This window comes from Cupriavidus sp. 05L310 (assembly GCF_056398185.1).
This window is the reverse complement of record NZ_JBFTOX010000044.1, coordinates 1-57,671: the sequence shown is the minus strand read 5'-3', so window position 1 is coordinate 57,671 and position 57,671 is coordinate 1. Positions and strand designations below refer to the sequence as shown.

The window sequence follows — 57,671 nt, the reverse complement described above, 5'->3', positions numbered from 1 at the left end:
GAACCGCGTGAGGCAGCGCTCACCGATCGGCGTTGTGTTTAAGACCGAGTGCCCTTCTCAGGCCAGCCAGCGCTTGCGGCGGCGATAGCTTTTCACGTCGCGGAAAGAACTCCGCCCGCCGCCCTCGCCGTCGTTCGCCGCCACGCCCAGGTAGAACTCCTTCACATCCTCATTGGTGCGCAACGCCTCGGCCGCGCCATCCATCACCACGCGGCCGTTCTCCAGGATGTAGCCGTAGTCGGCATAGCGCAGCGCCACCATGGTGTTCTGCTCGGCCAGCAGGAAACTGACCTTCTCGCGCTGGTTGAGGTCGCGCACGATCTCGAAGATCTCCTCGACGATCTGCGGCGCCAGGCCCATCGACGGCTCGTCGAGCAGGATCATGCTGGGCTTGGCCATCATGGCCCGGCCGATCGCGCACATCTGCTGCTCGCCGCCGGAGGTGTAGCCCGCCTGCGATTTGCGGCGCGTCTTCAGGCGGGGAAAGTACGCGTAGATGCGTTCCAGCGCATCGCGCGTCTCGCTGCGCGACAGGCCGCGCGTATAGGCGCCGGTCAGCAGGTTTTCTTCCAGCGTCAGGTGGGCAAAGCAATGCCTCCCTTCCATCACCTGGATGACGCCGCGCTTGACCAGCTCGTTGGGCGTGAGCCGGTCGACCCGGTTGCCGCGATATTCGATCGAGCCCTTGGTGACGTCGCCGCGCTCGGCATGCAGCAGGTTGGAGATGGCCTTGAGCGTGGTGGTCTTGCCCGCGCCGTTGGCGCCCAGCAGCGCCACGATCCGCCCTTCCGGCACGTCGAGCGAAACGCCCTTGAGCACCAGGATGACGTGGTCGTAGATGACTTCGATATTGTTGACGGACAACAGGCTCATGATGCGGCTCGGTTGGTGGTTCCTGGCTGGCTTCATCCCCGCTCCCCCGTGCGCGGGAGAGCGGAGTCAACAACAAACGCCTCGCGGCGCCCGCTCAAGACTTCATGCACGTAGGCGAAATGCCCTTCTCTTTCGCGAACTGCGCGGCACTCGCCTTGAACAGCGGATGGATCAGGTTCTTGTTGCCTTCGATCCAGTCCGACACCACCACCCACTTGGTGCCATCCCACTGCTGGATCTTCACCTTGCCCGAACCCTCGTGGTTGTCGCAGCTGGTCTTGATCTCCGGCAGCAGGCCGGTCGCGCCCAGTTGGGCAAGTCGCGCGTTGGTCAGGTTCAGGTTCTCGAAGGCCCAGCGCATGTCATCGCCGCTCATGACCTTGCCCTTGCCATACTTGGCCTGCGCCACGCGGATCGCTTCCACCGTCACCACCGCGGCGGACACGCCGCGGTTGTAGAGCACCGAGCCGACCTTGTTGCGGTCCTGCATATTGCCCTTGCCGGCGCCGTAGACCACCTTGTCGATATCGGCGATCACCGGCACGGCCTTGCCGGCCACGTTCCAGGTCGCGCTCATATAGCCCTTGGCTGCGTCACCGGCGGGCAAGGTGTCTTCCTCGGAGCCAGCCCACCAGGAGCCGACCATCTTGTCGCGTGCGAAGCCCACCTTCTGCGCGGCCTTGAGCGCGGTCTGGTTCATCACGCCCCAGCCCCAGAAGATCACGTAGTCGGGATTCTCCTGGCGGATCTTCAGCCACTGCGCGCCCTGCTCGTTGCCGGGGTGCGCCACCGGGATCTCGACGAGGTTGAACTTGCCGAGCTTGGCTTCGGCCTCCAGCGCCACGATCGGCTCCTTGCCATAGGCCGAGTCGTGATACAGGTAGACGATCTTCTTGCCCGCCAGCGAGCCGCCGCTCTTGGAGGCCAGGTACTTGACGATGGCCGAGACCTGCATCTGGTAGGTGGTGACCAGCGGGAAGGCATAGGGGAACACCGAGCCGTCGACCGCATCGGTACGGCCATAGCCCATCATGACCAGCGGCACCTTGTCGGCCGCGGTCTTGTCCACCAGCGCGTAGGAAATGCCGGTCGACATGGTGTGATACGCGGTGCCCTTGCTGGCGGCGCTCTTGCTCTTGAGCCGCTCATAGCACTCCACGCCCTTGGCGTTGTTGTACTCCGTCTCGCACTCTTCCCATGAGAGCTTGACGCCATTCACGCCGCCTTCCTTGAGGTTGACGTAGTTAAGGTAGTCGACGAAGCCGCCGTAGAAGGACTGTCCGTTGGCGCCATAAGGGCCGACGCGATAGCTGGGCAATGCGATGAACTGCTCGCCGCTTTGCGCCTGCACCGCCAGCGGCGCCAGCAGCGCCGCGGACGCTCCCACCGCCAGGGCAATGCGCTGCAGATTGCGAATCAGGATGGTCATGACTGTCTCCTTCACCTTGGCAGGTGTGTGTTTGTTATCGAATACCCGTTTGTTTGATCCGGCCTGGAAAACGTCAAAGCGTCAGTGCGTTGGTACTTAATGGGGGAATGGCCACAGCCGCAGCTTCTCCTTGGCGATCTGCCACAGCCGCGCGAGACCGTGCGGCTCCACGACCAGGAAGAAGATGATCAGCGCGCCGAACACCATCAACTGGATATGCGACACCGCGGCATTGGTAAAAGGCAGGTGCAGCAACGCGGCCAGCGGCGGCAGCGCGTTGTCCAGGAAGATCGGCAGCAACAGGATAAAGGCCGCGCCCAGGAAGGAGCCGAGGATGCTGCCCACGCCGCCGATGATGATCATGAACAGCACGCGGAAGGACAGGTCGAGCGAGAAGCCGTCGGGTTCGACCGAGCCCAGGTAGCAGAACGCATAGAGCGCGCCGGCCACGCCGCAGTAGAACGAGCTGACGGCGAAGGCCAGCAGCTTGGTGCGCATCAGCGGAATGCCGATCACCTCGGCCGCCACGTCCATGTCGCGCACCGACATCCATGCGCGCCCGGTGGACGAGCGCACCATGTTCTTGGCGGCGATGGCCAGCACCGTCACCAGCATCAGCACGAACAGATACTTCTTTACCGGGGTGTCGATGGCGATGCCGAACAGGTTCAGTTGCTGCGCGGTGATCACGCCGGAGGAACTGTTGTTGGAGAACCAGGGAAACTTGGTCAGCGCCCACACCACGAAGAACTGCGCGGCAAGCGTCGCGACAGCGAGGTAGAAGCCCTTGATGCGCAGCGACGGCAGCCCGAAGGCGACACCCACCAGCGCCGCCGACAATCCCGCGAGGATGAAGGTCAGCAGCACCGGCAGCCCTTCGATGCGCAACTGGAAGTTGTAGGCGGCATAGGCGCCCACGGCCATGAAGGCCGCCGTGCCGAGCGAGAGCTGTCCCGCGTAGCCGGTCAGGATATTCAGCCCGAGCGCGGCCAGCGCGAAGATCAGGAACGGGATCAGGATGGCCGAGAACCAGTATTCCGAACCGGTCAGGGGAATCGCGATGAAGGCCACCGCCATCAGCACCGCAAAGCCGATGCGGTCCTGGCGGATGGGGAAGATCTGGCTGTCGGCCAGGTAGCTGGTCTTGAACTGGCCGGATTCACGGTAGAACATGGGTTGTCTCCTGGGGCAAAGGCCGGTCAGACACGATCGATATGTTTCTCACCGAACAGCCCCTCGGGCCGCACCAGCAGGAACAACAGCGCAAACACGTACGGGAACCAGCCCTCGATGCCACCGAAGTTGCCCCCGAAGGCGGACTGAAAAACGGGCGGGATGTAGATCTCGGCGAGCTTCTCCGAGGCACCGATGATCAGGCCACCGACGATGGCGCCCGGCACCGAGGTAAAGCCGCCGAGGATCAGCACCGGCAGCGCCTTGAGCGCCGTCAGCGTCAGCGCGAACTGCACGCCATTGCGCGAGCCCCACAGCATGCCGGCCACCAGCGCGACGAAGCCCGCCACGCCCCACACGATGGCCCAGATATGCTGCAGCGGAATCCCCAGCGACAACGCGGCCTGGTGATCGTCAGCCACGGCGCGCAGCGCGCGGCCCACCTTGGTGTACTGGAAGAACAGGGCCAGCGTGCCCACCAGCAGGCCGGCGATGCCCGCCGCCGCCAGGTCGAACTTGGACACCACGATATTGAAGCGCGTCAGGATGGATTCGATCGGCTCGTCGACGATGCCAAGGTTGATCGGGCGGACTTCATTGCCGAACAGCAGCGGCCCCAGTCCTTCGAGGAAGAAGGACAGCCCGATGGTCGCCATGAACAGCGTGATCGGCGGCTGGTTGACCAGCTTGCGCAACACCAGGCGTTCGGTGCTGATGCCCACCACCACCATCACGCCAAACGCGCCGATCACCGCCGCCCACATCGGCAGGCCCTTGTCCATCAGCCCGACCACCGCCAGCGCGGCGAAGTAGACCATCGCGCCCTGCGCGAAATTGAATACGCCCGACGCCTTGTAGATCAGCACGAAGCCCAGCGCCACCAGCGAGTACATCAATCCCGACAACAGGCCGCCGATCAGGATTTCAAAGAAGAACGTCATGGTTATCCTTGTATCGTTCCGTGCGTTGCGTCTGTGTCAGTGACCGGCGCCGAGGTAGGCGCGGATCACGTCCGGGTTGGCCTTTACCGCCTCCGGCGTGCCGTCGCCGATCTTCTTGCCGTAGTCGAGCACCACCACGCGGTCGGAGATATCCATCACCACGCCCATATCGTGTTCGATCAGCACGATGGTGGTGCCGAACTGGTGGTTCACGTCCAGGATGAAGCGGCACATGTCCTGCTTCTCCTCCACGTTCATGCCTGCCATCGGCTCATCGAGCAGCAGCATGGAGGGCTCGGCCGCCAGCGCGCGCGCCAGCTCCACACGCTTTTGCAAACCGTAGGGCAGGCGTCCCACCGGCGTCTTGCGGATGGCCTGGATTTCAAGAAAGTCGATCACCTCTTCGACCTTCTGACGGTGGCGCATTTCCTCGTTGCGCGCGGGGCCCCACCACAGCGCATTGGCCAACAGGCCGCTGCGGAACCGGGTATTGCGCCCCGTCATGATGTTGTCGAGCACGGTCATGCCCTTGAACAGCGCGATGTTCTGGAAGGTGCGCGCGATGCCCTGACGGGCCGCGGCGGTGGGATGCATCTTGCGCCGTTCCTCGCCGCGGAACACGATGCGGCCCTGCTGCGGGTGATAGACCCCGTTGATCACATTGAGCATCGAGCTCTTGCCCGCGCCGTTGGGCCCGATGATGGCGCGGATCTCATGCTCGCGCACATCGAAGGAGATATCGGTCAGCGCCTTCACGCCACCGAAGGACAGCGAGATATGCTGCAGGTCGAGTATCACTTCGCCGGCCTGCCGCGCCTGCGCCTGCGCATGCTCGGCCTGCACACCGCCTTGCAGCTCCGCCGTGGCTCCCGCCACCGCGGACGCACCGCTCCACACCGGCTGGCCGTCGCCGCCGCGCTCTACGCCTTTCCATGCCATTTGCGTCATCCTCCCGCCCCTGCTCATGCCGCGCGTGCCGCGCCGGCGGAGGCCGGCGGGATGCGCTTCACGTCAACCAGCTTCAGCGTGGCCGATACACTGCCCTCGCGGCCATCCTCGAACTTCACGCGCGTCTCGATAAACTGCTCCGTCTTGCCGGCGTACAGCGCCTCGACCAGCACGCCGTACTTCTCGGCGATGAAGCCACGCCGCACCTTGCGGGTGCGCGTGAGCTCGTCATCGTCGGGATCCAGTTCCTTGTGCAGGATCAGGAAACGCGAGATCTGCGAGCCGGCCAGCATGGCATCGGTGGCGAGATCGGCATTCACCTGCTCGACGCACTCGGCGATCATGGCGATCACTTCCGGCTGCGCGGCAAGATCGATGTAGCCCGCGTACGCCAGGTGGCGCCGCTCGGCCCAGTTGCCGACCGCTTCGAAATCGATATTGATGAAAGCGCACACGCTGTCGCGGCCAGTGCCGAATGCCACCGCTTCCTTGATGTACTGGAAGAACTTGAGCTTGTTCTCGATGTACTTGGGCGCGAACATGGCGCCGTCCGACAACTTGCCCACATCCTTGGCGCGGTCGATGATCTTGAGATGGCCGTCGGCATCGATCACGCCCGCGTCGCCGGTCATGAAGTAACCATCGTCGTTGATCGCCTCACGGGTGGCATCGTCGCGCTTGTAGTAAGCCTTCAGCAGCCCCACGCCACGCACCAGCACCTCGCCGTTGTCGGCAATGCGGATCTCCATGCCCGGCGCGGCCGGCCCTACCGAATCGAACTTGACGTTGCCGTCCGGCTGCAGGCAGACATAGGCGCAGGTTTCAGTCTGGCCGTAGAACTGCTTGAGATTGACGCCGATCGAACGATAGAAGCGGAACAGGTCCGGCCCGATCGCTTCGCCCGCCGTGTAGCCCACGCGGATGCGGCTCATGCCCAGCACATTGCGCAGCGGCCCGAAGATCAGCGCTTCGCCCGCGGCGTAGCGCAGCCGGTCGGCCAGCGCCACCGGCTTCCCGTCGAGGATGTCGGTGCCGCAGCGGCGCGCCACGCCCATCGCCCAGTGGAACAGCTTGCGCTTGATCCAGCCCGCGTCTTCCATGCGGATCATCACCTGCGTGAGCAGGTTTTCATAGATGCGCGGCGGCGCGAAGTAATAGGTGGGACCGATCTCGCGCAGGTCGGTCATCACCGTCTCGCGCGATTCCGGGCAATTCACCGTAAAGCCCGCCGTCATGGCCTGCGCGTAGGAGAACAGGTTGTCGCCGACCCACGCCATCGGCAGGTAGGACAGCACATCGTCCTTCGCGGTCAGGCCGTCGAAAGCGCAGCCGTTGCGCGCCGAGCCGATCAGGCCGTGGTGCGAATGGCACACACCCTTGGGCTTGCCGGTGGTGCCGGAGGTATAGAGGATGATGGCGGTGTCGTCGGGCGCGCCCGCGGCAACGGCCTGATCAAACAGGCCCGGATTGGCGCGATCGAATTCACGGCCGATTTCCTGCACGCGCTGGTACGACATCAGCGCCGGATGATCGTAGTCGCGCAGCCCGCGCGGGTCTTCATAGATGATGTGCCGCACCTTGCGGCCCTGCGCGGCGAGTTGCTCCTCCACTTCGAGCAGCTTGTCCACCTGCTCCTGGTCCTCGACGATGGCAAAATCGATCTCGGCATCGTTGAGCACGTAGATCATCTCGCCCGCGATCGCGTCCTGGTACAGCGGCACGGGCACGCCACCCAGTGCCTGCGCCGCGCACATGGCCCAGTACAGGCGCGGCCGGTTGTCGCCGACCACCGCCAGGTTCATGCCGCGCGCAAAGCCCAGCGCGGCCAGTCCGCACGCCAGCGCACGAACCTCCTGCGCGGTCTGCGCCCAACTATAGGTTTGCCAGATTCCGAGATCCTTCTCGCGGTAAGCCGGGCTTTCCGGCCGCTGCTGCGCATGCGCAAGCAGCAGGCGCGGGAAGGTCGTCGCCGACGGTTCCTGCATCGCTGTCTCCTGTCCCTCCGAGGCGGGGATCCGCCACCGGTGTCAAGCCTGCTTCCGCTGGTTATACTTGGCCTGTTCTGCCCGGCGCGGATTCTGCCGCAGCGCAACAAGTCCTTCGTGCCTTGTCCTGGCGCGCACTCGCGGTTGGTGTGATCGTAAGATAGTGCATGCCATTTCCCCCGGTTGTCACGCCGATGACAATTCCGGGTTAATCCCTACGGGAAGGTTTTCCAGCTCATGCTCAACGATTTTGTCGACCGCTGCGTGTGGGCAGCCGACCTCAGTCCGGAACAACGCGACGTGGTCCGCCGCGCCATGTGCGTGCGCGAATATAGCCAGGGCGACTACGTCTGTCACAAGGGTGACAAGGCCGAGCACTGGCTGGGGGTGCTGGAAGGAATCGTCAAGATCACTACGGTGTCGCCTTCCGGCAAGTCGGTGACATTCACTGGTGTGCCTACCGGCGGCTGGTTCGGCGAAGGCGCCGTGCTCAAGGGCGAGATCCGCAAATACGATGTGATGGCGCTGCGGCGCTCGCGGATTGCTTTTCTTCCGCGCGAGACTTTTCAGTGGTTGCTGGATACCAGCCTGCCGTTCACGCGGTTCCTGCTGACGCAGTTCAACGAGCGGCTGGGTCAGTTCATTGCCGCCGTGGAATATGAACGGCTGCTCGATATCGATTCGCGGGTGGCGCGCGCGGTGTCGTCGCTGTTCAACGAGCACCTGTACCCTGGCCTGGGGACCACGTTGGAGATTTCGCAGGAAGAAATCGGCCTGCTGGCGGGCATATCGCGGCAGCGGGCCAACCAGGCGCTCAAGGTGCTGGAGCAGCAGGGACTGGTGAAGGTCGACTATGGCGTGATCGAGGTATTGGACCTGGAAGGGCTGCGGCAGTACGGCGAGTAGGACCGCCGCGCCCCTCGCGGCCACCTTGCGCCACGACCCGCTGCGGTTTGTCGCGCAATCAACGGAATACGCCGACCGCCTCCACCAGCCGGTTGGCCTGCTGTTTCAGGCTCTGTGCGGCGGCCGCGCTCTGCTCCACCAGCGCCGCGTTCTGCTGGGTGATGCGGTCGAGGTCGCCGATGGCATCGCCAACCTGGCTGATGCCCGCGCTCTGCTCGGACGTAGCCAGGCTGATCCCGGCGATCAGGTCGGAGACGCGCCTGACCTGGGCCACGATGTTGTCCATGGTCTGGCCGGCGTCGTTGACCAGTTGCGCCCCCGAGTCGACCTTTTCCACGCTGGCGCCGATCAGCGCCTTGATCTCCTTGGCCGCGCTGGCGCTGCGCTGGGCGAGCCCGCGCACCTCACCGGCCACCACCGCGAAACCCCTGCCCTGTTCCCCCGCCCGCGCGGCTTCCACCGCGGCATTCAGCGCAAGGATATTGGTCTGGAAGGCGATGCCGTCGATCACGCCGATGATGTCGGCGATCCGTTTCGAGCTACTGCTGATTTCCTCCATGGTCGCCACCACCTGCGACATCGCCTTGCCGCCCTTGGCCGCCTCGGTGCTGGCGGAGCCGGACAGCGCGTTTGCCTGGGCCGCGGTCTCGGCATTGCTCTTGACCGTGGCCGTCATCTGCGTCATCGACGACGCCGTATCCTGTACGTTGGATGCCGCCTGCTCGGTGCGCTGACTCAGGTCGCTGTTGCCCTGCGCGATCTCGCTGCTTGCGCCTTGCACGTTCAGCACCTGCTCGCTCACGTCGTCGATCAGCCAGCGGAACATCAGGCCAAGCTGGCTGATCGTGCGCAGGGTCATGCCGATCTCGTCCACGCGGTCCATATGCTCGACCTGCTGGCTTTCGCCTGACGCGACGCGCAAGGCCTGTGCCATGACCCGCTCCAGCGGCCGCGAGATCTGCGCCTCCAGCCAGCCGGAGACCAGCAGCAACATGGCGGCAACGATGCCGCTCAGGCCGGCCAGCGGCATCCCGCGCATGCCAAGCGCCGCCGCGCCAATGACCAAGGCCGGCAGCAAGGTCGCCAGGGCGCCGCGGATGCGCCAGCGCACCGGCATGGTCTTGAAGGCCGACGCCCACCGCTTCCAGCCGCCCTGAATGATCAGGCCCTTGTGGAAACGCCGCTGACCCGCACTGCCCTCGCGAAAGTCCTGGTAGAGCCGGGCGGCGGCGTCAATCTCCTCGCGCGATGGCCGCGTGCGCACCGACATGTACCCCACCGGCTTGCCGTTGCGCACCAGCGGCATGGCATTGGCGCGTACCCAGTAGTGGTCGCCGTCCTTGCGCCGGTTCTTTACCAGCGCCGTCCAGGGCTCGCCGCCCTTGAGCGTGGCCCACATGTCGGCGAACGCCTCGGCCGGCATATCCGGGTGCCGCACGATATTGTGGGGCTGACCCTGGATTTCCTCGCGCGTGAAGCCACTGACATCGACGAAGGCCGCGTTGGCATAGGCAATGCGACTGCTGGTGTCGGTGGTCGACATCAGCGTCGCATTCTCAGGCAGTTCGTATTCGCGCTGCGAGACGGGTTGGTTGTTGCGCATAAAGATTCCCCATCGGTTTTCCAAAGCACGCGACGCACAGGCAGTGCCACGACTGCGGCGGCGCGTAGTGCATTTCAGCGTTTACGGAAATGTCTATACAAAGCTTTAGCGATTAGGGACAAATTAAGACATTCACCCAGTTTCAGCTGGATCGAAATTGATTCCACTCAGTGTTAATTGGCTTTATCGCCGCCAAAGGCTTGACAATATTTTTTAATACGATCGTTCTATTTAACGCCTGTTGATACCGATTCTTGTTTGAAAATTCAAGCAGACAGCAAATCGTCAGGAACCGGAAGGGGCATGGTTCATTGATCACGACATGCTGGAGAACCGGCAGGCAGGGGCGTTCCGCAAACGAAAAAAAACTGGCGACGGATCGCTCCATTGCCAGTTTTCTTAGCTTCCCCCCGCCCCGTGGAAGGGGGGCTTTCCATCTCTTACTGCTTCAATATCACTTGCTGTAGACGTACACGCCGCGGCCCGTCTTGCGGCCGAGATAGCCCGCTGCCACCATTTCGCGCATCAGCATGGCCGGACGGTATTTCGGGTCGGCAAATTCGGTGTACAGCACCTCCATCACCGCCAGCATCGTATCCAGGCCGATCATGTCGGCCAGCGCCAGCGGGCCGATGGGGTGATTGCAGCCCAGCTTCATGCCTTCGTCGATCTCTTCCGGCGACGCCAGGCCTTCACCCAGCACGCAGAATGCTTCATTGATCATCGGGCAGAGAATCCGGTTCACCACAAAGCCCGGGTTGTTCTTCACGGTGATCGGGTACTTGCCCAGCGCCTTGGAGAGTTCTTCCACCAGCGCATGCGTGGCATCGCTGGTCTGCAGGCCGCGGATCAGTTCCACCAGCGCCATCATCGGCACCGGATTGAAGAAGTGCATGCCGATGAAGTTGCCCGGCCGGGTCGTGACCGCCGCCAGCTTGGTGATCGAGATCGACGAAGTATTGGACGCCACGATCACGTTGTCGCCGACAATGCTGTCGATCTGCTTGAGGATCTTGACCTTGAGGTCGAAGTTCTCGGTGGCGGCTTCGATCACGATGTCGGTGGCCTTGAGCGATTCATAGGCGGTCGAGCCCTTGATGCGCGCCAGTGCGGCTTCCTTGTCGGCTTCGCTGATCTTGTCCTTCTTGATCAGGCGGTCCAGGCTGCCCGCAACGGTGGCGATGCCCTTGTTCACCGCTGCGTCGCTGATGTCCACCATCACCACGTCCAGGCCCACTACGGCGCATGCTTGCGCGATGCCGTTACCCATGGTGCCGGCGCCTACGATGCCAACTGTCCTGATTCCCATCTTCTCTTCCTTGTTGCTGGTTGCTTGATGCAGATCCGGCCCGCCGCGGGTGCGGCGGGCCGGTGGTTCATAGGGTCAGGCGTCGCGCAGCGCGGCGATGATGCGATCGGCGTGCTGGCTGAGGATTTCCGGATCCTGCATGTCCGTGCCGTGGCCGCGCAGCGTGCGGTCGGCATAGCGGGGCACGATGTGGAAATGCACGTGCGGGACGGTCTGGCCCGCGGCGCTGCCGTTGAACTGGCCGATCGAGATGCCGTCCGGCCTGAAGGCGGCGCGCACCGCGCGGGCTACGCGCTTGGTGGTGCGGATGGCGGCTTCGGCGCCGGCGTCGGAGAGGTCGAAGATCTCCGCGGCCGGCTCCTTGGTCACCACCAATACGTGCCCGTCGGACTGGGGCATGATGTCCATGAAGGCAACGGTGTCGGCGTCTTCATACACCTTGTTGCAAGGCAATTCGCCACGCAGGATGCGGGCGAAGATATTGTTGGGATCGTACACGGTGCTCCTGATTGGTCTTGTCTTGATCTTGTCTTGATCTTGTCTTGGTATTGGCTTGGCCCTGGCGCTTGGCGGCCGCGCCATGGCCGCGTTATGGCGGCGTTATGGCGGCGTTATGGCCTTACGCAAACGTCAAGTTTAACGCAGGGGCCCCGCATGAAACAGCCCCTGGCCGACACATCACATATTGCGCCGGTACTGTCCTCCCACCTCGAACAGCGCATGGGTGATCTGCCCCAGCGAGCACACGCGCACCGCATCCATCAGCACCGCGAACACATTGTCGTTGTCGATCACGGCCTGGCGCAAACGCTGCAGCGTCGCAGGCGCCGCATCCGCATGGCGCGCATGGAAATCCGCCAGCCGCGCGAGTTGCCCCTGCTTCTCCTCCTCGCTGGAACGCGCCAGTTCGAGCGTCTGCGTGGCGGGCTCGCCGTTGGGATTGCGGAAGGTGTTGACGCCGATGATGGGCAGCGTGCCGTCATGCTTGCGCTGCTCGTAGTACAGCGACTCCTCCTGGATCTTGCCGCGCTGGTAGCCGGTCTCCATCGCCCCCAGCACGCCGCCGCGCTCGGCGATGCGCTCGAACTCCTGCATCACCGCCTCCTCCACCAGATCGGTCAGCTCGTCGATCAGGAAGCTGCCCTGGTTGGGGTTCTCGCATCTGGCCACGCCCCATTCGCGGTTGATGATGAGCTGGATAGCCAGCGCGCGGCGCACCGATTCGCCGGTGGGCGTGGTGATGGCTTCGTCGTAGGCGTTGGTGTGCAGCGAATTGCAGTTGTCGTAGATCGCGATCAACGCCTGCAGCGTGGTGCGGATATCGTTGAAGTCGATCTCCTGCGCATGCAGCGAGCGGCCGGACGTCTGGATGTGGTACTTGAGCTTCTGGCTGCGTTCGTTGGCGCCGTATTTGTCACGCATCGTCACGGCCCAGATACGGCGCGCCACGCGGCCCATCACGCTGTATTCCGGGTCCATGCCGTTGGAGAAGAAGAACGACAGGTTGGGCGCGAAATCGTCGATATGCATGCCGCGCGCGAGATACGCCTCCACATAGGTGAAGCCGTTGGACAACGTGAATGCCAGTTGCGAGATGGGGTTCGCGCCGGCCTCCGCGATGTGATAGCCGGAGATCGACACCGAGTAGAAATTGCGCACCTGGTGATGCACGAAGTAGGCCTGGATATCGCCCATCACCTTGAGCGAGAACTCGGTGGAGAAGATGCAGGTGTTCTGCCCCTGGTCTTCCTTGAGGATGTCGGCCTGCACCGTGCCGCGCACGTTCTGCAGCACCCACGCGCGGATCTTGGCCTCCTCGTCGCTGGTGGGATCGCGGCCGTTGTCGGCGCGGAACTTGTCGAGCTGCTGGTCAATGGCGGTGTTCATGAACATCGCCAGGATGGTGGGCGCGGGCCCGTTGATGGTCATCGACACGGAGGTCGACGGGCTGGTCAGGTCGAAGCCGTCGTACAGCACCTTCATGTCGTCGAGCGTGGCGATCGACACACCCGAATTGCCGACCTTGCCGTAGATATCCGGTCGCGTATGCGGATCCTCGCCGTACAGCGTGACCGAGTCGAAGGCGGTGGACAGGCGCTTGGCATCCATGCCCTCGGAGACCAGCTTGAAACGGCGGTTGGTGCGGAAGGCATCGCCCTCGCCCGCGAACATGCGGGTGGGATCTTCGTTCTCGCGCTTGAAGGCGAACACGCCGGCGGTATAGGGGAAGCTGCCGGGCACGTTCTCGCGCATCAGCCACCTGAGCACTTCGCCATCGTCCTCGAAGCGAGGCAGCACCACCTTGCGCACCGTAGTGCCGGACAAGGTGGTGGTGGTGAGCGTGGTGCGGATTTCCTTGTCGCGGATCTTCACCACGTACTCATCGCCGCTATAGGCCTTGCGCATCTCCGGCCACATCGCCAACAGCTTGCGCTCCTGCGCCCCCAGCGCGGCGTCGCGCTCCGCGGCGAGCGCCTGCAGCGCGTCGGCGGCATCGCCCGGCGTTGGCTCCGGCGCGGCCAGCAGCATGCGGCGCGCCTCGCGCAGTTGCTGGCGCTCGCGCGCCAGCCGGCTTTGCGCGTCCACGCGGCGGTGGTAAGCGCGCATGGTGTCGGCGATCTCCGCCAGGTAGCGGTTGCGCGCCGGCGGCACGATCACGTTCTGCCCGGTGGAGATGCGTCCGCTCAGCAGCGGCAGCACGCCAGCCGGCGCGCGCATGCCGCGCGCGCACAGCGCTTCGCGCAGGCCTTGGTAGAGCATGGTGACGCCGTCGTCGTTGAAGCGGGACGCCTGGGTGCCGTACACCGGCATCTCCTCGGGCTTTGCATGCCACTGCTCGCGGTTGCGCTGCACCTGCTTGGCCACGTCGCGCCACGCGTCGCGCGCGCCCTTGCGGTCGAACTTGTTGATGGCGACGAAGTCGGCGAAGTCCAGCATGTCGATCTTCTCGAGCTGGCTGGCGGCGCCGAACTCGGGCGTCATCACGTACAGCGACAGGTCCGCATGCGGCACGATGGCCGCATCGCCCTGGCCGATGCCCGAGGTCTCGACGATGATCAGGTCGAAGCCACTCGCCTTGCACGCTGCCAGCACATCCGGCAGCGCCTGCGAAATCTCGGAGCCGGCCTCGCGCGTGGCCAGCGAGCGCATGAAGATGTTCGGATGATTGATCGCATTCATGCGGATGCGGTCGCCCAGCAACGCGCCGCCGGATTTGCGGCGCGAGGGATCGATCGAGATCACCGCGATCGACAGCGCATCCTGCTGGTCCAGCCGGATGCGGCGGATCAGTTCATCGGTCAGCGAGGACTTGCCGGCGCCGCCGGTGCCGGTGATGCCCAGCACGGGCGTCTTGACCTTTGCCGCTTCGGTGCGCAGCGCATCGGCCAGCGACGGTTCCGCCTTGCCGTTTTCCAGCGCGGTGATCACTTGCGCGAGCGCACGGCGGTCGCCGCCCTTCACCGCGTCGAGCGTGGTCGGCGCATAACGCGCGAGGTCGATATCGCAGCGCTGCACCATGTCTGCGATCATGCCCGCCAGGCCCAGGCGCTGGCCGTCTTCCGGGCTGAAGATGCGCGCCACGCCATAGGCCTGCAGTTCGCGGATCTCGTCCGGCACGATCACGCCCCCGCCGCCGCCGAATAGCTGGATGTGCCCGCCGCCACGCTGGCGCAGCAGGTCGATCATGTACTTGAAGTACTCGACGTGCCCGCCCTGGTAGCTGGAAATGGCGATGCCCTGCACGTCTTCCTGCAGAGCCGCACTGACCACTTCCTGCACCGAGCGGTTATGCCCCAGGTGGATCACCTCGCAGCCCGAAGACTGCAGGATGCGCCGCATGATGTTGATGGAGGCATCGTGGCCGTCGAACAGCGAGGCCGCGGTGACGAAGCGCACTTTGTTGACGGGGCCTTTCGGTCCCTGCGCCTGATGGGAAACGCCGGGTTGGGCGCCCTTCTGCACATCGGAAAGATCGGTCATTTGTCTCCACCATGTTCGGTGTTCTGGCTGCTCGCTTGACGCCCATGTCTGCCGCTCTGGAGTCGGCTCGGATCCCGCATGCGAACGGTCTGGCTGGCGCCGGCCCGGCGGCTTGATTATATGACGTTTACGTTAACGGCAATCAAGCCAGGGACACCCTGCTTGCCGCGCGGCGCGGGCTGCCATGACGAACATCCTCGCACAGTTGGCGAGACGGTGTGATGGATTCTGAGGGAGAAAACGGGCGGGGCGGCGGCATCCGCGGCGCGCGCAAGCGGCCTCGGGCTCCGTGGGCGGGCCGGGAACCGGCGCGCCCGTTGCCGGCCGGCGCGGGGCCACGTGCCCGCGCGAGCCAGCCTGCATCACGTCAGAGACCCGGCTCCGGGCATTCGCCCGCGCCGTTGCCCCGGCGCTCGGCAAACCGGCGCTTCAGCGCGCCAGTCATCCCGCCCAGCCAGCGCCACCACAGGGGGGCGGCCGACTCGGCGAGCGTGAAGCGCGCGCCTTCGCTCTCGCCCGACAGCCATACCGTCGCGCCGGCCGGCAGTGCGTACACGGCGCCCGGCAGCAGCCAGATATCGGCGTGATGGCCCTCCAGTGTCAGCCACAGGCGCCCTTCCAGCACCTTGACGCTCTGCCCTTCGGGGGCGCGCCAGCACACCGGCCGGCCGGGTTCATCCAGTTCGAAGATCCGTAGTTCGCGCATTTCGCTACTCCTTTCTGCATTGCGGTGATGTCTCGTGCCGCCCGGCCTGGCCGGTGCCGGCCCCCTCCTCCGCATGCCTTCCATTATTCACAGCGGCTACTACAATCCCATGAACAGTTGCGAACAGTTTTCCATGCACTGTTCAGTAGTTTTTCCTGACACTTTGCAAGCGCGCCCGTCATGAAGCTGACCCTAGTCCCCGCCACCGGCGTGCCCCTGACCGACCAGATCGTCAACGAGGTCAAGACCTGGATCAGCACGCGCGAGGTGCGTCCCGGCGCCCGCCTGCCGTCGATCCGCCAACTGGCGGCGGAGCACGGCATCAGCCGATTCCCGGTGATCGAGGCCTATGACCGGCTGGTGTCGCAGGGCCTGCTCGACTCCCGCCACGGCTCGGGCTTCTTCGTCGCGGACAGCCCGCTGCTGGCGCGCGCCGCCAATGGCTGGTCGGACCCGAAGCTGGCCGAGGACCTGTCGGACCATATCCTGGAGCAGTTCAATCACCCCAGCGCCACCCTCAAGCTGGCGGGCGGCTTCGTACCCGAAACCTGGCGCGACCTGGACGGGCTGACGCAGGCGATCCGCCAGGTCTCGCGCACCGACGTCTGCAGCGTGATCCATTACGCCACGCCGATGGGCCTTCCGGAACTGCGCCAGCATGTGCTGACCCGCGTGCGGCAACTTGGCATCGCCGCCGAACTGCCGCAGGTACTGATCACCACCGGCGCCAGCCAGGCGCTGGACCTGGTGGTGCGCCGCCTGCTCAAGCCAGGCGATACGGTATTCGTGGAAGACCCCGGCTACTACAACCTGTTCGGCCTGCTGCGCCTGCACGGCGTGCGGCTGGTGGGCGTGCCGCAAACCCGCAATGGCCCGGACCCGGACGCCGCGGAGGCGTTGCTCCGCGAGCACAAGCCCAAGCTGTTCTTCACCAACAGCGTGCTGCAGAACCCGACCGGCTCGACCCTGGCGCCGCCGGTGGCATTCCGCCTGCTCGAACTGGCACGGCGGCATGGCTTCCGCTTTGTCGAGGACGATATCTTCTCGGACTTCCAGACCCACTTCACCGATCGCCTGGCCACGCTGGACCAGCTCGAACATGTGATCTATATCGGTGGCTTTTCCAAGACGGTGTCGGCCTCGCTGCGGATCGGCTACCTGGTCGCCGACAAGGCGCTGGTGAAGGAACTGGTGGACGTGAAGGTGCTGACCAGCGTGGCCGGCTCGCATTTCGCGGAAGCCGTCACCACGGCCTTGCTGGAGCGGGGCGCCTATCGCAAATACATGGAGCGGCTGCGCCTGCGGGTGCGGCAGGCGACCGCCGGCGCGGTGCGGCGCCTGGGCGAGTTTGGCTGGGAGGTGTTTTGCGAACCGGCGGGGGGCAATTTCCTATGGGCACGCGCACTCGGAATCGATGATTCACGCGAACTGGTGACGCTCGCGGAGCGGCACGGCGTGACGCTGGCGCCCGGCAATTACTTCCGGCCGGGCGGCGAAACCTCGGCCTGGATCCGCATCAACTCCGCGTTTGTCGAGGAGCCACGCGCGCTGGCGTTCCTGCGGGAGGCCGGCGCGCGCGAACTGTAACGGGGGCGGCGTCAGCCGCCGTGCAGCACCGCGTTGCGGCGCGCGTAGAGGAAGTAGATGGCCAGCCCGATCGCCAGCCAGCTGGTGAACGCGATCCAGGTCAGCGCCTGCAGGTGAGCCATCAGGAACAGGCAGAAGCCCACGGACAGCAGCGGCACCACCGGCACACCGGGGCAGCGGAAAGCGCGCGGCAGGTCCGGCCGGGTCTTGCGCAGCACCAGCACCGCCACCGAGATCAGCGTGAAGGCCGACAACGTGCCGATATTGATGAGCTCCGCCAGCACGTTGAGCGGCACGAACGCCGCGATAAACGCGAACACGATGCCCACCGTCCAGGTGGCGAAGAACGGCGTGGCATGCACGGGATGCACCTTCGACAAGCGCTCCGGCAGCAGGCCGTCGCGCGACATGGCGAAGATGATGCGTGTCTGGCCGAAGGTCATCACCAGGATCACCGTGGTCATGCCCAGGATGGCGCCAAGATCGACGAAGCCCGCCACCCAGTTCTGCCCGGCATACTGCAGCGCAAGCGAGACCGGGTGATCGATGCCGGCGAACTTGGCGAAGGGCACGATGCCCGTCATGATGGCCGCAACCGTCACGTACAGCACGGTGCACACGGCCAGCGAGCCGATGATGCCGATAGGCAGGTCGCGGCGCGGGTTGCGGACTTCCTCCGCGGCCGAGGTGACGGCGTCGAAGCCAATGAAGGCGAAGAACACCAGCGCCGCCGCATTGAAGATGCCGTCCAGCCCGAAGGGCGCGAACGGATGCCAGTTGGCCGGCTTGACGTGCCACACGCCCACTGCGATGAAGAGCAGCACCACCGCGATCTTGATGGCCACCATCACGTTGTTCAGGCGCGCCGACTCGCGCACGCCGTAGGACACGATCCAGGTGATCAGCAGCATGATCACGGCAGCGGGCAGGTTGAACAGCGTCTGCGCGCCCGGCACAGCACCGGGTGCGGCGGTGAGCATGACCGGCAGGTGAATGCCGAAGCCTGCCATCAGCGACTGGAAATAGCCCGACCACCCCACCGACACCGCCGAGGTCGCTAGCCCATACTCAAGCAGCAGGTCCCAGCCGATCATCCACGCCACGATCTCGCCGAGCGTGGCGTAGCTGTAGGTGTAGATGGAGCCGGAGACGGGGATCGCGGACGCGAACTCGGCATAGCAGAGCGCGGCAAACCCGCAGGCCAGTGCGGCGATCACGAAGGACACGGTCAGCGCCGGGCCGGCCGTGAGCGCGCCGGTGCCCGTCAGCACGAAGATGCCGGTGCCGATGATGGCGCCGATTCCCATCAGGATCAGGTCAACGGGACCGAGCACTTTTTTCAGGCCGTCGTCGCGGGCAGCGGCCAGCATGGCCTCGATGTTCTTGGTGCGGAACAGACTCATCGGCGGGTACTCCTGACGCGCTGGGCGGCTTTGAAAAGCGGCGTATTTTAGCGCGGTAGGGTGGGCGGATTCGTCACTTTCGGGGTGGTCGCTGTTTCTTTGGGCGGCGATGGCTATTGCACCCAACAGCCATACGACATCCCCCCTGCGGGGGGCTGCCGGTCACTCTTCTTTGCTTCGGCAAAGAAGACTAACGAGAAGAAAGCCGACCCTGCCGGGGGCAGAGCAATAAGGCTCTCGAATATCGGTGGTTTCGTCGTACGGCCCAGAGTGCCGGCGGGCATCTGCCGGTACCGGCTTGACTGACCACGAACCTGCCAGCTTCCGGGATTGACGGTGGGGCCCCCGGTAGCGGACATCACTTGCTTCAAGCCGTCTGTCGCTCGCGGAGTGACCGGCCACGAAGTTGCAGGCGCACCGGTTCCGTCGTGGGCGCGGTGGCACCGGATTGATATGCCCGAGACCTTGACCACCGCGCCCGCCCCACCACGAAACCATTGACTGGCGATGTGTCGTGATGGCCCGTGCCGGTAACGGCAGATTGCCGAATGGGCAAGGTTCCGCTACCGGGGGCCGTACTACGAATCCCGGAAGCTGGCAGCGTCGTGGCCCGTCAAACCGGTTCCGGCAGATGCCAGCAGAACTGTGGCCGTACGACGAAACCAGCACCCCTAGCGCCCGCGATTGCTCTGCCCCCGGCAGGGTCGGCTTTCTTCTCGTTAGTCTTCTTTGCCAAAGCAAAGAAGACTAACCGGCAGCCCCCCGCAGGGGGGATGTCGTATGGCTGTTGGGTACAAGAGCCAACACCGCTCAAAGAAACACCGACCAACCCCGCAAAAAAACGTGACCCCCACCATCATCCAGCCAAAACCAAAACCCTCACTTAGCCACCGGCATCGTAAATTCCGCACCCTTGCCGATGCTGTCCGGCCAGCGCTGCATGATGCTCTTGTACCGCGTATAGAAGCGAATGCCTTCTTCACCGTAAGCATGGTGATCGCCGAACAGCGAACGCTTCCACCCGCCAAAGGAGTGCCATGCCATCGGCACCGGAATCGGCACGTTGATGCCGACCATGCCAACCTGGATCTGGCGCGAGAAAGCGCGCGCCACGCCGCCGTCGCTCGTGTAGCACGACACGCCATTGCCATACTCGTGCGCGTTGATCAGGTCCACCGCCTGGGCAAAGTCATGCACCCGCACCACCGACAACACCGGCCCGAAGATCTCTTCCTTGTAGATCGTCATGTCCGGCGTGACATTGTCGAACAGCGTGCCGCCGACATAGAAGCCATCTTCATGCCCTTCGACCTTGTGGCCGCGGCCATCGGTCACCAGCTTCGCACCTTCTTCCACGCCCTTGGCGATATAGCCTTCCACCTTGGCCTTGTGCGCGGCGGTCACCAGCGGACCCATCTCGGCATCGGCTTCCATGCCGTTGCGGATCTTCAGCGACTGCGCGCGTTCGGCCAGGCGCGGGACCAGCTTGTCGGCGACGTCGCCCACCGCCACGGCTACGGAGATCGCCATGCAGCGTTCGCCCGCCGAGCCATAGGCCGCGCCGATCAGCGCGTCCACCGCCTGGTCGAGGTCGGCGTCGGGCATCACCACCAGGTGGTTCTTGGCGCCGCCCAGGGCCTGCACGCGCTTGCCGTGCTTCGTGCCCTCGGTATAGATGTACTCGGCAATCGGGGTCGAGCCGACAAAGGACAGCGCCTGCACATCCTTGTGCGCCAGCAGCGCGTCGACGGCTTCCTTGCCGCCCTGCACCACGTTGAACACGCCGTCCGGCAGGCCGGCCTGCTTGAGCAGGTCGGCGATCAGCAGCGAGGGCGAGGGATCGCGCTCGGACGGCTTGAGCACGAAGGTGTTGCCGCAGGCCAGCGCCACCGGGAACATCCACATCGGCACCATCACGGGGAAGTTGAACGGCGTGATGCCGGCCACCACGCCCAGCGGCTGGCGCAGGTTCCAGTTGTCGATGCCGCCGCCGATGTTGTCGGTGAAGTCGGTCTTGAGCAGGTTGGGAATGCCGCAGGCGAATTCCACCACCTCGATGCCGCGGGTGACTTCGCCCTTGGCGTCCGAGAACACCTTGCCGTGCTCGCGCGTGATCAGCGCGGCGAGGTCGTCATGGTGGCGGTCGAGCAGCTCCTTGAACTTGAACAGGATGCGGGCGCGCTTGAGCGGCGCGGTCTCGGACCAGGCCGGGAAGGCCGCGTGCGCGGCGGCTACCGCGGCATCCACGTCCTGCGCGGAGCCTAGCGCCACGCGCCCGGCCACCGCGCCGGTGGCGGGGTTGAATACGTCGGCATAACGGTCCGACGAGGCGGCGCGCACGGTGCCGCCGATGTAATGCGCGATGTCGGCGATCTGCCGGTTTTCTGCGATGTTCACGTCAGTGTTCCTTGTGTTGTTCCTGCCATGCGTGCGTACTTACTGCACGTCTTGCAGGACCTTCTTCACGGTGTCGAACATTTCGCCGATCTGCTCTTCCGTGATGATCAACGGCGGCGAGAAGGCGAGGATATCGCCGGTGTAGCGCACCAGCACGCCGCGTTCCAGGCATTTGAGGAAGGCCTCGTAGCCGCGCGCGCCGGGCTGGCCGGGACGCGGCTCCAGTTCGATGCCGGCCACCATGCCGAGGTTGCGGATGTCCTTCACGTGGGGGGCGCCGCGCACAGCGTGCACAGCGGCTTCAAATTTGGGCGCCAGTTCGGCGGCACGGCCGAACAGGTTCTCGTTCTTGTAGATATCCAGCGTGGCGATGGCCGCGGCCGCTGCCAGCGGATGGCCGGAATAGGTGTAGCCGTGCAGGAACTCGATCGCGCCCGGCGCGGCGGAGTTGACCACGGTGTCGTGCACTTCGCGCCTGACCGCCACCGCGCCCATCGGCACGGCCGCATTGTTGATGGCCTTGGCCATCGTGATCAGGTCCGGCGTGACCTTGAAGCGCTCGGCGGCGGTGGCCGCGCCCAGGCGGCCGAAGGCGGTGATGACTTCGTCGAAGATCAGCAGGATGCCGTGCTTGCTGGTGATCTCGCGCAGCTTTTCGAGATAGCCCACCGGCGGCACCAGCACGCCGGCCGAACCGGCCAGCGGCTCGACGATCACGGCAGCCACGTTCGACGGATCGTGCAAGGCCAGGATGCGCTCCAGGTCCTCGGCCAGGTGCCCGCCCCATTGCGGCTGGCCCTTGGAGTAGGCAGCCTCGGCAATATTGAGCGTGGCCGGCAGGTGGTCCGTGCCAGGCATCAGGTTGGCCGAGAAGACCTTGCGGTTGCCGCCGATGCCGCCCACCGCCATGCCGCCGAAGCCCACGCCGTGATAGCCGCGCTCGCGGCCGATAAAGCGGGTGCGCTGGCCTTCGCCGCGCGCGCGATGGTACGCCAGCGCGATCTTCAGCGCGGTGTCGACCGATTCCGAACCCGAGTTGGTGAAGAAGATGCGGTCCAGCCCGGACGGCATGATGGCGGCCAGCTTGGTGGCGGCCTCGAATGTCAGCGGGTGGCTCATCTGGAATGGCGGCGCATAGTCCAGGGTCTGCACCTGGCGCGCGACCGCTTCCGAGATCTCCTTGCGGCAGTGGCCGGCGGCCACGCACCACAGGCCGGCGCAACCGTCGAGGATCTGGCGGCCGTCATGCGAGGTGTAGTACATGCCGCTGGCCGAGGCGAGCAGGCGCGGCGCCGCCTTGTACTGGCGGTTGGCGGTAAACGGCATCCACAGGGCATCGAGATCGGGGATCACGGTCTTGGCGGCATCCATACGTCCTCCTCAGGGCATTGGCTCGGGCGGCGGCGGTTGCGCCGCACCGGGGTTGTCGAGTGATTCTGGCGAATGCGGCCACTGTAGCGGCCCGGCCCGGCTTAAAGAATATACGGTCGGCAAAACATCACCTGACCGTACAGTTAAGACTATGACAACTGTACAGAATTCAAAAGGCGCGCTACATGCCGGCTTGCCGCCATGCCCGGCCCTGGCGCGCCCCGCGGCGCGCAATCCCGCCCCGGAAGCCATGTTCGCGCTGCGGTGCCGCAATGCCGCGCGGGACGAAGACGCTTCCCATCGCACCACTACGGCCACTAAACTGTACAGGTTGATTCTGACATATGACGCATGCTAAACCTTGAACTGGTCCGCAGCCGGCGCAGCGGGGACACCCTGACCGAACAGATCGTGGCCGGCATCGCCAGCCTGATCGACCGGCGCGTGCTGCGCGCCGGCGTGGCGCTGCCCTCGGTGCGGCGGTTCGCCCAGCAACACGGCGTCAGCACCTTCACCGTGGCCGAGGCCTACGGCCGCCTGACCGCGCTGGGCTACCTCGGCGCGCGCGCGGGTTCCGGCTATACGGTGGCGCACCGCCACGCGCCGGCCGGCCAGGCGCCAGCGGCGCGCTGGGAGGCACCGGGGCTGAATGCCGCCTGGCTGTTGTCGGACGTCTTCGCCGACCATTCGGTGCCCATCAAGGCGGGCGCGGGCTGGCTGCCCGGCGACTGGCTCAACGAGGAGGGACTGCACCAGGCCATGCGCGCCGCGGCGCGGGTGCCCGCGGCGCAGGTCTCGGGCTATGGCCATCCTTACGGCTTTGGCGCGCTGCGCGAGCATATCGCCGCCGGCCTCAGCCAGTACGGCATGCCAGTCCAGGCCCAGCAGGTAGTGCTGACCCAGGGCGCCACGCAGGCGCTGGACCTGGTGGTGCGCACCTTGCTGCGGCCGGGCGACACGGTGCTGGTGGAAGACCCGTGCTACTGCAACCTGCTGCAGATCCTGCGCCTGGCCGGGCTGCAGGTGATCGGCGTGCGCCGCACCGCCAGCGGGCTGGACACCGACGCGCTCGACCACGCCATCAGGAGCCATGCACCGCGTGCCCTGTTCGTCAACACCGTGCTGCAGAATCCCACCGGCGGCACGCTTACCAGCATGAACGCGCACCGCGTGCTGCAACTGGCCGAGCAATACCGGCTGCTGGTCGTGGAGGACGATATCTACCGCGAACTGGCGCCCGCCGGCTCGCCCATGCTGGCGGCCATGGACGGCCTCTCGCACGTGATCTACATCAACGGTTTTTCCAAGACCATCACGCCGTCGCTGCGGGTGGGCTACCTGGCAGCCAGCCCCGATCTGGCCAAGGCGCTGGCCCGCACCAAGATGGCGGTGGGGCTGACGTCATCGGAAGTGACGGAACGGCTCGTGTATTCGGTGCTGACCAGCGGCCACTACGGCCGCCACGTGGCGGCGCTGGCCGAACGGCTGCGCGCCCAGCAGGACCGGATCACGGAGAAGATGGAAGCGCACGGGCTGGAAGTGCTGCTGCGCCCGGAAGGCGGCATGTTTGCCTGGGCACGGATGCGCCCGCGAGACGGGAACGAGCAGGCCGCCCTGTCAGGCAACCGGCTGGCAACGCTGGCACTGGAGCACGGCATCTGGCTGGCACCGGGCTCCTACTTCGAGCCGGAAGAAGGCGACTCGCCCTGGATACGGTTCAATGTCGCGACCACCGACGCGCCCGCGCTATGGCGCTTTTTCGACACGCTGCGCGGCGCGGATAGCCGGGGGGCGGAGACCGGACTTCCCGAGCCGGCCTCGCGCGCCGCGCGCAATCCGCGTGCCGGCATGGTCAAGCTGGCCTGAGCGCCGGCCCGGGCCAGCCGCCGTTGCCGGTTCAGAAGCGATAACGCATGTAACCCGTGTAAAAACCGCTACCCGGATTGGGCTGCTTGATACCGGCATTGGAGACATGCTGGTAGCGGAAGCCGGCTTCGTAAGCAGTCTTGGGGCCGAATGCCATGCCTACGCCGATCATGTCGGAGAACTGGAACAGGCTGCCGGAGCGGTGCTCGTCGGAGGTGGCCTTGTGGCTCATCATGCGCACGCCTACCGAAGCTTCCAGGAAGGGGACCAGCGAGCCGCCGCGCTTTTCCAGGCGAAAGATCGGCGAAAAACCGAACTCGGTCACATTCTGGGCATTGGTGCCGCTGCGGGCATTCCATTCGGCCAGTTCGGCCTCCCACTGCAGCTTGACCAGCCAGCCCTGCGGGTTGCCCCAGGCAAAGCCTGAATCCCAGTTGACGCCGATTTCGTACTTGTTGATGTTGTGGCCAGGATCGCGGCCGAAGGCCACGTGCACCCCGGGATCGGCATGCGCCAGCGCGCTGGTACCAAGGGCAGCCACGGCGCCAAGCGCCTTGATATGCGTTACAAGCCGGTGGGCAAGGCCGGCGTTCTTCTTATCTCTGGTCATGTACATGGTGGGTGGTGAATACCGCGAAGAATGGCAAGTCCTAGCGAAAACCTTGCCACCTCCCAGCGGCAAGGCCGACCACCCGTACTCAGGACCAGAGGCGTTCCACCACCCAGCTCGCGGTCACGCAGATCGCGAGCCAGGCGCTCATGCATCCGGCAATAAATCGGTAAGTCATGTCAATTTCCGCAACAAACGCCTGGGGACAAGCGAATAATTCCGGAATTATACATCCATCCATGAATGTATGTTGAGGGCTGACGCGGATTCGGCTAGGACCTGACTTAATGGTCAGGGATTATGCGCCTCCGGGCGGCGTAATGCTTGCGGTACCAAAGCCCTGTTGCCGCGCCGCGTCAACCCTCCTGGCCTGTGGTGCCCGGCGGCACCCGCCTCTCACCCCACCGTTGCGTATTCCAGCGTCTTTGGCGTCTTCACGATCACCTCGGGGCGTTCGCCCACCACCACCGTATCGTCCAGCCGGAAGCCCCCCAATCCGTAGACATAGATGCCGGGCTCGGCCGAGTACACCTCGCCCGGCAACAGCGCCCGCGTATTGAAGGCCATGTCTTCCGGGTACTCGTGCAGCATCAGGCCGACCGCGTGGCCTGTGCGGTGAAAGATGTACTCGCCCAGGCCCGCGCGCTCGATCACGGCCTGTGCCGCAGCGTCCATATCGCAGACGCGGCGTCCGGTCACCGCGGCCGCTACCGCGGCATCGGTGGCTTCGGCGGCGACCTCGTAGCAATGTGCCTGGCGCGCATCCGGCCTGCCGCAGAACCAGGTGCGTTCGTTCTCGACGTAGTAGCCATTCAGGCGCGGCAGGATCAGGTTGACGATAGTGTCGCCGGCCGCGATGCGCGCCCCGCACGCGGCGCCGTCGCCATGCGGCGACGCCGAGGCGGGCCCCGTCAGTGTCCAGCACTTGAGAATGTCGAAATCCTCGCCGGGGAAACGGCGCGCCGCTTCCTCCACCATCAGCGCCGACATGGCGTGGTCCAGCTCCTGCACCAGCCGGCCTGCGCGGATATTCTCGCGATAGCGGTCCTGCACCCAGTCGGTCAGCGCCCCCAGTTCACGCATCACCTGCAGTTCCTCGGCATGCTTGACCCAGCGCATGCCGCGCATCTCGGCCAGGGCCGGGCGCAAAGTAAGCTCGGGCAGGTAGCGCTGCGCCGCCGCCAGGATCGGGTGCGCCACATCGACGGCAATGCGCGAACCGCCCAGCCCGTGCGCGGCCAGCAGCGACGCCACCACCTCGGGCAACTGTGGCGCCAGCGCCAGCCGCCGCGCGACGCGCGGATGCTCGGCATAGTAGGTCACATCGCGCAGCCAGACCTTCTCCTTTTCCGCGCACAAGCGCATATGGTTGGTGGATAGCTCGTTCATCACCGCGAAGGGCTCGCCATTGCGCGGCACGAACACAAATACGGGGCGTTCCCACGGCCAGACATCAAGCTGGAAATTGGTGGCGAACTGGAAGAAGTCCGGGGTGGCGAATACCAGCGCGTCAACGCGGAGGCGGTCCATCAGCGCGTGCATCATGGACAGTCGGTAGTCGCGCACGGCGGTCGTGATCTGGGGCATGTCTTGTCTCCTTGAAAGTCGGTGCGGTAAAGCCAGGCGTGGTGCGGATGCGTGGTGCGGATCAAAGGGCGATGCCGAGCTTGCGGATCAGCGGGCCCCAGGCCTGCGCGTCGCGCTGCATATAGCGCTGCACTTCGTCAGGCGGGCCCTTGATCGGCTCCAGGAACTGGTTGGCCAGCTTGTCCTTGAACGCGGGCTCGTCCATGGCCGCATCGATGTCGGCATTGATCTTGCGCACCAGCGGCGCCGGCGTGCCGGACCTGGCGACGATGGCGTACCAGCCCGGCACCGCCACGTCGTAGCCAAGCTCCTTGAATGTGGGCACATCGGGCAGCGCCGCCAGGCGCCGCTCGCCGGTCACCGCCAGCGGCACCAGCTTCTTGCCGGTGATATAGGGCTGCACGCCCGCCAGCACGTTCATCATCGCCGGGGTCTCGCCCGACATCAGGCTGGTCGATCCGCCGGCGCCGTTGAACGGCACATGCTGCAGCTTGATGCCGGCGCGCTCGGCCACCAGTTCCATGGCCAGATGCGTGGAATTGCCGATGCCACCGGAGGCATAGCTGATGCCGCCCGGCCGCGCCTTGGCCAGCCGCACGAACTCCGCGAAGCTGGTGGCATGCATGGCCGGCGCCACCACCAGCACGAAGGGCGAGTTCGCCAGCATCGCCACGCCGGCCAGGTCGCGCTGCGGCACATAGGGCAGCGAGGGATACAGGAAGGGATTGAAAGCCAGGTTGGAAACGCCGGCGAAAAACAGCGTGTAGCCGTCGGCCGGTTGTTGCAGCACGTAGTTGATCGCCAGTACGCCATTGGCGCCTGGCCTGTTTTCCACCACCACGCTGCGCCCCCAGCGCTTGCCAAGCGCTTCAGCCAATGCGCGCGCAAGCACATCGTTGCCGGTTCCGCCGGCCTGCGGCACCACGAGCCGCACGGGGCGCTGCGGCCACGCCTCCGCCCAGCCGGCGGCGCCGTATGACATTCCCGCCACGGCTAGCGCGGCGCCCACTATCAGCGTTCGTCTCTTCACATCGTTCTCCTCTCGAATCCCCTGGACGCGCCTCATGACGGACCCATCCGGTTTACTGTACCATGTGGTACACGCAAAAGAAAACAGGACCGGCACAGGGCCTGCCATCGCGGCAAGAGCCGGTGAGAAAGCTTGAAGGGGAAGCGGAGACGCATTGCCGCGGCAGCGGCAACAACTGCTGCGCGGCGCCGTGATGGCGCCGCGTCGGGATCAGGCTTCGTGGCCGGGCTTTGCGCCCGCCGCCCTGGGCGCGTTCTGCATGCGCGCGAAATACTTCAGCGCGGCGGTGGTGCCCTTGCGATCGCCCGTGGTGACGAGATCCAGCAGCAGCCCGCGCATCGTGGCCACCTCGACTCGGGCACGCAGCTTCGCCTCGCTGGTGCTCAACCCGAGCTGCTTGTGAAAGCGCTCGGTCAGCGCGCCGGTCCAGCTGCCGATCACGTCATCGAGGAAGACATGGAAGCGCTCGCGATCGCGAATGGCGCGCCCGTAGATCTCGAACAGCAACTGGATGATGGGGAGGTAGTTGTCCGCCGAGTAGCGCGCCCAGGCCACTTCCAGCGCCCGCGCGGGATCGGCCTCGCTGGCGGCCAGGCTGGCGCGCGCATCCAGTTCGGCATGGCGGATGCGGCGCAGCACCGCTTCCCAGAACTGGTCGCCGGAGCCGAAGTAGTAGATCAGCATGCGGTGGCTGGTACCGACCGCTTCGGCGATATTGCGCAGCGACAGGTCGCCGATGCCGTGCTCCAGCACATGACGCACGGCGGCGTCCAGCAACTGGATGGCCTGGTCGCTGGTGGCGCGGCTTTCGGCAAGCGTATCGGCGGCGGGGTTCTTGCGGGGCGGCATGGATGGGTGAGACGCGATCGGTCGGGCACGGGTGCGAAGACAGCGAGTGTAAGCCAGGCCGGCGCGTCATGCATCCACCTCCTGCCGCGCGTCCGGCGCGCTCAGCCTGCGCCCAGCAGGAAGGGCAACGTCTCCTCCAGCAGCAACGCCGGCGCTTCCTCGGCGATGTAATGCCCGCAAGGCAGGCTCTTGCCATCCACGCTGCGCGCCACCTTGCGCCACTCTTCCAGCGGCGCGAAGCAGCGGCCCACGGCGCCCTGCTCGCCCCACAGCGCCAGCATGCTGCACTCGACCTTGCGCCCCGCGGCCAGGTCGGCGCGGTCGTGATCGAGATCGACCGAGGCGCTGGCGCGGTAGTCCTCGCACAAGCCGTGCGCCGCGCCGGGCAGGCTGAGGCAGCGCAGATACTCGGCCATGGCCGCCGGCGTGAACGGCGCCAGCCCGGCGCTGCGGCTGCCCATGGTGTTACGCAGGTAGAGCGCCGGATCGGCCTCGATCAGCGTCTCGGGAAACGGCGCGGGCCGGATCAGGAAGAACCAGTGGTAGTACGCCAGCGCGAACTGCAGGTTGGTCTGCTCGTACATCGCCAGCGTGGGCGCGATATCGAGCGTGACCAGCCGCCGCACGGCATCCGGATGGTCCAGCGCCATGCGGTGGGCCACGCGCGCACCCCGATCGTGCGCCATCACCAGGAAGCGCTCGAAGCCCAGCGCGCGCATCACCGCCACCTGGTCCTGCGCCATGCTGCGCTTGCTGTAGTTGGCATGGTCGGGCAGCCCGGCGGGCTTGCCGCTGTCGCCGTAACCGCGCAGGTCGGTGGCGACCACGGTGAAATGCCGGGCCAGCGCGCCGGCCACCTTGTGCCAGATCACATGCGTTTGCGGATGGCCGTGCAGCAGCAGCAAGGCCGGGCCCTGGCCGCCGACGAAGGCGTTGATCTCGACTTCGCCGCAGCGGATGCGGCGCGGGGTGAAACCTTCGAACACAATCGGTCCTCCTTCAGGCGGACAGCCGCGCCATGGTCTTGGCGGCGACGTCCTGCAGCCAGGGCTGCGCATGGTGATGCCGCCGCGCGAACCCGGCGATCCGCGACGACTGTGCCAGCGTCGCGCCGATCATGTCCAGGCCCTGGCGGAACAGGGTGCGATGGCGCTCGGCCAGCGTGAAGCCGGCGCGCACGGCGCCCGCGCTCACCGTCATGGCCGCGAGGTCGATCTCGATCCGGACCGGCGCCTCGCGCGACACCTCGACCATCAGCGCATCCACTTCGGCCTGCGGCAGCATCACCAGCAGCAGGCGGTTGTTGATCGCATTCGAATAAAAAATCTCGCCAAAGCTCGGCGCGATCACCGCGCGGATGCCGAATTGCTGCAGGCCCCACACCGCGTGCTCGCGGCTCGAACCACAGCCGAAGTTGGGGCCCGCCACCAGCACGCCCGCGCCCCGGTAGCGTGGCTGGTTGAGCACGAACTCCCGGCGCGGCGCGCCCTGCGCGTCGAAGCGCATATCGTAGAGCAGGCCACGGTCCAGCCCGGCCTTGTCGATGATGCGCAGGAACTGCTTGGGCATGATCTGGTCGGTGTCGAGATTGCCGATGGGCAGGGGCGCGCCGAGGGCGGCGATCAGATCGGCATCAGGGTCAGGCATCGAATCAGGCATCGGTATGCTCCAGGCGGCGTACATCGGTGATGCAGCCGGTCAGCGCGGCGGCGGCGGCCATCGCGGGACTCATCAGGTGGGTGCGCCCGGCGCGCCCCTGGCGTCCCTCGAAATTGCGGTTGGTGGTGGAGGCGCAGCGCTCGCCCGGCGCGAGCACGTCGTCATTCATGGCCAGGCACATGGAGCAGCCGGGCTTGCGCCACTCGAAGCCGGCATCGAGCAGTACCCGCGCAATGCCTTCGTCCTCGGCCTGCCGGCGCACCGCGCCCGAGCCGGGCACCACCATCGCGCGCACGCCTTCGGCCACCTTGCGCCCGCGCACGATGGCGGCCACCGCGCGCAGGTCTTCGATGCGGCCGTTGGTGCACGAGCCGATAAACACGCGCTGCACCGGCAAGCCCTCGAGCGAGGCGCCCGCCTGCAGGCCGATGTAGCCGAGCGCCTTGGCGGCGGCGCTGCGCGCCGTTTCGTCGGCCGCTTCCTCCACCAGTGGGACGCGCGCGTCGATGGGGATGGCCTGGTCGGGACTGGTGCCCCAGCTCACATAGGGCGCGACGTTGCCGGCGTCGAATCCCAGCTCGCTATCGAAGCGCGCATCCGCATCCGAACGCAGATCGCGCCAGCACGCCAGCGCGCGCTCGCGCATCGTTGCGTCGATATCCGCTGCGCGTGCCAGCACGTAGTCGATGGCGCGCGCATCCGGTGCGATCAGCGCGCCGCGCGCGCCGGCTTCCACCGTCATATTGCAAAGCGTCATGCGCGCCTCGATGGTGAGCGCATCGATGGCACTGCCGGCAAATTCCACCACATAGCCGCGCGCGCCCTGGGCGCCGATGCGGCTGATGATGTGCAGGATCAGGTCCTTCGCGGTGACGCCGCGCGGCAGCATGCCGTCCACGCGGATACGCATGTCCTTCGCCACGCGGTAGACCAGCGTCTGCGTGGCCAGCACATGCTCCACCTCCGACGTGCCGATGCCGAAGCCGAGCGCGCCCAGCGCGCCGTAGGTGGTGGTATGGCTGTCGCCGCACAGCACCACCATGCCGGGCCGGATCATGCCGTGCTCGGGCGCGATCACGTGCTCGATGCCCTGCAGGGCATAGTCGGTGTCGAACAGGGGTATGCCGTGCTGCACGCAGTTGCGCTTGAGATTGCGCGCCTGCAGCGCCGAGGCGGGGTCTTGTATGCGGCGCGGGCTTTCCGCATGAGTGGGGATGACATGGTCCACCACCGCCACCTGCTGGCCAGGCGACGGCACGCCCCGGCCCTGCGCGGCCAGCCCGGCGAATGCCTGCGGGCTGGTGTACTCGTTCATCAGGTGCAGATCCGCGTAGAGCAGCACGTGATCGGCGTCGAGCGCGGCCACGGTATGCGAATCCACCAGCTTGCGATAGAAGGTAAGGCCTGACATGGGGCTCTGCCTGCGTTGAATGGCGTTGAATTGGGTTGAAGAGTATCGAGAGACCAGTTTAACCATTGAACCCATCGCTATAATTTCATCTACAGACTTTCATTCAGTCGCCAGATTCACCAATCCCCGGCCTAACCGCATCGTTCCGCATCGTGGACAACTTCTCGGACCTAGCCTTCTTCGTCACCCTGGTCAAGCGCGGCAGCCTGGCCGGCGCGGCCCAGCAATCCGGCATCACGCCATCGGCGGCCAGCAAGCGGCTGACGGCGCTGGAAGCGCGCCTTGGCGTGCGCCTGCTCAACCGCACCACGCGCCGCCTGAGCGTGACGCAGGAGGGCGAGGCTTACCTCGCGCAGGGCGCGCGCATCCTGGCCGAACTGGAGGAACTGGAACAGGGCCTGGGCGGCAGCCGGGTAGCGCCGCGCGGGCTGCTGCGGGTCAACGCCACGCTCGGCTTCGGCCGGCGTCACGTGGCGCCGGCAGTGGGCGCCTTCCTGCTGGCCTGCCCGGAGGTGGAGGTGCAGCTTGAACTGACCGACCGGCCGCTCAACCTGGCCGAAGCCGGCTTCGATGTCGGCATCCGCGTGGGCGACCTGCCCGATGCGCGCCTCGCCGCCAGGCCTCTTGCCCACAATCGCCGGCTGCTGTGCGCATCGCCGCGCTACCTGGCCAGCCACGGCGCGCCGGGCTCGCCGCGCGAACTGCAGCAGCACCGCTGCATCGTGATCCGGGAAAGCGATGCCACCTACGGCACCTGGCAACTGCGCTCGGCGAGCCGACAGGAGACCGTCAAGGTGCGCGGGCCGGCCAGCACCAACGACGGCGAAGTGGCGCTCGGCTGGGCCTTGCAAGGCCACGGCATCCTGATGCGCTCCGAATGGGAGGTGGCGCCGATGCTCCGGTCCGGGCGGCTGCGGCAAGTGCTGCCCGACTGGGAAACGCCGCCCGCCGACGTATTCGCGGTATTCCTCACGCGCGACCACCTCACGGCCAAGGTGCGCGCCTTCGTCGATTTCCTGGCGGAGCACTTCGCGGCGCACCGCGTGCAGGGCGCGCCTTATAGCGGGTGGTAGCCGCCCGCCGCTAGCCGCGCAGGAATGCCAGCGCCAGCCCGGCGGCGCCGCAAGCGAGGATGACGGGGATCACCCCGGCCTTGAAGCGGAACAGCGCCACCGCCGCGGCCAGCCCGATCAGGGCCGAAGGCCAGTCGAAGCGCCCGTGCAGCCCGGCGGGCCACAGCACGTGATAGGCGAAGAACACCGCCAGGTTGACGATCACGCCCACCACCGCCGCCGTGATGGCGGTCAGCGGCGCGGTGAACTTCAGGTTGCCGTGCGTGCTTTCCACGAACGGGCCGCCCAGCAGGATGAACAGGAAGGACGGCAGGAAGGTGAAGAAGGTCACCACCGTTGCCGCCGCCATGGCCGATGCCACCGCCGCATCGGCGCCGAGCACGGTATGCGTCCAGCCGCCGACAAAGCCAACGAAGGCCACCACCATGATGAGCGGTCCGGGCGTGGTTTCCCCCAGCGCCAGCCCGTCGATCATCTGCGGCGCGGTAAGCCAGTGGTAATGCTCGACCGCGCCCTGGTAGACGTACGGCAGCACCGCATAGGCGCCGCCGAAAGTCATCAGCGCGGCCTTGGTGAAAAACCAGCCCATTTGCGTCAGCGTGCCCTGCCAGCCGTAGCGCCATGCCAGCGCGCCGGTCGCCAGGGCCCAGATCGCCAGGAAAACCGCCAGCACCCGCGCGAATCGCTTCCAGGTGAAAACGGCATGCGCCGGCGTGGGCGTGTGGTCGTCCAGCAACGCGGGCCCGAAGCCGGCCTTGCCCGCGCCATGCCCGCCGCCGCTGGTGAAGCGCGCCGGCGCGAACCGGCCGCCCACATGGCCGATCACGCCCGCGGCCAGCACAATGGCGGGGAACGGCAACCCGAGCGCGAAGATCGCGACGAACGAGGCCGCCGCGATCGCCCACAGCCAGCTGTTCTTCAGCGCCCGCGAGCCGATCCGCCAGGCGGCGGACACCACGATGGCCGTCACCGCCGGCTTGATGCCGTACAGCACGCCCGCCACCGCCGGCACCTCGCCAAAGCGCATGTAGATCCACGACAGCAGCATCAGGATCAGCAGCGAAGGCAGCACGAACAGCCCGCCGGCGATCACCCCGCCCCAGGTGCGGTGCATCAGCCAGCCGATATAGGTCGCCAGTTGCTGCGCTTCCGGGCCGGGCAGCACCATGCAGTAGTTGAGCGCGTGCAGGAAGCGGCTCTCGGAGATCCAGCGGCGCCGCTCGACCAGGTCCTCATGCATGATGGCGATCTGCCCGGCGGGCCCGCCGAAGCTGATAAAGCCCAGCTTGAGCCAGTACCAGAAGGCCTGGCGCAAGGTAATGGCGGCGGGGGCGACGGCGTCTGGCGTGGTGCTAGTTGCTTGCATGAGTGCGGTTCTTGGGATGGTTCGCCAGCGGCAGGTCGGGCGCATAAGATAGCAGAGACTTGTGTCAGCAACCCACACCGCCGTCAGGGATGAGGCGGCTTTGCAACGCCGGGACTGATACCCTTGCGACACCCCCAAGGAAAGCCATGCATAGCAACGACCTGTCCCGCTGGACCCACAGCCACGTATTCGACACCGGCAACCGCGCCGCCGAGCGTGGCACCCGCCTGGTGATGCTGATCACCGCCGTCACCATGGTCGCCGAAATCGCCGCCGGCCTGTGGTTCAACTCGATGGCCTTGCTGGCCGACGGCTGGCACATGAGCTCGCACGCGCTGGCGATCGGGCTCACCGCCTTCGCCTACGCCGCGGCGCGCCGCTATGCCGCGGACAAGCGCTTTGCCTTCGGCGCGTGGAAGATCGAAGTGCTGGCCGGCTTTGCCAGCGCGATCTTCCTGCTCGGCGTGGCCGCGCTGATGGTGTTCGGCTCGGTCGAGCGGCTGTTCAGCCCGCAGGCCATCCACTACCGCGAAGCCATGGCGGTGACCATCGTCGGATTGCTGGTCAACCTCGGCTGCGCGCTGATCCTCGGTGGCGCCCATCATGATCACGGCCACGGCCACGGCCACGACCACGCCCATGATCACGGGCACGATCACGGCAAACATCACGACCTCAACCTGCGCTCCGCCTACCTCCACGTGCTGGCCGACGCCGCCACCTCGGTGCTGGCGGTGCTGGCGCTGGCCGGCGGCTGGTGGCTCGGCCTGGGCTGGCTCGACCCGGTGATGGGGCTGGTGGGCGCCGCGCTGGTCGGCCACTGGGCACTGGGCCTGCTCAGGCAGACCGGCACGGTGCTGCTCGACCGCGAGATGGATCACCCGGTGGTGGAGGAAGTGCGCGAGGTGCTGGCCGGCTTCGACCAGGGCCCCGAAGGCACGCGCGTGACGGACCTGCACGTATGGCGCGTGGGCAAGCAGAAATTCGCCGTCATCGCCAGCCTGGTCACGCACGACGCCGCGCTGACACCCGCGCGCGTCAGGCAGGCGCTGTCGGTCCACGAAGAACTGGTGCACGTGACGGTGGAGATCCACCGCTGCGATCATGACGGCGCCACCGCGGCGCACCGGCACGCATGACCCACTGACGCACTACGCCAGCCCGCGCTGCGCGGCCGCCACGGCCGCCGTGCGGGTTTCCACCCCGAGCTTCTCGTAGATGTGTTCGAGATGCTTGTTGACGGTGCGCGGGCTCATGCCGAGGATCTCGGCCACGTCGCGGTTGGTCTTGCCGCGCGCCACCCAGACCATCACCTCGGCCTCGCGCGGCGTCAGTTCCGATGGCGGCGCGCTCGTGGCCGCGTGCACCGGATGCGCGGCGAGTTCCACCACCATCACGCCCGCCGTCGCGCCTGTCAGCCGGCGCAGGGACAACCCGCCCGGCAGCAAGCCCGGCGCGGCCACATCCTCCTGCAGCGCCCGCAGCGCTGCCACCAGCGGCGCCGGCAACGGCGCGCCGGGCAGGCAGGCCACCCAGCCCTGCGCCTGCATCAAGGCCGCGGCGCTGGTGTTCATCCACATCAGCTGGCCAGCGGTATCGGCCGCCAGCATCGCCACCGCGCTGCCCAGCACGGCCGCGCGCGCGCTGCGCGCCAGGCGCGCCTTGGCGGCATGCGAGCGCACCCGCGCCACCACCTCGGCAATCGCCACCGGCTTGGTCACGTAGTCGCACGCGCCCACCTCGAATCCGCGCACGATATGCCCGGTCTCGCCCAGCCCTGTCATGAAGATCACCGGCAGGTCGGCATGGCGGTCCATCAGCGCCGCGCAGGTGGCAAAGCCGTCCATGCCCGGCATGTCCACGTCGAGCAGCACCGCGTCGGGCTCGAAGAGCGCCAGCGCATCGAGCGCGGCGTCGCCGCTGTGCGCGGCATGCACCGCCATGGCCTCGCCGCCCAGGGCGCGCGTGAGGAAGCCGCGCGCGTCGGCATTGTCGTCCACCACCAGTACGCGGGTCTGCAGGTCAGGAGCGGGATTCATGAAGCGCCTCGCCAAGTGAGTGAGTCAGTGCAGCGCCATCGCTGCGTGCCAGTGCAAGCATGCGGGCCGCCCATGCGGCGGCAGCGTCCGCGCCTTCGGCCAGCTCGGAAAGCTGCGCCTCCAGCGCGCGCTGCCGCCCGGTGGCGCCGAGCAGCAGCAGCTCGCGCAGCAGCTCGGCCGATGGCAGCGCGTGTACGGCGGCGGCCTTGCTCTCATGCTGCACCGCGCTCGCCAGCGCGCGCCGGACCACCTCGATCAGTTCCACCTCGCGCACCGGCTTGCTGACGAAAGCAAAATAGCCGTGCGTGGCACGCGCTTCCTCGGTGTTCTCGTGCGCATTGGCGGAGACGATCACGACCAGCGGCGGACGTTCCCGCGCGCGCAGCAGGCGGCACAGGTCCCAGCCGGACGCATCGGGCAGGTTGAGGTCCAGCAGCACCAGTTGCGGCCGCAAGCGCTGCACCGCCGGCAGTACCGCCGCGCCCTCCCCCACCTCATCCACCGCCAGCCCCAGCGGCGCCAGGAAGCCGAGCAGCACCGCGCGATGCGCGGCGCGGTCGTCCACCACCAGCACCCGCGCATCGGCCGGCAGGCGGGTGCGCTGCGCGGGCACCCGGCGCGCCACCGGCGCCGTCACGGCGGGCAGGTACAGCCGTGCCGTGAACTCGCTGCCGGCACCGGACGCGCTGCGCACGCGGATCTCGCCGCCCATCAGGTCGGCCAGCAGCCGCACGATGGCCAGCCCCAGGCCGATGCCGTCGCGGTCGTCGTGGCCACAGGCCCGCTCGAACGGGTCGAAGATGCGCTCCTGGTCGGCCGCGTCGATGCCCGGACCGGTATCGCTCACCACGATGGTGGCCATCTCGCGCTGGTGGCGCACGGCGAGCGTCACCGCACCCTGCTCCGTGAACTTGATGGCGTTGCTGACCAGATTGATGACGATCTGCCGCAGCCGCTTGGGATCGCCGTGCACGTACGCAGGCAGCACGCCTTCCACGCGGTAATGGAAGGCCAGCCCGCGCGCCGCGGCAAGCGGGCGGAACATGCGCACCAGTTCATCGAACAGGCCTTCCAGCGCCAAGGCTTCCTGCGCCAGGCGCAGCTTGCCGGCCTCGATGCGCGACAGTTCCAGCAGGCCATCGACCAGACTGGAGAGATGCTCGCCGGCACGCCCGATGGTGCGTACGTCTTCGCGCAATGCCGGCGGCAGCGGCCCCGCGCGCAACAGCAGTTGCGAATAGCCGAGGATCGAATTCAGCCCCGCGCGCATCTCGTGGCTCATGCCGGTGATGAAGCGGCTCTTGGCCACGTTGGCCTTCTCCGCGACTTCCTTCGCGCCCTGCAGCAAGGCATCGGTATGGCGGTGCGCGTCGATTTCCTTTTGCAGCAGCATGTTCTGCCGCTCCGATTCTTCCTGCGCCACGCCCCGGCTTTCGTTGGCCAGCACCAGCCACCACGCCGCCACCGCCGCGAACAGCAGCAACCCGGCAAAGATCTTGAGGAACAGCCCGGCGCGCGGCAACGTGGCCGCCGCCAGCGCGCCCGACAATTGCTCCTGCGTGTACAGCAGCCACAGGAAGGTGCCGAACACGAACACCATGCCCGCCAGCACCAGGCAGAACTGGCCGATGCGGCGCGCCATCACCGGCGGCGTGCCGGCCGGCAGCACGCGCGTGAGCGCGGTGACGATCTGCTCCTGCGCGCTGGCGCCGGGCTTGCAGCGGTCGCCGCAGCGCGCGTCCAGCGTGCAGCACAGCGAGCAGATCGGGCCGCGATACGCGGGGCAAGCTGCTACGTCCTCCACTTCGAAGGGATTGCGGCAGATGGTGCAGCGGACCACCTTGTGCCGCGGGCCGAAGTCCACCGGCGAGCGCGCGATGAAATAGCGGCTCTGGGTAGCGAAGGCGATCACCGGCGGGATCACGATGGCCAGCACCAGCCCCACCCCGATCGAAGCCGGCCGCAGCGTCTCGCCGAACGCGCCCAGGTGCACCAGCATCGATCCCGCCGACGCCAGCATCATCGCGCCGAAGCCGGCAGGGTTGATATCGAACAGGTAAGCGCGGCGGAACTCGATGGTGCGCGGCGACAGCCCGAGCGGCTTGCTGATGACCAGGTCGCCGACAATGGCGCCGACCCACGCCACGGCCAGGTGCGCGTAGAGCGCCAGCACCTGCTCCAGCGCCTCGAACACGCCCATGGCCATCAGCATCACCGCGATCAGCACATTGAAGGCCAGCCACACCACCCGGCCCGGATGGCTGTGCGTGAGCCGTGCGAACACGTTCGACCATGCCAGCGAGCCGGCGTAGGCGTTGGTGATGTTGATCTTGGTTTGCGAGAGCAACACGAAGAGGCCGGTCAGCACCACCGCCGCCCAGCCCGGCCACGCACCCCCGAGCGCGCGCGAGAAGCCCGCCAGGTACATCTGGGTGGGCTCCAGCGCGTGTGCGATCGGCACCTCGGCCTGCAGCGCGACGAAGGCGAGAAGCGCACCGCCCGCCATCTTGGCCGCGCCCAGCACGATCCATCCGGGCCCGGCGGCGATCAGCGCGCTCCACCAGCGCCAGCGGTTGCGCGGCGTGAGTTCCGGCATGAAGCGCAGGAAATCCACCTGCTCGCCGATCTGCGCGATCAGCGCGGACGTGACCGTGGCCGCGGCGCCGAAGGCGTGCCACGAGAAGCCGTCGCCTTCCGCCAGCCGCCCGTTGAAGGAAAGGAAATCGGTGTAGAGCCCGGGCTCGCGCCACCAGATCACCGCATACGGCAGCACCAGCAGCAATAGCCACAGCGGCTGCGTCCACAGCTGGATGCGCGAGATCAGCGTCACCCCGTGCGTGACCAGCGGGATCACCACGATGGCCGACAGCAGATAGCCCAATGATCGCGGCAGCCCGAACAACAGTTCAAAGGCCTGCGCCATGATGGCCGCTTCCAGCGCGAAAAAGATAAACGTGAAGCTGGCGTAGATCAGCGAGGTGATGGTCGACCCGAGGTAGCCGAAGCCGGCGCCGCGCGCCAGCAGGTCCATGTCCACGCCGTGACGGGCCGCGTAATAGGAGATCGGCAGCCCGGTCAGGAAGATCGCCAGGCTGACCATGCCGATAGCCCACATGGCGTTGGTAAAGCCATAGCTCAGCGTGATGGCCGCGCCGATGGCTTCCAGCGCCAGGAAGGCCACCGCACCAAAAGCGGTATTGGCCACGCGAAAGGCGCTCCATTTGCGGAACGTCCTTGGTGCAAAACGCAGCGCGTAGTCCTCCAGCGTCTCGTCTGCCACCCAGCGGTTGTAGTCGCGCCGGATCTTGCTGATGCGCTGTACGGGCTGGCTGGCGGCTGGCATGGGGGTCGGGACTCCAGAAGACGCTCGCGTGGGTCGTGCCGGGCAGATGCAAGAGCCGTGCCGTGCACCACGATGCATCGCGGCGCGCGAATCGTAGCGCAGCCGGGCTGCGCATGCGCCTACGTTGAATGACGTATGGAAGGCGCGGTTGCACTGCACCATGATCCGGCCACAGGGTGATTCATTGCCTATCCGGCCATCGTATGCGGTCAACGTATTCGGTCAACGTGCGTGGCCAATGCCGTCCTACCTCACCACGCCTCCAAGGAGCGTCAATCATGCGTGACAAAGAAACGAACGGTTCCCCTCCCTCCCAAGATGCCGATGCCGTCTCGCCGCAGCGGCGCCGCATGATGCAGGGCCTCGCCGCGCTGCCGGCCCTGTCTCTTGCGGGCATGGCCGGCCTGAGCGGCCAGGCGCGCGCCGCGGTGCCTACCTCGGTAGCGAACACCACCAGGCTGGCCGTCACCGACACCGAAGTCACCGTGGGCCAGTTGCACTCCGCCACCGGCACCATGGCAATCTCCGAGACCGGCTCGATCCAGGCCGAACAACTGGCCATCGACCAGATCAACGCGGCGGGCGGCATCCTCGGGCGCAAGATCAAGGTCATCAAGGAAGACGGCGCCTCCGACTGGCCCACCTTCGCCGAGAAGTCCAAGAAGCTGCTGGTCAACGACCGCGTGGCGGCCGTGTTCGGCTGCTGGACCTCCGCCTCGCGCAAGGCGGTTCTGCCGATCTTCGAGAAGGAGAATGGCCTGCTCTACTACCCGACCTTCTATGAAGGGCTGGAGCAGTCGAAGAACGTCATCTACACCGGCCAGGAAGCCACGCAGCAGATCATCTGGGGCCTGGACTGGGCGGCCAGGCAGAAAGGCGCCAAGAGTTTCTTCCTGATCGGCTCGGACTACATCTGGCCACGCACTTCCAACAAGATCGCGCGCAAGCATATCGAGAACTTCCAGAAGCTCAAGGTGGTGGGCGAGGAGTACTACCCGCTTGGCCACACCAACTTCAACTCGCTGATCAACAAGATCAAGATCGCCAAGCCGGACTGCATCTACGCCATCGTGGTGGGTGGCTCCAACGTGGCCTTCTACAAGCAGCTCAAGGCCGCTGGCATTACGGCGGACAAGCAATTCCTGCTGACCATCTCGGTGACCGAGGATGAAGTGCTCGGCATCGGCGGCGAGAACATCGCCGGTTTCTACGCCGCCATGAAGTACTTTCAGTCGCTCGACAATCCCAACAACAAGTCTTTCGTGGATGCCTTCAAGAGCAAGTACGGCGGGAAGTCGGTGATCGGCGACGTCACGCAGGCGGCCTATCTCGGCCCCTGGCTGTGGAAGGCCGCGGTGGAGAAAGCGGGCAGCTTCGATATCGACAAGGTGGTGGCCTCCTCCCCCGGCATCGAGCTGAAGACCGCGCCGGAGGGCTATGTGAAGGTCGACCCCAACCACCACCTGTGGAGCAAGACGCGCGTGGGCCTGGCGCAGCTCGACGGGCAGTTCAAGGTGGTAGCCGAATCGCCTTCGCTGATTCCGCCCAATCCGTTCCCGAAGGGCTACCAGTAAGCGGGTTGACTGACCACCGGTTTGCCCCCCTCTCCCCAACCCTCTGCTCCCGAGGGGAGAGGGAGCAAGCACCGTCGGGCATCGCAAGCGGCACTGGCGCTTCTCGCCAGCTTCGATTTGCGCTGCCGGCACCCTTTCTTCTCCCCGATGGAGGAGCGCGACATGAATCTATCCGACATGCTGAATATCGGCCTGATGCAGGGCTTTGCCGGCCTGAGCCTGTTCTCGGTACTGCTGCTGATGGCGCTGGGCCTGGCCATCATCTTCGGCCAGATGGGCGTGATCAACATGGCGCATGGCGAGTTCATGACCATCGGCGCCTACACCATCTTCCTGGCGTCCACGCTGACCGAGCGCCTCGCGCCGTCGTGGATGCCCTTCTACTTTCCTCTGGCCATCGGCGCCGCTTTTGCGCTGGCGTTCTGTGCCGGCTGGCTGGCCGAGTGGGCACTGATCCGCCATCTCTATCGCCGCCCGCTCGACACATTGCTCGCCACCTGGGGCCTGTCGCTGGGCATGCAGCAAACCTTCCGCTCCACCTTCGGCCCGAAGGAGGTCAGCCCCACGCTGCCCGAATGGCTGATGGGCTCGTGGGCGCCGGCGCCGGGGCTGGATATCCCCATCAACGGCATGTTCGTGATGGCGCTGACACTGTTCGTCACGGGCATGGTGTGGCTGGCGCTGTATCGCTCGCGCTGGGGGCTGCGGGTACGCGCCACCACCCTTAACCGCGCCATGGCCAACGCGGCCGGCATCAATACGCGGCGAACCGACCGGCTCACCTTCGCGATCGGCTGCGGCATCGCCGGCGTGGCGGGGGCGGCCTTCACCACCATCGGCTCCACCGGCCCCACCAGCGGCTCGCTCTACATCGTCGACTCCTTCCTGGTGGTCACCTTCGGCGGCGCGGCCAGCCTGCTCGGCACGGTGGCATCGGCATTCGGCATTGCCCAGGCGCAATCGATCAGCGAGTTCTTCCTCACCGGGTCGATGGCGCGCGTGCTGACGCTGCTGCTGATCGTGACGATCCTGATGATCCGTCCGCAAGGCCTGTTCGCGCCGGCAGTGCGGCGCTGAAGACGCCGCTGCGCCGCCACTCACCAAACCTGCACAGGAGCTTGTGATGTCGCCCTCCTCTTCCACCGCCCGCCTGTTGCGCGGCGAATTCGCCGGCTACCTTGTGCTGGCCGTGGCGCTCCTTGTCGTCATGCCGCTGGCGCTCGACGTGTTCCGGCTCAACCTGATCGGCAAGTACCTGAGCTACGCCTTCGTCGCCATTGGCCTGGTCATGCTGTGGGGCTACGGCGGCGTGCTGAGCCTTGGCCAGGGCGTGTTCTTCGGCCTGGGCGGCTACGCCATGGCGATGTTCCTCAAACTCGAAGCGTCCGACGCGAAGAGCACCGCGATCCAGTCCACGCCCGGCATCCCCGACTTCATGGACTGGAACCAGCTCACCGCGCTGCCGTGGTGGTGGGAGCCGTTCCGCCACCTGCCATTTGCGCTGGCCGGCGTGATCGCGATTCCGGTGGCGCTGGCCTTTATCGTCAGCTTCGCCATGTTCCGCCGGCGCGTGGGCGGGGTGTACTTCGCCATCATCACGCAGGCGGTGGCGCTGATCCTCTCGGTGCTGATCATCGGCCAACAGGGCTATACCGGCGGCGTCAACGGCATCACCGACCTCAAGACCATGCTGGGCTGGGACATCCGCAGCGACGGCGCCAAAGTGATCCTGTACTTCGCCAACGTGGCGCTGCTGTTCGGCGCCATCGCCGTGTGCCGCGGGATCCAGCGCAGCAAGCTCGGCGTGCTGTTGCTGGCGATGCGCGACAAGGAAGACCGCGTGCGCTTCTCCGGCTACGACGTGGCCATGTTCAAGGTCTTCGTGTTCTGCCTGGCCGCCGCGCTGTCGGCGGTGGGCGGTGCGCTGTTCACGCTGCAGGTGGGCTTTATGTCACCGTCCTTCGTCGGCATCGTGCCCTCCATCGAAATGGTGATCTTTGCCGCCGTGGGCGGGCGCATGAGCCTGGTGGGCGCGGTGTGGGGCACGCTGCTGGTCAATTTCGGCAAGACGTATTTCTCCGAGAGCTTTCCCGACCTGTGGCTGTTCCTGATGGCGGCGCTGTTCATCGGCGTGGTGGTGGCCTTTCCCGACGGGCTGGCCGGCCTCTACAGCAAGTACATGTCGCGCCGCCGGACCATCGGCAGCCCGTCCGATCCCGCCGACCCGGCTGTGGAGGCGACTTCGCCCGCAGTACCGACGCCGCCCGCCGAAGGGATTCCCGGCCGTACCGCCTGAAGCCATCCGTCCAAAGCGAGGAAGACGCCATGAGCAATACCGATTTCATGCTGGCGGTGGAAGACCTGACCGTTTCCTTCGACGGCTTCCGGGCCATCGACAAGCTCACGCTGTATGTCGATCGCGACGAGCTGCGCGTGATCATCGGCCCCAACGGCGCCGGCAAGACCACGCTGCTCGATCTCGTGTGCGGCAAGACCCGCGCCACCGGCGGCAGTATCAAGTTCCGCAACCGCGAGATGACCGGCCTGCCCGAATACCAGATCGTGCGCGCCGGGGTGGGCCGCAAGTTCCAGACTCCTTCGATCTACGAGAACCTCAGCGTGTTCCAGAACCTCGCGGTTTCGTTCCCGCGCGGCCGTGGCGTGCTGGGCGCGCTCACGTTCCGCACCACGCCCGAGGTGCGCCAGCGCGTGGCCGGCGTGGCCGACGAGATCGGCCTGGCCGATGCGCTGGAGCGCGAGGCCGCGCAACTCTCGCACGGGCAGAAACAATGGCTGGAGATCGGCATGCTGCTGATGCAGGAGCCACAACTGCTGATGCTCGACGAGCCCATCGCCGGCATGAGCGTGCGCGAGCGCGAGCAGACCGCGGAACTGCTCAAGCGCATCAGCCGCGGCCGCGCGGTGATCGTGATCGAGCACGACATGGATTTCGTCAAGCGCATCGCCGACAAGGTCACGGTGATGCACCAGGGCAAGATCCTCGCCGAAGGCTCGATGGAGCAGGTGCAGAACGATCCGCGCGTGATCGACGTTTATCTTGGCCACTGAGCCCAGGGAGACCAGCATGCTCACAGTCGACAACGTGGTCGTGAACTACGGACAAAGCGAAGCGCTGCACGGCGTGTCGTTCGCTGCCGCGCAAGGCGAGACGGTAGCCATCATGGGCCGCAACGGCATGGGAAAGACCACGCTGTTCAAGGCCATGATCGGCATGTTGCCGGTGCGCTCCGGACAGGTCTGCGTGGACGGGCGAGACGTCGCGCAGGACGAAAGCTACAGGCGCGTGCGCGCGGGCCTGGCCTATGTGCCGCAGGGCCGCATGATCTTCTCCCACCTCACGGTGGAAGAGAACATCCTGACCGGCATGGAGCAAGGCAAGAGCCGCCGCATCCCCGAGGAAATCTTCGCCATGTTCCCGGTGCTGTTCGAGATGCGCCGGCGCAAGGGCGGCAACCTCTCCGGGGGGCAGCAGCAGCAACTGGCGATAGCGCGCGCGCTGGTGGCCAATCCCAAGGTGCTGCTGCTGGACGAACCCACCGAGGGCATCCAGCCATCGATCATCAAGGACATCGCACGCGCGCTCAACGAGATCCGCCGCACGCGCGATATCACTATCGTCTTCTCCGAGCAGGTGCTCAGCTTCGCGCTCGATGTGGCGGACCGCCTGCTGGTGATCGAAGGCGGCCGCTTCGTGCACGAGACCCAGCGCAACGGCACCGACGTCGAGCGCATCCGGCAATTGCTTTCGGTCTAGCCGGCAGCGCCTTTTTTTCGATTTCTTCCACGATTTCTTCACGCCCAACACCCACCAGGAGGCATGTCATGACGGACACCCTGATCAAGGTCGATCTGGCCGAATCCCCGTACGAGAATCCCAATGTCCACAACCGCTGGCACCCGGACATCCCGATGGCCGCATGGGTCAGGCCCGGCGACGACTTCATCCTGGAAACCTACGACTGGACCGGCGGCTTCATCAAGAACAACGACTCCGCCGACGACGTGCGCGACATCGACCTGTCCATCGTTCACTTCCTGAGCGGCCCCGTCGGCGTGGAAGGCGCCGAGCCCGGCGACCTGCTGGTGGTGGACCTGCTCGACATCGGTGCCAAGGCGGAGAGCCAGTGGGGCTTCAATGGTTTCTTCTCCAAGCAAAACGGCGGCGGCTTCCTGACCGACCACTTCCCGCTCGCGCAGAAATCCATCTGGGATTTCCACGGTCTCTACACGTCGTCGCGCCATATACCCGGCGTCAACTTCGCCGGCCTGATCCACCCTGGGCTGATCGGCTGCATGCCGGACAAATCGCTGCTGGAGACCTGGAACAAACGCGAGATCGACTTCATCGCCACCGACCCCGATCGCGTGCCGGCGCTGGCCAACCCGCCCTTCGCCGCCACGGCGCACATGGGCCGCCTGCAGGGCGATGCGCGCGACCAGGCCGCGGCGCACGGCGCACGCACCGTGCCGCCGCGCGAACATGGCGGCAACTGCGACATCAAGGACCTCTCGCGCGGCGCCAAGGTGTATTTCCCCGTCTATGTCGACGGCGCTGGCCTGTCGGTTGGCGACCTGCACTTCTCGCAAGGCGATGGCGAAATCACCTTCTGCGGCGCCATCGAAATGGCCGGCTGGGTGCATATGCGCGTGTCCCTGATCAAGGGCGGCATGGCCAAGTACGGCATCAGGAATCCCATCTTCAAACCCAGCCCGATCACGCCGAACTACAACGACTACCTGATCTTCGAAGGCATCTCGGTGGACGAGGCCGGCCAGCAGCATTACCTGGATGTGCATGTGGCTTACCGCCAGGCCTGCCTGAACGCCATCGAGTACATGACCAGGTTCGGCTACTCGCGGGCGCAGGCGTACTCGATCCTGGGCACGGCGCCGGTGCAGGGGCATATCAGCGGCGTGGTCGATGTTCCCAATGCCTGCGCCACGCTGTGGCTGCCGACTCAGATCTTCGATTTCGATATCCGGCCGAGCGCGCAAGGGCCCGTGAAGCACATCACGGGCGATGTGGACCTGCCGATTTCGCCGGACGTTTGACGGCACTGCCGGGCGTGCCCTCGCACCACGGCGCGCCCGGGAACATTCGAGACACGGAGACTGCCAGATGCCAACCTACGATTACCGCTGCCCGGGCTGCGGCGATTTCGCCGCCATGCGTCCCATCGCGCGACGCGACGAACCATGCGCCTGCCCTGCCTGCGGCGGCTTCGCCGACCGCGCCCTGGTTGCCGCGCCATCGCTGGCCAGCATGCCGGCGGCATCGCGCCGGGCGCATGCCATCAACGAGCGCAGCGCCGCCGCGCCGCGCGAATCGGCGCGCGGCGGGCATGGGCCGGGTTGTGGTTGCTGTGGGAGCAAGGTGACGCTGGCCGGGGCGCCCGGCGCGGCGGCGAATGCGCCGAAAGGAAAGCCGGCCGGACGGCCCTGGATGATCAGCCACTAGGCATGCTTTTGGCTGCTGGCTGCCCCGGCGCTGGCCGATCGCGGCCATGTGATGGAGGCAGGCCGCGTGGTGGCGAACGGTCCCGCCGGCGCGCTGGCGCAGGCTTGCCTCGGCGGCCACGAGGCCATCCGGCGATCCGGCGGGCGTCCCGCCACAAGGCGAATCAGCCTGCTGGCCGCGCCTCGCCGTCGAACAGATGCAGGAAGCGATCGAGGATCAGCAAGTGGTCCTCGAACATCTGCTCCTCCAGCGCCAGCAGTTCGTGCTGCGGCACCCAGCGCACCGCGGCCGCGTCGTCGGCCGCGGCCACCGCGGGCAGCGCATCGAGCGTCAGGTCGAAGAAGAAGGCGTGGGTCAGCGTGCGTCCGCGCAGGCTGCGCTCGGGGTGATCGAACAGCGCCTGGGCGCGGCACGATTGCTGCAGCGCCGCCTTCGGCAAGCCGAAGCGCGTTTCCTCGTCGAGTTCACGCAGGACCGCATCCGCCACGCGTTCATGCTGATCGAGGAAGCCGCCGGGCAGCGCCCATGCGCCACGGCCCGGCTGTCCGCCACGGCGGATCAGCAGCACCTGGCCACAGCAGCGCACCACGGCATCCACGGTCACGAACACCGGCGGATAGGGCGCGGCTGCCCACCGCATCTTGTGGTCCTGCAGGAAGCGATATTCCGCCAGCAAGGTCGCGAAGGCCCCGCCCGCGGCAAACTCGCGCAGGAAGGCGGCAACCGGCGGCGGCAGTACATGCACCAGTTCGCCCAGTTCGCCCTGCTGCTCGAACCACTGCTGGCGCACGTCGGCCGCATTGAACTGCCCGAAGCCTGGCTGCGGCACCAGGTCCCAGCCGGGAAAGTCATTGAGATAACCCGAAGACGCGCCCTTGAAATGCCCGAACAGGCCGACGCGCGGGGCATCTTGCGCAGCCGCCGCCAATGCCGGCTGGACGTCCGGCACGGCGTCCACTGCCGCGCGCACCGCAGCCGTCCAGCGCACGCTCTCGCCATAGTCCCGCACCGCCACGAAGCGCAGATCGGCAACACGCGCGGCATCCCATCCGGCCACCGCGCCCTCGATCATCTGGCGGCGCTCGCCGGCGGTGAACGGATTTTTCACGGTACGGGCCCCGCCCGCCGAACCCAGCACCACGATCACCGTGCGGGCCTGTGCCAGCGCCTGGCGCAGCATGGCGAAATGGCCATTGTGGAAGGGCTCGAAACGGCCGATATAGACCAGGTATCCGAAAGGCTCTGGTCTTGTCTGCTTTGTCTGGTTTGTCTGGCTCGGCTGGTTCATCGATACGTCATGCAGGTCATTTCAGCTCGCAGCACATGCACAGCGGCAACGTCCCCTCCTGGCGCCGGAACTCGCGCGAGGCGCGCACTTCGGGCGCCAGGCGATCCGCCGAGATCAGAGAGAACCCGTAGCGGGCAAAGTAGCTTGGGCAAGTGGCGCTCAGCAGCACGGCGCGCGTACAGCCGTTGGCGCGCGCGCGCATCAGCACGGCGGAAACCATATGGGAGGCGATGCCATGATCGCGGTAGGGCGGCAGCACGGCGACCGAACGCACGACAATGGTTTCCCCATAGCCTTCGGCGGCGGCGCAACCGACGATCGCGCCGTCGAGCAGGGCAATATGGAACAACGCCAGCGAGGGATCGAGATCGTCGCTGGCGAGGCCACAGGTTTCAAGGACTTCCGCGATCGCCGGCCAATCGGCCGGTTGTGCGACGCGAAGACGCAGATCTCTTGTCATTGCATTTATCTCCCCGCCACGCACGATGGCGGAGGTTGTCATGGATGGACTGCGTTGACTTCACACTACATGATTCGGGCGACATGTTCCAGCCGGGCAAACGGCATAACGCGTATCTGATTCGCCGAATGCGGCGCTCGTTTGTGTGCGTCATGCCGGGAGAGACAGGGGGAGCGGATCCTGAGCCGGCGCGCGGAGGTTGCGCTTCTGCGCGCGCGGCATGGATGCCTGAAGGGACTTCCGCGGGTTTTGGGAATTGCTTCCGGCGAGTTCGACCGGACCGTCGGCAATCGCCTTCCGGTGGAACCCGATATCAACAGAAAAAACAAAAGCCCTGAAAAATCAGGGCCTTGCTGGAGGCGGGGGAACGGAATCGAACCGCCGTGTACGGCTTTGCAGACCGTAGCATAACCACTCTGCCACCCCGCCGCTGCCGGGATGCCTCGATTGGCATCCGCTACAGTGCGGGGCGCAGTGTAGCCGGAAATAAAAAACTCTGCACGGCACCCGACCGGCCGGCTTTCAGCGCGAAAGAATCGACATGGTGATTCGCGAGACGCACACCGTCTTGCCTTCGTCGTTGCGAATGTCGATGGCCCACACATGGGTGGTGCGGCCGATATGGACCGGGGTGGCGGTGCCGGTCACATAGCCGGTTCGCGCCGCGCGCACATGGTTCGCATTGATATCGAGCCCTACGCAGTATTGCGTTGCGCTATCCAGGCACAGGCTGGCGGCGCAACTGCCCAGCGTCTCGGCCAGCAGCACCGAAGCCCCGCCATGCAGGATGCCATGCGGCTGCACGGTGCGGCGGTCCACCGGCATGCGCGCACTGAGCGACGCCTCGCCGATCTCGGTGAACTCGATACCCAGTTGCTCGACGGCGGTGTCCTTGTGACGGGCCTGGAGGTCTTTCAGGGACGGGGTCGATTTCCACAGCATGCACGGTCTCCGATGTTGTTTGTCCCGCATTCTAAGGCACCAGTCCATAGGGGTTCACGTGGCCCGTCTTGCCCGGAAAACACGGGCCCGGCGGGTTGTGGCCGGCGCGGCGCCGGCCACGGCAACGCGATCTCCAATTCCCCAACGCATTTGAGACAATGCGCCGTCGCGGTTAAGCGTTAAACTGACATGCGTTGTATGGTCAACATGCACTTAAAATCACTTTAAAGGCAGGGACGGCCGCGCACGTGACAAAGACCAATGCCCGGCATGGCGGCACCAAGCCGCGCCGGCGGCGTTTAATTATCGGGATTCTCAATCCAGCCTGGATTTCAACAAGAGCTCCATGACGTCGTTTACGTATGATGCTGTGCTAGCGGACGAGCCTCCTGGATGGCCAGCATCCGACCGGAGCACGCCCTCGTCGGCCGATGTATCGGCGCGCGACGCCTGGGCGCTGCTCGAAGCCACAGGCGGACTTGCCCTGCAAATCGATGTCACGGGCTACATCATGCTGGCAACGGAAGCATCGGCTCAGTTGCTGGCCTTTCCCCGGGAATACCTGCTCAAGTCCTCGATACTGGATGTGGTCTCGTTCGAACAACGCGAACAGCTCGCCGAGCTGCTCCTGGCCTGCGAACAAGAGGGTTCCTGGCAGCGCGGCCGGATCCGGTTCTCCGGCGGGGTGGGCGAAAGCCGATGGCTGGACCTCCGGGTCTGCCGGTACGCAAATGAAGACGGCGGTGTTTGTCTGTTGTTGTTTGGCTACGACATTACGCACTGGGTTGACAATGAACAGCGACTTATCGAGGCATCCTTTCGCGACCCATTGACCGGCGTGGGCAACCGCGCATTCCTGCGCGAGCGCATTTCCGCTTACTTTGCCGAAGACGGAACGGGAAAGACGCCGTTTGCGGTCGCCTTGATGGACCTCGATGGGTTCAAGAAGGTGAATGACTCGCTGGGCCATGAATTCGGCGATGCCTTGCTAAAGCAAGTCAGCGTGCGGCTGCTGGACGCCGTTCGCCCCAAGGATGTGGTCGCGCGGCTGGGCGGCGACGAGTTTGTGCTGCTATTGGACGGGATCGCATCGGAAGCGGCGGCCATCGGCCTGGTTGAAAGAGTGATACATGCCTGCAGGCAGCCCTTTCATCTCGCAGGCTGCCAGATCCGTGTCACCACCAGCCTCGGACTGACCTTCGGCACGCACGCCCATCAGTCCGAGTCGCAACTGCTCAAGCGCGCTGACCTCGCCATGTATGACGCAAAGGCGCAGGGCAAGAACCGCTATTGCGTCTACACGCCGGAGCTTGAGCATCGCCTGGATGAACAGTTCCGGATAGAGCAGGGCATGTTCGAGGCCGTCCAGAACGGCGAGTTCCTTCTCCACTATCAGCCCATCGTGTGGCCCGGTTCAGGCGAGGTCTGCGCAGTCGAGGCGCTGATGCGATGGGAGCACCCGACGGGGCCAGTCCCCCCGAGCGTGTTTATCCCGGTTGCGGAGCATAACGGCCTCATCAACCACCTTGGGGCATGGGCCCTTCGCTGCGCCTGCGCGCAGCTGGCAAGCTGGGATGCGCTGGGCCTGCATGTGGGATATATATCCGTCAACGTCTCGCCGGTTCAGTTCAGGCACCCGGGATTCGCGGATAGCGTCAGAAGGGCGATCAAGGACGCTGGCATCAGTTCGCACCGGCTGGTCCTGGAGATCACGGAAGGCGCACTGATGACCGACCCCGAAGCGGCCCAGGACTTGCTGATGGAGCTGCGCGCCCTGGGAGTCCGGTTCGCGGTGGACGACTTCGGGACGGGCTATTCCAGCTTGTCTTACCTTCGCCGCTTCCCGCTCTCGGCTTTGAAGATCGACAGGAGCTTCGTCGCGGACATGATGGACTCGCCGCACGCCAGGACCATTGTGTTTGCCGTGTTGTCCCTGGCGCGGGAACTCGGGCTGGTCGCCATCGCGGAAGGCGTGGAATCAAAGGAGCAAAGCCAGTTGCTGGCCGAACAAGGGTGTGAGCTGGTACAGGGGTGGCGCTACGCAAAGGCAATGAGCCCGGTCCAGTTCGTGAAACAAACGCAAAGCGGAAAGCTGCGCCTTGGCAGCTCGCAAGTATTCTCGAAGTAGACGCCGCTATGCAAAACAAGCAGTTCTTCGATGCGCTATGGAACCGGATGGCCCAGCAAGGGGATTTCCCCACGCTACAGTTCTGCATCGACAACGTATTCAAGACGCTGAGCAGCGATATCAGCGTCGGCGAGATGGCCGCTGCCGTGCTCTCCGACTTCAGCCTGTCGCAAAAGGTCATTCGCCTGGCCAACTCCGCCATGTACCGCTCTTTCGGGGGCGAGGTCACGACGGTGTCGCGCGCCATCCTGGTCCTGGGCGTCGATGCGATCAGCCATCTCACGCTGGGGGTCCAGTTGCTGGACTATTTCTCCGGCGTGGCAATCAACCGCCCCCAGGCCTCCCACGAGCTAAAGCAGGCCCTGATCGCAGGCGAGCTCACGCGCTCGCTCAGCAACGCGCAAGGCATCGGACAGGCCGAGGAGGCCGTCGTTTGCACGCTGATGCACCACATGAGCCGCCTTCTCCTCATCTTCTACTTTCCTGAAGAATGGGAACAGATCCGGGCCTTGTGCGAGGGAGATGCCATGCAGGAAAGCGAAGCCTGCCAGCGAGTCCTTGACGTGACCCTGGAGGATATCGCGGAGGCGGCGGCCATTAAATGGCGCCTGCCCGCCGTGATCGCGAACTCGATGCTGCGCAAGCGCTTCGATGCGGATTCCGTACTGGAATCCCATGCCGACTGGCTGGGCGCCATCGCCGACGTTTCCGCCCGGGCCGCCGCAATGCTCGCCAGCGATGCGCCCGAGGCAGCCGTCCAGGCCTTGCTCCTGACTCACGCGGAGGCGCTGGGCCTGCAAACCGCCGCGGTCGAAGGCGCGGTGAAGCAGGCCCTGGCATTGAACGTGTCCATGGCACATGCGGAGTCCCCGGATACAGACGATGCGGGCGATGCGAACCCTCCCCGGAACGCAGGCAAGCCCAAGGATGCGCTCAAGCGGCTCCAGCAGAGTCTCCTTGAGGTACAGCGCGAGGGCAGCGGACTGCCGGTATCCGAACTGGCTCCGCTGGTGCTCGAATCGGCCATGCGGGCGCTGAATTTCTCGCACTGTTTTCTCATGCTGCTCAATCCGATGGCGAAACGCTTTGGGGCGCGCGTCGGATTTGGCGAAGGCATGCGCGAGAAGATGGAGGCGCTATCGTTTGAAGAGGGATTTGTCCCCGATATCTTTCACTTCGCGGCCATCGCGCACAAGCCCCTGCTCTTCGAAGACTCCTTCGACAAGGAATTGGCACACCGCGTGCCGCGCTGGTATCGCGAGCAGATGCCCGATGCCAGGTCCATCCTGGTGGCGCCCGTGATGATCAAGAACCGCTGTGTCGCGATGATCTGCGGAGACTGGGGCACGACGGTTTGCGCGGGCGGACTGTCCGACGATGAAATGGAATCGTTCGATCTTCTGACGCGGGAAATCTCGTCGAGCTTTCTCCGCTCTGCCGAACACCGGTAGCCCTGGAGCGCGCGGGCGAGCGCGCGCCGCGCCGCCGCGACGTTGGTGGATACCAAAGTAGGCAACTCACCGATAGCGCGCGGCGGGTGCCGAGGCCATGCTGGACGCAGTATCTGAACATGGCTGGCAAGGCGCGCCACATCGGGCGCGCGCCCTTGCGTTGCCGCCAACATGGAAGCGCACTTGCAAATGCCGGCGATGCCACCGGCCCGGCCAGGCAGTCCTGGCCATGCCGGGCGGCGCGGCTTGCCTCCCTTACTCCACCGTGACCGACTTGGCCAGGTTGCGCGGCTTGTCCACATCAGTGCCGCGGGCGCAGGCCGTGTGGTAGGCCAGCAGTTGCAGCGGCACCACGTGCAGGATCGGCGAGAGGTCGCCGTAGTGCTCGGGCAGGCGGATCACCTGGATGCCATCGGTGGACTGGATGTGGGTGTCGCTGTCGGCGAACACATACAGCCGGCCGCCACGGGCGCGCACTTCCTGGATGTTGGACTTGAGCTTTTCCAGCAGGGCGTCGTTGGGCGCCACCGTGACCACGGGCATGGCCTCGGTCACCAGCGCCAGCGGGCCATGCTTGAGTTCGCCGGCGGGATAAGCCTCGGCATGAATGTAGGAGATTTCCTTGAGCTTGAGCGCGCCTTCGAGGGCAATCGGGTAATGCAGGCCACGGCCCAGGAACAGCGCGTTCTCGCGGCGCGCGAAGTCTTCGGACCAGGAGATGATCTGCGGCTCCAGCGCCAGCACGCCGTGCAGCGCCACAGGGAGGTGGCGCAGGTTGGCCAGTGCGGCGGCCTCGGCCTCGGCCGTGAGCTTGCCGCGCACCTTGGCCAGCGCCAGCGTCAGCATGTACAGCGCGGCGAGCTGGGTGGTGAAGGCCTTGGTCGAGGCCACGCCGATCTCGGTGCCGGCGCGGGTGAGGAAGCGCAACTCGGTCTCGCGCACCATGGCGCTTGTGGCGACGTTGCATACCGCCAGCGTGTGGGTGTGGCCCAGCGACTTGGCATGGCGCAGCGCGGCCATGGTGTCGGCGGTTTCGCCGGACTGCGAGATCACCACGACCAGCGCACGCGGGTTCGGCACGGTCTCGCGGTAGCGGTACTCGCTCGCCACCTCGACCTGGGTCGGGATCTTGGCGACGGATTCGAGCCAGTACTTGGCGGTGCAGCCCGAGTAGTAGCTGGTACCGCAGGCCAGGATCAGCACGTTGTCGATTTCGCTGAACACGCTTTGCGCATTGGCGCCGAAGAGTTCCGGCGTGATGGCTTCGATGCCTTCCAGCGTGTCGCCGAGCGCGCGCGGCTGCTCGAAGATCTCCTTTTGCATGAAGTGGCGGTACGGGCCCAGTTCCACGGCAGCGGCGTGGGTTTCGACCACGCGCACTTCCCGCTCGACCAGGTGGTCGTGCACGTCGTGGATCGTGGCGCCCTCGCGGGTGATCTCCACCACGTCGCCTTCTTCCAGATAGATGATGCGGTTGGCGGTGCCCGCCACGGCCAGCGCGTCGGAAGCCAGGAACGACTCGTTGTCGCCCAGCGCCACCACCAGCGGCGAACCGGCGCGGGCGCCGACCACGCGCTCAGGGTGATCCTTGGAGAACACGGCGATGGCGTAAGCGCCGTGCAGGCGCTTGGTCACCGCGCGCACCGAGGCGAACAGGTCGCCGCGCGTGGCGCTGCTCGGATATGTGTAGACCTGGTGGATCAGGTGGGCGACGACCTCGGTATCGGTCTGCGACTCGAAACCATAGCCGGCGGCGCGCAGCTCTTCGCGCAGCGGCTCGTAGTTCTCAATGATGCCGTTGTGCACCAGTGCGATGGTTTCGCCCGAGAAGTGCGGGTGGGCATTGGTGGTGTCGGGCTTGCCGTGCGTGGCCCAGCGCGTGTGCGCCACGCCGGTCAGGCCGGACAGGCCGGACGCGCGGGTCTGCTCGTCCAGGTCGGCCACGCGCGACACCGTGCGGGCGCGTTCGAGCGCGCCATCGCGCACCACCGCCACGCCGCAAGAGTCATAGCCGCGGTATTCGAGGCGACGCAGGCCTTCGATCAGGACCGGAACGATATTGCGCGAGGAAACCGCGCCGACGATGCCGCACATATTCTTCTCCCACGGGGTGCGGACACGGCCGCACCGGATGATTGCTGCGAGGACGGCGGCGCCGTCGCCCGAGGATTGCCCGTGCCGCCCGCCCTTATCCGGGCAGGTCGGCGGCGGGACTCATTTTTTTGCTTGCTTGACCGGCCGCTGCCAGGCATCGATGGTCATTTGCTTGGCGCGCGACAGCGTCAGCTTGTCGGCCGCCGCTTCCTTGGTCAGCGTGGTGCCGGCGCCAATGGTGGCTCCGCGGCGCACGGTCACCGGGGCGACCAGTTGCGTGTCGGAGCCGATAAAGACATCGTCCTCGATCACGGTGCGGAACTTGTTGGCCCCATCATAGTTGCAGGTGATGGTGCCGGCGCCAATATTGACGCGCGAGCCAACTGTGGCGTCGCCCACATAGGCAAGGTGATTGGCCTTGCTGTGCGCCGCGATCTGGCTGTTCTTGACCTCGACGAAGTTGCCGATATGCACGTCCTCGGCCAGCACCGTGCCGGGGCGCAGGCGCGCGTACGGGCCGATGCGGCCTTCCGCGCCGACGCTGGCATCCTCGAAATGACAGAACGGTTGCACCCGTGCGCCGGCACCCACGGTGCTGTTGCGAATCACGCAGTTGGCGCCGATATGCGCGCCGTCTTCGAGGTGCACCCGCCCCTCGAACACGCAATTGACATCGATCGTGACGTCGCGCCCGCAGGTGAGTTCGCCGCGGATATCGATCCGCGCCGGGTCCAGCAGCGTCACGCCGGCTTCCAGCAGCCGCTGCGCCAGGTTGCGCTGGTGGATACGCTCGAGCTCGGCGAGTTGCACCTTGCTGTTGACGCCAAGTGTTTCCCACAGCGCGGCGGGCTGTGCCGAGACCACCTCGACGCCGTCCGCGACCGCGCGCTCGACGGTATCGGTAAGGTAATACTCGCCCTGGGCGTTGTCATTGCGCAACGTGGACAGCCAGCGGCGCAGGTGGCCAGTGGGCGCCAGGATGATGCCGGTATTGATCTCACGGATGGCGCGCTGTTGCTCGCTGGCATCCTTTTGCTCGACGATGCGCACGATGCGGCCGTCTTCGCGCACGATTCGGCCGTAGCCGGCGGGATCATCCATCTCTACGGTCAGGATGCCGAAGCGCCCGTTGCCGGCCTCGGCCACCAGGCGCTGCAGCGTGGACGGCTCGGTCAGCGGCACGTCGCCATAAAGCACCAGCGTGGGCTGGCTGTCATCGAGCAGCGGCAGCGCCTGCGCCACGGCGTGACCGGTTCCCAGCTGCTCGGCCTGCAGGGCGAAGGCGACGTCTTCCGCGCCAACGGCTTCGCGCACGCGCTCGGCGCCGTGTCCCACCACCACCACAAGCCGCGTCGGCAACAATTTGCGCGCCGTATCAATCACATGCGCGAGCAATGGCCGGCCAGCGAGAGGATGCAGTACCTTGGGCAACGCGGAGTTCATCCGTTTGCCCATGCCTGCAGCGAGAATGACGATATTCACAAGGAGGGTCCTAAGTGAGTGTGTCCAAAAACCCGTTTGAAGCGCTCCCCCGCGATGGCCGGGGACGCGTAGCGTCGGCCAGGGTCCTGGCCCCAGCCCCGGTGCGCGGGGTAACGCCTGCGGCGACCCGGAATGGCGGGCGCGAACAGGCACCCAAACGCGCGGAAAAGGATTCTATCATGGGCGTTTTACGCCGTTTGACGACGTTTCCCCACCTGCGCGGGGACCGGATCCGGCGCCTCTTCCTGGCCACGGCCGTGCTCGCCCTGACGGCCTGCAGCGCCATGAAACTGGGCTACCAGCAGGGCGACCGGCTGGCCTACTGGTGGATCGACAACTACGTCGACGTAACCGCCAGCCAGGAACCGCTGACGCGCGATGCCATCGCCCGCTTCTTTGCCTGGCACCGCAAGGACCAGTTGCCCGAGATCGCCGGATTGCTGCGGCAGGCCAAAAGCGAAGTGCAGCAACCGGTATCCGCCGCGGCAGTGGGCAAGATCCAGGACGACGCCCAGCGGCTGGCGCGCGTAGCGTTCGACCGCTCCACGCCCGACGTGGCCGACCTGTTGCTGACGCTGACCCCGGACCAGATTGCCCGCATGGAGAAGAAATTCGCCGATGCCAACGCCAAGTACCGCAAGGAATACCTGCGCCCGGACCCGGCGGCGCGCGAAGAGGCCCGCTTCGACAAGATAATGGACTACGCGCGGCTGGTCTACGGGCGCTTTTCAAGTGACCAGGAAGCCGCCATCCGGCGCGCCATGGCTCCGGTGGTGCAAGGCGCCGAGGCGCGCTACGCCGAACGCCTCAAGCGCCAGCAGGAATGGCTGGCGCTGGTGCGGCAGGTGCAGGCCGAGCATCCGCCCAAGGCCCAGGTGGTCGAGATGCTCAAGCGCTATGGCGATCACTGGCAGAACCCGCCGACCAGGGAGCGCAATGCGCGTCATGACGCCAATAACGAGGCTGGACTGGCGTTGACTGTCACTATTGCCAACCTGACAACGCCGGAGCAGAAGGCACATGCGGTGGAGCGGTTTCAGAAATGGATTGATGATGCCAATGCGTTGATGCGTGATGGGGGCAATACTGTGGCTGCGCCTCGGCCGGCTCGGGCGGAGAATTGATTTTTTGGGGGGCCTTTTTGTAACTCGTTAACTGCTTAACTTCAACTTCAACTTCAACTTCAAAAGCCTAAAGTCAAAGGCAGTTTCACCTCCCCTGCGGGGAGGCGACCTACTTTCTTGTCTTGCCAAGAAAGTAGGCAAAGAAGGCGCGCCGGATGGGGCGACACCCCCTCGGGATCCGGCGAAAAGAGCGGCCGGGACCCA

The 57,671-nt window shown here is 65.9% G+C and carries 44 protein-coding genes and 1 tRNA gene; 15 read left to right on the top strand and 30 right to left on the bottom strand.

Translation table 11 applies throughout. The annotated features are described in order from the left end of the window. Window positions 1-57: 57 nt before the first annotated feature. From AC1DS6_RS28330 to AC1DS6_RS28305, 6 genes are all read right to left on the bottom strand, one after another. Window positions 58-873, bottom strand: a complete 816-nt coding sequence (locus tag AC1DS6_RS28330) for an ABC transporter ATP-binding protein (protein ID WP_441630697.1) — start codon at window positions 871-873, stop codon at window positions 58-60. A 94-nt stretch (window positions 874-967) separates the two neighbouring features. Then, entirely contained in the window at window positions 968-2,302 is a 1,335-nt protein-coding gene (locus AC1DS6_RS28325; protein ID WP_441630695.1) for an ABC transporter substrate-binding protein, read from the bottom strand. A 96-nt stretch (window positions 2,303-2,398) separates the two neighbouring features. Then, complete coding sequence (locus AC1DS6_RS28320) at window positions 2,399-3,475, bottom strand: branched-chain amino acid ABC transporter permease (protein WP_035875779.1); 1,077 nt, start codon at window positions 3,473-3,475, stop codon at window positions 2,399-2,401. Between the two features lie 26 nt (window positions 3,476-3,501). Beyond that, entirely contained in the window at window positions 3,502-4,416 is a 915-nt protein-coding gene (locus AC1DS6_RS28315; protein WP_035875777.1) for a branched-chain amino acid ABC transporter permease, read from the bottom strand. A gap of 36 nt (window positions 4,417-4,452) precedes the next feature. Further along, complete coding sequence (locus AC1DS6_RS28310) at window positions 4,453-5,364, bottom strand: ABC transporter ATP-binding protein (RefSeq protein WP_035875775.1); 912 nt, start codon at window positions 5,362-5,364, stop codon at window positions 4,453-4,455. Window positions 5,365-5,378: 14 nt separating this feature from the next. Beyond that, window positions 5,379-7,349: an AMP-dependent synthetase/ligase gene (locus AC1DS6_RS28305; RefSeq protein WP_441630691.1), complete on the bottom strand. Its 1,971-nt coding sequence runs from the start codon at window positions 7,347-7,349 to the stop codon at window positions 5,379-5,381. A gap of 237 nt (window positions 7,350-7,586) precedes the next feature. Between AC1DS6_RS28305 and AC1DS6_RS28300 the strand changes: the two genes are divergently transcribed. Next, complete coding sequence (locus AC1DS6_RS28300) at window positions 7,587-8,255, top strand: Crp/Fnr family transcriptional regulator (protein WP_441630689.1); 669 nt, start codon at window positions 7,587-7,589, stop codon at window positions 8,253-8,255. 58 nt (window positions 8,256-8,313) lie between these two features. Here AC1DS6_RS28300 and AC1DS6_RS28295 read toward each other — a convergent pair whose 3' ends face one another. The 5 genes from AC1DS6_RS28295 to AC1DS6_RS28275 all read right to left on the bottom strand — a co-directional run bounded on the left by AC1DS6_RS28295 (window position 8,314) and on the right by AC1DS6_RS28275 (window position 15,854). Continuing rightward, window positions 8,314-9,858 carry a methyl-accepting chemotaxis protein gene (locus tag AC1DS6_RS28295; protein WP_441630687.1) on the bottom strand — a complete coding sequence of 515 codons (1,545 nt, stop codon included), beginning with the start codon at window positions 9,856-9,858 and terminating at the stop codon, window positions 8,314-8,316. Between the two features lie 454 nt (window positions 9,859-10,312). Continuing rightward, window positions 10,313-11,167 carry a 3-hydroxybutyryl-CoA dehydrogenase gene (locus AC1DS6_RS28290; protein ID WP_045236126.1) on the bottom strand — a complete coding sequence of 285 codons (855 nt, stop codon included), beginning with the start codon at window positions 11,165-11,167 and terminating at the stop codon, window positions 10,313-10,315. A gap of 75 nt (window positions 11,168-11,242) precedes the next feature. Beyond that, window positions 11,243-11,665 (bottom strand): HIT family protein, encoded by a 423-nt coding sequence (locus AC1DS6_RS28285; protein ID WP_441630684.1) that lies wholly within the window; start codon window positions 11,663-11,665, stop codon window positions 11,243-11,245. Window positions 11,666-11,845: 180 nt separating this feature from the next. After that, window positions 11,846-15,148 carry a fused isobutyryl-CoA mutase/GTPase IcmF gene (gene icmF, locus AC1DS6_RS28280; protein WP_441630682.1) on the bottom strand — a complete coding sequence of 1,101 codons (3,303 nt, stop codon included), beginning with the start codon at window positions 15,146-15,148 and terminating at the stop codon, window positions 11,846-11,848. A 367-nt stretch (window positions 15,149-15,515) separates the two neighbouring features. After that, entirely contained in the window at window positions 15,516-15,854 is a 339-nt protein-coding gene (locus AC1DS6_RS28275) for a DUF2917 domain-containing protein (RefSeq protein ID WP_441630680.1), read from the bottom strand. Between the two features lie 180 nt (window positions 15,855-16,034). Between AC1DS6_RS28275 and AC1DS6_RS28270 the strand changes: the two genes are divergently transcribed. Then, window positions 16,035-17,441 (top strand): aminotransferase-like domain-containing protein, encoded by a 1,407-nt coding sequence (locus AC1DS6_RS28270; protein ID WP_441630679.1) that lies wholly within the window; start codon window positions 16,035-16,037, stop codon window positions 17,439-17,441. 11 nt (window positions 17,442-17,452) lie between these two features. On the opposite strand, the gene AC1DS6_RS28265 is transcribed toward AC1DS6_RS28270, so the two are convergent. The 3 genes from AC1DS6_RS28265 to aptA all read right to left on the bottom strand — a co-directional run bounded on the left by AC1DS6_RS28265 (window position 17,453) and on the right by aptA (window position 22,612). Further along, complete coding sequence (locus tag AC1DS6_RS28265) at window positions 17,453-18,844, bottom strand: amino acid permease (protein WP_441630677.1); 1,392 nt, start codon at window positions 18,842-18,844, stop codon at window positions 17,453-17,455. Between the two features lie 879 nt (window positions 18,845-19,723). Further along, the gene (locus tag AC1DS6_RS28260) at window positions 19,724-21,241 is read right to left on the bottom strand and encodes a CoA-acylating methylmalonate-semialdehyde dehydrogenase (RefSeq protein WP_035869886.1); all 1,518 of its coding nucleotides are present in this window, start codon (window positions 21,239-21,241) and stop codon (window positions 19,724-19,726) included. Between the two features lie 39 nt (window positions 21,242-21,280). Further along, window positions 21,281-22,612, bottom strand: coding sequence for an omega-aminotransferase AptA (gene aptA, locus AC1DS6_RS28255; protein WP_441630675.1), 1,332 nt, complete (start codon window positions 22,610-22,612; stop codon window positions 21,281-21,283). 351 nt (window positions 22,613-22,963) lie between these two features. Between aptA and AC1DS6_RS28250 the strand changes: the two genes are divergently transcribed. Continuing rightward, entirely contained in the window at window positions 22,964-24,478 is a 1,515-nt protein-coding gene (locus AC1DS6_RS28250; RefSeq protein ID WP_441630673.1) for an aminotransferase-like domain-containing protein, read from the top strand. Between the two features lie 31 nt (window positions 24,479-24,509). Here AC1DS6_RS28250 and AC1DS6_RS28245 read toward each other — a convergent pair whose 3' ends face one another. The 7 genes from AC1DS6_RS28245 to leuC all read right to left on the bottom strand — a co-directional run bounded on the left by AC1DS6_RS28245 (window position 24,510) and on the right by leuC (window position 31,624). Continuing rightward, window positions 24,510-25,088, bottom strand: coding sequence for an acyloxyacyl hydrolase (locus AC1DS6_RS28245; RefSeq protein WP_052685852.1), 579 nt, complete (start codon window positions 25,086-25,088; stop codon window positions 24,510-24,512). 396 nt (window positions 25,089-25,484) lie between these two features. After that, complete coding sequence (locus AC1DS6_RS28240) at window positions 25,485-26,675, bottom strand: M24 family metallopeptidase (protein WP_441630671.1); 1,191 nt, start codon at window positions 26,673-26,675, stop codon at window positions 25,485-25,487. A gap of 61 nt (window positions 26,676-26,736) precedes the next feature. Then, window positions 26,737-27,705, bottom strand: coding sequence for a Bug family tripartite tricarboxylate transporter substrate binding protein (locus AC1DS6_RS28235; RefSeq protein WP_441630669.1), 969 nt, complete (start codon window positions 27,703-27,705; stop codon window positions 26,737-26,739). Between the two features lie 210 nt (window positions 27,706-27,915). Beyond that, the gene (locus AC1DS6_RS28230; RefSeq protein WP_035869903.1) at window positions 27,916-28,554 is read right to left on the bottom strand and encodes a TetR/AcrR family transcriptional regulator; all 639 of its coding nucleotides are present in this window, start codon (window positions 28,552-28,554) and stop codon (window positions 27,916-27,918) included. Between the two features lie 101 nt (window positions 28,555-28,655). Continuing rightward, complete coding sequence (locus AC1DS6_RS28225; protein WP_441630667.1) at window positions 28,656-29,540, bottom strand: alpha/beta fold hydrolase; 885 nt, start codon at window positions 29,538-29,540, stop codon at window positions 28,656-28,658. Window positions 29,541-29,553: 13 nt separating this feature from the next. Further along, window positions 29,554-30,213, bottom strand: a complete 660-nt coding sequence (leuD, locus tag AC1DS6_RS28220; protein WP_441630665.1) for a 3-isopropylmalate dehydratase small subunit — start codon at window positions 30,211-30,213, stop codon at window positions 29,554-29,556. Next, complete coding sequence (gene leuC / locus AC1DS6_RS28215) at window positions 30,206-31,624, bottom strand: 3-isopropylmalate dehydratase large subunit (protein ID WP_441630663.1); 1,419 nt, start codon at window positions 31,622-31,624, stop codon at window positions 30,206-30,208. Before leuC ends, leuD begins: the two co-directional genes overlap by 8 nt. 152 nt (window positions 31,625-31,776) lie before the next feature. Here leuC and AC1DS6_RS28210 point away from each other — a divergent pair, with 152 nt between their 5' ends. Continuing rightward, window positions 31,777-32,697, top strand: coding sequence for a LysR family transcriptional regulator (locus AC1DS6_RS28210; protein WP_441630661.1), 921 nt, complete (start codon window positions 31,777-31,779; stop codon window positions 32,695-32,697). 10 nt (window positions 32,698-32,707) lie between these two features. Here AC1DS6_RS28210 and chrA read toward each other — a convergent pair whose 3' ends face one another. Further along, window positions 32,708-34,063 carry a chromate efflux transporter gene (gene chrA, locus AC1DS6_RS28205; protein WP_441630659.1) on the bottom strand — a complete coding sequence of 452 codons (1,356 nt, stop codon included), beginning with the start codon at window positions 34,061-34,063 and terminating at the stop codon, window positions 32,708-32,710. Window positions 34,064-34,209: 146 nt separating this feature from the next. Here chrA and dmeF point away from each other — a divergent pair, with 146 nt between their 5' ends. Further along, window positions 34,210-35,202: a CDF family Co(II)/Ni(II) efflux transporter DmeF gene (dmeF, locus tag AC1DS6_RS28200; protein WP_441630657.1), complete on the top strand. Its 993-nt coding sequence runs from the start codon at window positions 34,210-34,212 to the stop codon at window positions 35,200-35,202. Window positions 35,203-35,214: 12 nt separating this feature from the next. Here dmeF and AC1DS6_RS28195 read toward each other — a convergent pair whose 3' ends face one another. Beyond that, window positions 35,215-36,102 carry a response regulator gene (locus tag AC1DS6_RS28195; RefSeq protein WP_441630655.1) on the bottom strand — a complete coding sequence of 296 codons (888 nt, stop codon included), beginning with the start codon at window positions 36,100-36,102 and terminating at the stop codon, window positions 35,215-35,217. Beyond that, complete coding sequence (locus AC1DS6_RS28190) at window positions 36,086-39,445, bottom strand: hybrid sensor histidine kinase/response regulator (protein WP_477103634.1); 3,360 nt, start codon at window positions 39,443-39,445, stop codon at window positions 36,086-36,088. The genes AC1DS6_RS28195 and AC1DS6_RS28190 overlap by 17 nt, the downstream gene beginning before the upstream one ends. Window positions 39,446-39,723: 278 nt before the next feature. Between AC1DS6_RS28190 and urtA the strand changes: the two genes are divergently transcribed. From urtA to AC1DS6_RS28155, 7 genes are all read left to right on the top strand, one after another. After that, window positions 39,724-41,019 carry an urea ABC transporter substrate-binding protein gene (gene urtA / locus AC1DS6_RS28185; RefSeq protein ID WP_441635650.1) on the top strand — a complete coding sequence of 432 codons (1,296 nt, stop codon included), beginning with the start codon at window positions 39,724-39,726 and terminating at the stop codon, window positions 41,017-41,019. A gap of 162 nt (window positions 41,020-41,181) precedes the next feature. Continuing rightward, entirely contained in the window at window positions 41,182-42,096 is a 915-nt protein-coding gene (gene urtB / locus AC1DS6_RS28180) for an urea ABC transporter permease subunit UrtB (RefSeq protein WP_441635652.1), read from the top strand. A gap of 46 nt (window positions 42,097-42,142) precedes the next feature. After that, complete coding sequence (gene urtC / locus AC1DS6_RS28175; RefSeq protein WP_441635654.1) at window positions 42,143-43,315, top strand: urea ABC transporter permease subunit UrtC; 1,173 nt, start codon at window positions 42,143-42,145, stop codon at window positions 43,313-43,315. Window positions 43,316-43,344: 29 nt separating this feature from the next. Further along, window positions 43,345-44,088, top strand: coding sequence for an urea ABC transporter ATP-binding protein UrtD (gene urtD, locus AC1DS6_RS28170; RefSeq protein ID WP_441635656.1), 744 nt, complete (start codon window positions 43,345-43,347; stop codon window positions 44,086-44,088). A 16-nt stretch (window positions 44,089-44,104) separates the two neighbouring features. Further along, the gene (gene urtE, locus AC1DS6_RS28165) at window positions 44,105-44,794 is read left to right on the top strand and encodes an urea ABC transporter ATP-binding subunit UrtE (protein WP_276287593.1); all 690 of its coding nucleotides are present in this window, start codon (window positions 44,105-44,107) and stop codon (window positions 44,792-44,794) included. 68 nt (window positions 44,795-44,862) lie between these two features. Continuing rightward, window positions 44,863-46,092, top strand: coding sequence for a formamidase (fmdA, locus tag AC1DS6_RS28160; protein WP_035869950.1), 1,230 nt, complete (start codon window positions 44,863-44,865; stop codon window positions 46,090-46,092). A 67-nt stretch (window positions 46,093-46,159) separates the two neighbouring features. Beyond that, window positions 46,160-46,498 carry an FmdB family zinc ribbon protein gene (locus AC1DS6_RS28155; RefSeq protein ID WP_441635659.1) on the top strand — a complete coding sequence of 113 codons (339 nt, stop codon included), beginning with the start codon at window positions 46,160-46,162 and terminating at the stop codon, window positions 46,496-46,498. Between the two features lie 163 nt (window positions 46,499-46,661). Here AC1DS6_RS28155 and AC1DS6_RS28150 read toward each other — a convergent pair whose 3' ends face one another. From AC1DS6_RS28150 to AC1DS6_RS28135, 4 genes are all read right to left on the bottom strand, one after another. After that, window positions 46,662-47,786, bottom strand: a complete 1,125-nt coding sequence (locus tag AC1DS6_RS28150) for a bifunctional nicotinamide-nucleotide adenylyltransferase/Nudix hydroxylase (protein ID WP_441635661.1) — start codon at window positions 47,784-47,786, stop codon at window positions 46,662-46,664. Window positions 47,787-47,802: 16 nt separating this feature from the next. Further along, the gene (locus AC1DS6_RS28145) at window positions 47,803-48,246 is read right to left on the bottom strand and encodes a GNAT family N-acetyltransferase (RefSeq protein WP_441635662.1); all 444 of its coding nucleotides are present in this window, start codon (window positions 48,244-48,246) and stop codon (window positions 47,803-47,805) included. Between the two features lie 354 nt (window positions 48,247-48,600). After that, window positions 48,601-48,675: transfer RNA gene (locus tag AC1DS6_RS28140), tRNA-Cys, on the bottom strand. Between the two features lie 93 nt (window positions 48,676-48,768). Then, window positions 48,769-49,188 (bottom strand): hotdog fold thioesterase, encoded by a 420-nt coding sequence (locus AC1DS6_RS28135; RefSeq protein ID WP_045236150.1) that lies wholly within the window; start codon window positions 49,186-49,188, stop codon window positions 48,769-48,771. 346 nt (window positions 49,189-49,534) lie between these two features. Between AC1DS6_RS28135 and AC1DS6_RS28130 the strand changes: the two genes are divergently transcribed. Continuing rightward, complete coding sequence (locus tag AC1DS6_RS28130) at window positions 49,535-51,316, top strand: putative bifunctional diguanylate cyclase/phosphodiesterase (RefSeq protein WP_441635664.1); 1,782 nt, start codon at window positions 49,535-49,537, stop codon at window positions 51,314-51,316. A gap of 8 nt (window positions 51,317-51,324) precedes the next feature. After that, window positions 51,325-52,767: an HDOD domain-containing protein gene (locus tag AC1DS6_RS28125; protein ID WP_441635666.1), complete on the top strand. Its 1,443-nt coding sequence runs from the start codon at window positions 51,325-51,327 to the stop codon at window positions 52,765-52,767. Window positions 52,768-53,022: 255 nt separating this feature from the next. Here AC1DS6_RS28125 and glmS read toward each other — a convergent pair whose 3' ends face one another. Together glmS and glmU are read right to left on the bottom strand one after the other, a co-directional pair. After that, complete coding sequence (gene glmS / locus AC1DS6_RS28120; protein ID WP_441635668.1) at window positions 53,023-54,861, bottom strand: glutamine--fructose-6-phosphate transaminase (isomerizing); 1,839 nt, start codon at window positions 54,859-54,861, stop codon at window positions 53,023-53,025. Window positions 54,862-54,981: 120 nt separating this feature from the next. Then, complete coding sequence (gene glmU / locus AC1DS6_RS28115) at window positions 54,982-56,343, bottom strand: bifunctional UDP-N-acetylglucosamine diphosphorylase/glucosamine-1-phosphate N-acetyltransferase GlmU (RefSeq protein ID WP_441635669.1); 1,362 nt, start codon at window positions 56,341-56,343, stop codon at window positions 54,982-54,984. 179 nt (window positions 56,344-56,522) lie between these two features. Between glmU and AC1DS6_RS28110 the strand changes: the two genes are divergently transcribed. Then, a complete protein-coding gene (locus AC1DS6_RS28110) occupies window positions 56,523-57,467 on the top strand; it encodes a DUF6279 family lipoprotein (RefSeq protein ID WP_441635671.1) in 945 nt (314 codons plus the stop codon). Window positions 57,468-57,671: the final 204 nt, after the last annotated feature.

Coding starts and splice junctions, on each gene's coding strand:
- AC1DS6_RS28330 (WP_441630697.1), bottom strand. CDS start 873: ATGAGCCTGTTGTCCGTCAACAATATCGAAGTCATCTACGACCACGTC.
- AC1DS6_RS28325 (WP_441630695.1), bottom strand. CDS start 2,302: ATGACCATCCTGATTCGCAATCTGCAGCGCATTGCCCTGGCGGTGGGA.
- AC1DS6_RS28320 (WP_035875779.1), bottom strand. CDS start 3,475: ATGTTCTACCGTGAATCCGGCCAGTTCAAGACCAGCTACCTGGCCGAC.
- AC1DS6_RS28315 (WP_035875777.1), bottom strand. CDS start 4,416: ATGACGTTCTTCTTTGAAATCCTGATCGGCGGCCTGTTGTCGGGATTG.
- AC1DS6_RS28310 (WP_035875775.1), bottom strand. CDS start 5,364: ATGACGCAAATGGCATGGAAAGGCGTAGAGCGCGGCGGCGACGGCCAG.
- AC1DS6_RS28305 (WP_441630691.1), bottom strand. CDS start 7,349: ATGCAGGAACCGTCGGCGACGACCTTCCCGCGCCTGCTGCTTGCGCAT.
- AC1DS6_RS28300 (WP_441630689.1), top strand. CDS start 7,587: ATGCTCAACGATTTTGTCGACCGCTGCGTGTGGGCAGCCGACCTCAGT.
- AC1DS6_RS28295 (WP_441630687.1), bottom strand. CDS start 9,858: ATGCGCAACAACCAACCCGTCTCGCAGCGCGAATACGAACTGCCTGAG.
- AC1DS6_RS28290 (WP_045236126.1), bottom strand. CDS start 11,167: ATGGGAATCAGGACAGTTGGCATCGTAGGCGCCGGCACCATGGGTAAC.
- icmF (WP_441630682.1), bottom strand. CDS start 15,148: ATGACCGATCTTTCCGATGTGCAGAAGGGCGCCCAACCCGGCGTTTCC.
- AC1DS6_RS28275 (WP_441630680.1), bottom strand. CDS start 15,854: ATGCGCGAACTACGGATCTTCGAACTGGATGAACCCGGCCGGCCGGTG.
- AC1DS6_RS28270 (WP_441630679.1), top strand. CDS start 16,035: ATGAAGCTGACCCTAGTCCCCGCCACCGGCGTGCCCCTGACCGACCAG.
- AC1DS6_RS28265 (WP_441630677.1), bottom strand. CDS start 18,844: ATGAGTCTGTTCCGCACCAAGAACATCGAGGCCATGCTGGCCGCTGCC.
- aptA (WP_441630675.1), bottom strand. CDS start 22,612: ATGGATGCCGCCAAGACCGTGATCCCCGATCTCGATGCCCTGTGGATG.
- AC1DS6_RS28250 (WP_441630673.1), top strand. CDS start 22,964: ATGCTAAACCTTGAACTGGTCCGCAGCCGGCGCAGCGGGGACACCCTG.
- AC1DS6_RS28245 (WP_052685852.1), bottom strand. CDS start 25,088: ATGACCAGAGATAAGAAGAACGCCGGCCTTGCCCACCGGCTTGTAACG.
- AC1DS6_RS28240 (WP_441630671.1), bottom strand. CDS start 26,675: ATGCCCCAGATCACGACCGCCGTGCGCGACTACCGACTGTCCATGATG.
- AC1DS6_RS28230 (WP_035869903.1), bottom strand. CDS start 28,554: ATGCCGCCCCGCAAGAACCCCGCCGCCGATACGCTTGCCGAAAGCCGC.
- leuD (WP_441630665.1), bottom strand. CDS start 30,213: ATGCCTGATTCGATGCCTGACCCTGATGCCGATCTGATCGCCGCCCTC.
- leuC (WP_441630663.1), bottom strand. CDS start 31,624: ATGTCAGGCCTTACCTTCTATCGCAAGCTGGTGGATTCGCATACCGTG.
- chrA (WP_441630659.1), bottom strand. CDS start 34,063: ATGCAAGCAACTAGCACCACGCCAGACGCCGTCGCCCCCGCCGCCATT.
- dmeF (WP_441630657.1), top strand. CDS start 34,210: ATGCATAGCAACGACCTGTCCCGCTGGACCCACAGCCACGTATTCGAC.
- AC1DS6_RS28195 (WP_441630655.1), bottom strand. CDS start 36,102: ATGAATCCCGCTCCTGACCTGCAGACCCGCGTACTGGTGGTGGACGAC.
- AC1DS6_RS28190 (WP_477103634.1), bottom strand. CDS start 39,445: ATGCCAGCCGCCAGCCAGCCCGTACAGCGCATCAGCAAGATCCGGCGC.
- urtA (WP_441635650.1), top strand. CDS start 39,724: ATGCGTGACAAAGAAACGAACGGTTCCCCTCCCTCCCAAGATGCCGAT.
- urtB (WP_441635652.1), top strand. CDS start 41,182: ATGAATCTATCCGACATGCTGAATATCGGCCTGATGCAGGGCTTTGCC.
- urtC (WP_441635654.1), top strand. CDS start 42,143: ATGTCGCCCTCCTCTTCCACCGCCCGCCTGTTGCGCGGCGAATTCGCC.
- urtD (WP_441635656.1), top strand. CDS start 43,345: ATGAGCAATACCGATTTCATGCTGGCGGTGGAAGACCTGACCGTTTCC.
- urtE (WP_276287593.1), top strand. CDS start 44,105: ATGCTCACAGTCGACAACGTGGTCGTGAACTACGGACAAAGCGAAGCG.
- fmdA (WP_035869950.1), top strand. CDS start 44,863: ATGACGGACACCCTGATCAAGGTCGATCTGGCCGAATCCCCGTACGAG.
- AC1DS6_RS28155 (WP_441635659.1), top strand. CDS start 46,160: ATGCCAACCTACGATTACCGCTGCCCGGGCTGCGGCGATTTCGCCGCC.
- AC1DS6_RS28150 (WP_441635661.1), bottom strand. CDS start 47,786: ATGAACCAGCCGAGCCAGACAAACCAGACAAAGCAGACAAGACCAGAG.
- AC1DS6_RS28145 (WP_441635662.1), bottom strand. CDS start 48,246: ATGACAAGAGATCTGCGTCTTCGCGTCGCACAACCGGCCGATTGGCCG.
- AC1DS6_RS28135 (WP_045236150.1), bottom strand. CDS start 49,188: ATGCTGTGGAAATCGACCCCGTCCCTGAAAGACCTCCAGGCCCGTCAC.
- AC1DS6_RS28130 (WP_441635664.1), top strand. CDS start 49,535: ATGACGTCGTTTACGTATGATGCTGTGCTAGCGGACGAGCCTCCTGGA.
- AC1DS6_RS28125 (WP_441635666.1), top strand. CDS start 51,325: ATGCAAAACAAGCAGTTCTTCGATGCGCTATGGAACCGGATGGCCCAG.
- glmS (WP_441635668.1), bottom strand. CDS start 54,861: ATGTGCGGCATCGTCGGCGCGGTTTCCTCGCGCAATATCGTTCCGGTC.
- AC1DS6_RS28110 (WP_441635671.1), top strand. CDS start 56,523: ATGGGCGTTTTACGCCGTTTGACGACGTTTCCCCACCTGCGCGGGGAC.